The organism is Arthrobacter sp. 01T428 (assembly GCF_056398685.1).
The window spans coordinates 56399-112723 of record NZ_JBFTPW010000014.1; the positions used below are offsets into that span (position 1 = coordinate 56399).

General features: G+C 65.4%; 54 protein-coding genes and 1 pseudogene (2 of these 55 only partly in view). 41 read left to right on the forward strand and 14 right to left on the reverse strand.

The features are described from left to right. The 4 genes from AC1DJB_RS15640 to AC1DJB_RS15655 form a co-directional block, all read left to right on the forward strand. Positions 1-878: the 3' portion of an FtsK/SpoIIIE family DNA translocase gene (locus AC1DJB_RS15640; RefSeq protein WP_476910568.1), read on the forward strand. 1975 nt of this gene lie to the left of the window's left edge; only the last 878 of its 2853 coding nucleotides appear in the window; the start codon falls outside the window, past its left edge; the stop codon is at positions 876-878. A gap of 9 nt (positions 879-887) precedes the next feature. Then, the gene (gene pgsA / locus AC1DJB_RS15645) at positions 888-1490 is read left to right on the forward strand and encodes a CDP-diacylglycerol--glycerol-3-phosphate 3-phosphatidyltransferase (protein WP_284989332.1); all 603 of its coding nucleotides are present in this window, start codon (positions 888-890) and stop codon (positions 1488-1490) included. Further along, positions 1487-1990 carry a CinA family protein gene (locus AC1DJB_RS15650; protein WP_306962853.1) on the forward strand — a complete coding sequence of 168 codons (504 nt, stop codon included), beginning with the start codon at positions 1487-1489 and terminating at the stop codon, positions 1988-1990. Before pgsA ends, AC1DJB_RS15650 begins: the two co-directional genes overlap by 4 nt. A gap of 132 nt (positions 1991-2122) precedes the next feature. Further along, on the forward strand, positions 2123-2575 hold the full coding sequence (locus AC1DJB_RS15655) for a helix-turn-helix domain-containing protein (RefSeq protein ID WP_059387810.1): 453 nt from the start codon (positions 2123-2125) through the stop codon (positions 2573-2575). 72 nt (positions 2576-2647) lie between these two features. Here the strand turns inward: AC1DJB_RS15655 and AC1DJB_RS15660 are convergent, their stop codons facing one another. Then, complete coding sequence (locus tag AC1DJB_RS15660) at positions 2648-3145, reverse strand: MarR family winged helix-turn-helix transcriptional regulator (protein ID WP_284989330.1); 498 nt, start codon at positions 3143-3145, stop codon at positions 2648-2650. A 41-nt stretch (positions 3146-3186) separates the two neighbouring features. On the opposite strand from AC1DJB_RS15660, the gene AC1DJB_RS15665 reads away from it, so the two are divergent. The 7 genes from AC1DJB_RS15665 to dapF all read left to right on the forward strand — a co-directional run bounded on the left by AC1DJB_RS15665 (position 3187) and on the right by dapF (position 10308). Continuing rightward, positions 3187-3426: a DUF3046 domain-containing protein gene (locus tag AC1DJB_RS15665; RefSeq protein WP_307053497.1), complete on the forward strand. Its 240-nt coding sequence runs from the start codon at positions 3187-3189 to the stop codon at positions 3424-3426. A gap of 241 nt (positions 3427-3667) precedes the next feature. Further along, positions 3668-4717 (forward strand): recombinase RecA, encoded by a 1050-nt coding sequence (recA, locus tag AC1DJB_RS15670; RefSeq protein ID WP_059387807.1) that lies wholly within the window; start codon positions 3668-3670, stop codon positions 4715-4717. A 64-nt stretch (positions 4718-4781) separates the two neighbouring features. Then, entirely contained in the window at positions 4782-5372 is a 591-nt protein-coding gene (locus tag AC1DJB_RS15675) for a regulatory protein RecX (protein ID WP_307053496.1), read from the forward strand. A gap of 128 nt (positions 5373-5500) precedes the next feature. Then, on the forward strand, positions 5501-6742 hold the full coding sequence (locus tag AC1DJB_RS15680; protein WP_306962858.1) for an aggregation-promoting factor C-terminal-like domain-containing protein: 1242 nt from the start codon (positions 5501-5503) through the stop codon (positions 6740-6742). 22 nt (positions 6743-6764) lie between these two features. After that, positions 6765-8360 (forward strand): tRNA (N6-isopentenyl adenosine(37)-C2)-methylthiotransferase MiaB, encoded by a 1596-nt coding sequence (miaB, locus tag AC1DJB_RS15685; RefSeq protein WP_441433222.1) that lies wholly within the window; start codon positions 6765-6767, stop codon positions 8358-8360. A gap of 6 nt (positions 8361-8366) precedes the next feature. Beyond that, complete coding sequence (miaA, locus tag AC1DJB_RS15690; RefSeq protein WP_476910569.1) at positions 8367-9308, forward strand: tRNA (adenosine(37)-N6)-dimethylallyltransferase MiaA; 942 nt, start codon at positions 8367-8369, stop codon at positions 9306-9308. A 31-nt stretch (positions 9309-9339) separates the two neighbouring features. Continuing rightward, complete coding sequence (gene dapF, locus AC1DJB_RS15695; protein WP_476910570.1) at positions 9340-10308, forward strand: diaminopimelate epimerase; 969 nt, start codon at positions 9340-9342, stop codon at positions 10306-10308. Here the strand turns inward: dapF and AC1DJB_RS15700 are convergent. Next, positions 10289-10903, reverse strand: a complete 615-nt coding sequence (locus AC1DJB_RS15700; protein WP_059387802.1) for a class I SAM-dependent methyltransferase — start codon at positions 10901-10903, stop codon at positions 10289-10291. The two genes, dapF and AC1DJB_RS15700, sit on opposite strands and share 20 nt — an antisense overlap. 402 nt (positions 10904-11305) lie before the next feature. Between AC1DJB_RS15700 and hflX the strand changes: the two genes are divergently transcribed. Continuing rightward, the gene (gene hflX, locus AC1DJB_RS15705) at positions 11306-12868 is read left to right on the forward strand and encodes a GTPase HflX (protein WP_284753588.1); all 1563 of its coding nucleotides are present in this window, start codon (positions 11306-11308) and stop codon (positions 12866-12868) included. After that, positions 12861-14924 carry an ATP-dependent DNA helicase gene (locus AC1DJB_RS15710; protein ID WP_476910571.1) on the forward strand — a complete coding sequence of 688 codons (2064 nt, stop codon included), beginning with the start codon at positions 12861-12863 and terminating at the stop codon, positions 14922-14924. The genes hflX and AC1DJB_RS15710 overlap by 8 nt, the downstream gene beginning before the upstream one ends. A 41-nt stretch (positions 14925-14965) precedes the next feature. On the opposite strand, the gene lexA is transcribed toward AC1DJB_RS15710, so the two are convergent. Further along, on the reverse strand, positions 14966-15715 hold the full coding sequence (lexA, locus tag AC1DJB_RS15715; protein WP_059387803.1) for a transcriptional repressor LexA: 750 nt from the start codon (positions 15713-15715) through the stop codon (positions 14966-14968). Positions 15716-16082: 367 nt separating this feature from the next. On the opposite strand from lexA, the gene AC1DJB_RS15720 reads away from it, so the two are divergent. The 8 genes from AC1DJB_RS15720 (at position 16083) to AC1DJB_RS15755 (ending at position 22319) form a co-directional block, all read left to right on the forward strand. Further along, positions 16083-16442 (forward strand): LysM peptidoglycan-binding domain-containing protein, encoded by a 360-nt coding sequence (locus tag AC1DJB_RS15720; RefSeq protein ID WP_059387800.1) that lies wholly within the window; start codon positions 16083-16085, stop codon positions 16440-16442. Between the two features lie 90 nt (positions 16443-16532). After that, positions 16533-17651, forward strand: a complete 1119-nt coding sequence (locus AC1DJB_RS15725; RefSeq protein ID WP_306962869.1) for a histidinol-phosphate transaminase — start codon at positions 16533-16535, stop codon at positions 17649-17651. Between the two features lie 43 nt (positions 17652-17694). Next, on the forward strand, positions 17695-18321 hold the full coding sequence (gene hisB / locus AC1DJB_RS15730; protein WP_059387799.1) for an imidazoleglycerol-phosphate dehydratase HisB: 627 nt from the start codon (positions 17695-17697) through the stop codon (positions 18319-18321). Further along, positions 18318-19073, forward strand: coding sequence for an imidazole glycerol phosphate synthase subunit HisH (hisH, locus tag AC1DJB_RS15735; protein ID WP_441437848.1), 756 nt, complete (start codon positions 18318-18320; stop codon positions 19071-19073). Before hisB ends, hisH begins: the two co-directional genes overlap by 4 nt. 1 nt (position 19074) lies before the next feature. Continuing rightward, complete coding sequence (locus AC1DJB_RS15740; protein ID WP_172465499.1) at positions 19075-19233, forward strand: hypothetical protein; 159 nt, start codon at positions 19075-19077, stop codon at positions 19231-19233. 45 nt (positions 19234-19278) lie between these two features. Beyond that, on the forward strand, positions 19279-20025 hold the full coding sequence (priA, locus tag AC1DJB_RS15745; protein ID WP_059387797.1) for a bifunctional 1-(5-phosphoribosyl)-5-((5-phosphoribosylamino)methylideneamino)imidazole-4-carboxamide isomerase/phosphoribosylanthranilate isomerase PriA: 747 nt from the start codon (positions 19279-19281) through the stop codon (positions 20023-20025). Further along, positions 20025-20927, forward strand: a complete 903-nt coding sequence (locus tag AC1DJB_RS15750) for an SseB family protein (RefSeq protein WP_441433228.1) — start codon at positions 20025-20027, stop codon at positions 20925-20927. The genes priA and AC1DJB_RS15750 overlap by 1 nt, the downstream gene beginning before the upstream one ends. 57 nt (positions 20928-20984) lie before the next feature. Beyond that, positions 20985-22319, forward strand: coding sequence for an MFS transporter (locus tag AC1DJB_RS15755; protein ID WP_441433229.1), 1335 nt, complete (start codon positions 20985-20987; stop codon positions 22317-22319). A gap of 81 nt (positions 22320-22400) precedes the next feature. Here AC1DJB_RS15755 and AC1DJB_RS15760 read toward each other — a convergent pair whose 3' ends face one another. After that, positions 22401-22787, reverse strand: a complete 387-nt coding sequence (locus AC1DJB_RS15760) for a DUF1844 domain-containing protein (protein ID WP_284989317.1) — start codon at positions 22785-22787, stop codon at positions 22401-22403. Between the two features lie 378 nt (positions 22788-23165). On the opposite strand from AC1DJB_RS15760, the gene infC reads away from it, so the two are divergent. The 5 genes from infC (at position 23166) to AC1DJB_RS15785 (ending at position 27262) form a co-directional block, all read left to right on the forward strand. Then, positions 23166-24209 (forward strand): translation initiation factor IF-3, encoded by a 1044-nt coding sequence (infC, locus tag AC1DJB_RS15765; RefSeq protein WP_441433230.1) that lies wholly within the window; start codon positions 23166-23168, stop codon positions 24207-24209. 117 nt (positions 24210-24326) lie between these two features. Next, the gene (gene rpmI / locus AC1DJB_RS15770) at positions 24327-24521 is read left to right on the forward strand and encodes a 50S ribosomal protein L35 (protein ID WP_059387794.1); all 195 of its coding nucleotides are present in this window, start codon (positions 24327-24329) and stop codon (positions 24519-24521) included. 117 nt (positions 24522-24638) lie between these two features. Continuing rightward, on the forward strand, positions 24639-25319 hold the full coding sequence (gene rplT, locus AC1DJB_RS15775; RefSeq protein ID WP_284989316.1) for a 50S ribosomal protein L20, sunset domain variant: 681 nt from the start codon (positions 24639-24641) through the stop codon (positions 25317-25319). A gap of 26 nt (positions 25320-25345) precedes the next feature. Then, a complete protein-coding gene (locus AC1DJB_RS15780) occupies positions 25346-26242 on the forward strand; it encodes a TrmH family RNA methyltransferase (RefSeq protein WP_441433231.1) in 897 nt (298 codons plus the stop codon). A gap of 102 nt (positions 26243-26344) precedes the next feature. After that, the gene (locus AC1DJB_RS15785) at positions 26345-27262 is read left to right on the forward strand and encodes a cation diffusion facilitator family transporter (RefSeq protein WP_476910572.1); all 918 of its coding nucleotides are present in this window, start codon (positions 26345-26347) and stop codon (positions 27260-27262) included. On the opposite strand, the gene AC1DJB_RS15790 is transcribed toward AC1DJB_RS15785, so the two are convergent. Then, the gene (locus AC1DJB_RS15790) at positions 27259-28467 is read right to left on the reverse strand and encodes an MFS transporter (protein ID WP_476910573.1); all 1209 of its coding nucleotides are present in this window, start codon (positions 28465-28467) and stop codon (positions 27259-27261) included. The genes AC1DJB_RS15785 and AC1DJB_RS15790 overlap by 4 nt on opposite strands. 144 nt (positions 28468-28611) lie before the next feature. Here AC1DJB_RS15790 and AC1DJB_RS15795 point away from each other — a divergent pair, with 144 nt between their 5' ends. After that, entirely contained in the window at positions 28612-29052 is a 441-nt protein-coding gene (locus AC1DJB_RS15795; protein ID WP_059387790.1) for a (deoxy)nucleoside triphosphate pyrophosphohydrolase, read from the forward strand. On the opposite strand, the gene AC1DJB_RS15800 is transcribed toward AC1DJB_RS15795, so the two are convergent. After that, positions 29049-30143, reverse strand: coding sequence for an Rv2578c family radical SAM protein (locus tag AC1DJB_RS15800; protein WP_441433233.1), 1095 nt, complete (start codon positions 30141-30143; stop codon positions 29049-29051). The two genes, AC1DJB_RS15795 and AC1DJB_RS15800, sit on opposite strands and share 4 nt — an antisense overlap. A 124-nt stretch (positions 30144-30267) precedes the next feature. Here AC1DJB_RS15800 and pcp point away from each other — a divergent pair, with 124 nt between their 5' ends. After that, positions 30268-30915: a pyroglutamyl-peptidase I gene (gene pcp, locus AC1DJB_RS15805; protein ID WP_441433234.1), complete on the forward strand. Its 648-nt coding sequence runs from the start codon at positions 30268-30270 to the stop codon at positions 30913-30915. 14 nt (positions 30916-30929) lie between these two features. On the opposite strand, the gene AC1DJB_RS15810 is transcribed toward pcp, so the two are convergent. Continuing rightward, positions 30930-31214, reverse strand: coding sequence for an SIMPL domain-containing protein (locus AC1DJB_RS15810; RefSeq protein ID WP_441433245.1), 285 nt, complete (start codon positions 31212-31214; stop codon positions 30930-30932). 71 nt (positions 31215-31285) lie between these two features. Beyond that, positions 31286-31579, reverse strand: a pseudogene (locus tag AC1DJB_RS15815) (SIMPL domain-containing protein); the annotation flags it as partial. 186 nt (positions 31580-31765) lie between these two features. Between AC1DJB_RS15815 and pheS the strand changes: the two are divergent. The 3 genes from pheS (at position 31766) to AC1DJB_RS15830 (ending at position 36071) form a co-directional block, all read left to right on the forward strand. Then, positions 31766-32827, forward strand: a complete 1062-nt coding sequence (gene pheS, locus AC1DJB_RS15820) for a phenylalanine--tRNA ligase subunit alpha (RefSeq protein ID WP_441433235.1) — start codon at positions 31766-31768, stop codon at positions 32825-32827. A gap of 2 nt (positions 32828-32829) precedes the next feature. After that, on the forward strand, positions 32830-35379 hold the full coding sequence (gene pheT / locus AC1DJB_RS15825; protein ID WP_476910574.1) for a phenylalanine--tRNA ligase subunit beta: 2550 nt from the start codon (positions 32830-32832) through the stop codon (positions 35377-35379). 128 nt (positions 35380-35507) lie between these two features. Beyond that, positions 35508-36071: a 4'-phosphopantetheinyl transferase family protein gene (locus AC1DJB_RS15830; protein ID WP_306962889.1), complete on the forward strand. Its 564-nt coding sequence runs from the start codon at positions 35508-35510 to the stop codon at positions 36069-36071. Positions 36072-36097: 26 nt separating this feature from the next. Here AC1DJB_RS15830 and AC1DJB_RS15835 read toward each other — a convergent pair whose 3' ends face one another. The 4 genes from AC1DJB_RS15835 to AC1DJB_RS15850 form a co-directional block, all read right to left on the reverse strand. Further along, on the reverse strand, positions 36098-37495 hold the full coding sequence (locus tag AC1DJB_RS15835; protein ID WP_306962892.1) for a M1 family metallopeptidase: 1398 nt from the start codon (positions 37493-37495) through the stop codon (positions 36098-36100). Positions 37496-37576: 81 nt separating this feature from the next. Next, on the reverse strand, positions 37577-41509 hold the full coding sequence (locus AC1DJB_RS15840) for a Pls/PosA family non-ribosomal peptide synthetase (RefSeq protein WP_441433236.1): 3933 nt from the start codon (positions 41507-41509) through the stop codon (positions 37577-37579). 65 nt (positions 41510-41574) lie between these two features. Beyond that, positions 41575-42540, reverse strand: coding sequence for a quinone oxidoreductase family protein (locus AC1DJB_RS15845; protein ID WP_332603240.1), 966 nt, complete (start codon positions 42538-42540; stop codon positions 41575-41577). A 135-nt stretch (positions 42541-42675) separates the two neighbouring features. Next, entirely contained in the window at positions 42676-43764 is a 1089-nt protein-coding gene (locus AC1DJB_RS15850) for a fatty acid desaturase family protein (RefSeq protein ID WP_059387786.1), read from the reverse strand. Between the two features lie 185 nt (positions 43765-43949). Between AC1DJB_RS15850 and argC the strand changes: the two genes are divergently transcribed. The 9 genes from argC to AC1DJB_RS15895 all read left to right on the forward strand — a co-directional run bounded on the left by argC (position 43950) and on the right by AC1DJB_RS15895 (position 53562). Further along, entirely contained in the window at positions 43950-44981 is a 1032-nt protein-coding gene (argC, locus tag AC1DJB_RS15855) for an N-acetyl-gamma-glutamyl-phosphate reductase (protein ID WP_306962901.1), read from the forward strand. Next, positions 44978-46144 carry a bifunctional glutamate N-acetyltransferase/amino-acid acetyltransferase ArgJ gene (gene argJ / locus AC1DJB_RS15860; protein ID WP_441433237.1) on the forward strand — a complete coding sequence of 389 codons (1167 nt, stop codon included), beginning with the start codon at positions 44978-44980 and terminating at the stop codon, positions 46142-46144. Before argC ends, argJ begins: the two co-directional genes overlap by 4 nt. A gap of 11 nt (positions 46145-46155) precedes the next feature. Then, positions 46156-47100, forward strand: coding sequence for an acetylglutamate kinase (argB, locus tag AC1DJB_RS15865; protein WP_059387787.1), 945 nt, complete (start codon positions 46156-46158; stop codon positions 47098-47100). Then, positions 47097-48389: an acetylornithine transaminase gene (locus AC1DJB_RS15870; RefSeq protein WP_284989301.1), complete on the forward strand. Its 1293-nt coding sequence runs from the start codon at positions 47097-47099 to the stop codon at positions 48387-48389. The genes argB and AC1DJB_RS15870 overlap by 4 nt, the downstream gene beginning before the upstream one ends. Further along, a complete protein-coding gene (argF, locus tag AC1DJB_RS15875; protein WP_284989300.1) occupies positions 48386-49384 on the forward strand; it encodes an ornithine carbamoyltransferase in 999 nt (332 codons plus the stop codon). The genes AC1DJB_RS15870 and argF overlap by 4 nt, the downstream gene beginning before the upstream one ends. After that, positions 49384-49920, forward strand: coding sequence for an arginine repressor (locus AC1DJB_RS15880; protein ID WP_284989299.1), 537 nt, complete (start codon positions 49384-49386; stop codon positions 49918-49920). Before argF ends, AC1DJB_RS15880 begins: the two co-directional genes overlap by 1 nt. A gap of 103 nt (positions 49921-50023) precedes the next feature. Next, positions 50024-51229, forward strand: a complete 1206-nt coding sequence (locus AC1DJB_RS15885; protein ID WP_236816785.1) for an argininosuccinate synthase — start codon at positions 50024-50026, stop codon at positions 51227-51229. After that, complete coding sequence (gene argH / locus AC1DJB_RS15890; RefSeq protein WP_441433238.1) at positions 51226-52698, forward strand: argininosuccinate lyase; 1473 nt, start codon at positions 51226-51228, stop codon at positions 52696-52698. Before AC1DJB_RS15885 ends, argH begins: the two co-directional genes overlap by 4 nt. A 126-nt stretch (positions 52699-52824) precedes the next feature. Continuing rightward, positions 52825-53562 (forward strand): maleylpyruvate isomerase family mycothiol-dependent enzyme, encoded by a 738-nt coding sequence (locus tag AC1DJB_RS15895; protein WP_441433239.1) that lies wholly within the window; start codon positions 52825-52827, stop codon positions 53560-53562. Here AC1DJB_RS15895 and AC1DJB_RS15900 read toward each other — a convergent pair. Further along, complete coding sequence (locus AC1DJB_RS15900; protein ID WP_441433240.1) at positions 53468-55033, reverse strand: AlkA N-terminal domain-containing protein; 1566 nt, start codon at positions 55031-55033, stop codon at positions 53468-53470. The two genes, AC1DJB_RS15895 and AC1DJB_RS15900, sit on opposite strands and share 95 nt — an antisense overlap. Before the next feature lie 94 nt (positions 55034-55127). Between AC1DJB_RS15900 and AC1DJB_RS15905 the strand changes: the two genes are divergently transcribed. Further along, positions 55128-55790 carry a DNA-3-methyladenine glycosylase gene (locus AC1DJB_RS15905; RefSeq protein WP_441433241.1) on the forward strand — a complete coding sequence of 221 codons (663 nt, stop codon included), beginning with the start codon at positions 55128-55130 and terminating at the stop codon, positions 55788-55790. Between the two features lie 19 nt (positions 55791-55809). Here AC1DJB_RS15905 and AC1DJB_RS15910 read toward each other — a convergent pair whose 3' ends face one another. Continuing rightward, positions 55810-56325 carry the 3' portion of a GNAT family N-acetyltransferase gene (locus tag AC1DJB_RS15910; protein ID WP_441433242.1) on the reverse strand. 120 nt of this gene lie beyond the right edge of the window, so 516 of the gene's 636 nt are visible here — the last part of the coding sequence; the start codon falls outside the window, past its right edge; it ends in the stop codon at positions 55810-55812.

Here is a 56325-nt window from a genome sequence, read left to right on the forward strand (position 1 = left end):
CGTACCCGTACTTGCTGGTGATCGTGGACGAGCTCGCCGACCTCATGATGGTGGCCCCGCGCGACGTCGAAGACTCGATTGTCCGCATCACCCAACTGGCCCGTGCTGCCGGCATCCACCTGGTCCTCGCCACCCAGCGTCCGTCCGTTGACGTCGTCACCGGCCTGATCAAGGCCAACGTCCCTTCGCGTATGGCGTTCGCAACGTCCTCCGTCACCGACTCCCGCGTGGTCCTGGACCAGCCCGGCGCGGAAAAACTCATTGGCCAGGGTGACGCCCTCTTCCTGCCGATGGGCGCTTCCAAGGCGATGCGCGTGCAGGGCGCCTGGGTCACCGAGTCCGAAATCCACCGCGTGGTGGAACACGTCAAAGGCCAACTCAAGGCTGTCTACCGTGACGACGTCGCACCCGAGGCGCAGAAGAAGCAGATCGACGACGACATCGGAGACGACCTCGAGGTCCTGCTCCAGGCCACCGAACTGGTGGTCACCACGCAGTTCGGCTCAACCTCGATGCTGCAGCGCAAGCTCCGCGTCGGCTTCGCCAAGGCCGGCCGCCTCATGGACCTGCTCGAGTCGCGCGGCGTCGTGGGCCCGTCCGAAGGTTCCAAGGCCCGCGATGTCCTGGTCAAGCCCGACGACCTCGCTCCCGTGCTGGCAGCCATGAAGGGGCAGGATGCTCCGGCTATCCCCGACGCGCACACCGCGGCGCTGAGCGACAACGCGAACGCGAACATCGCCGTCGGCGGCTACGCCGAGGACTTGGTCGCCGCCGATCTCGAACGCCGCAAGCAGGCCACGGAGTACCACGACGGAGCAGATGGCCTCGATGACGAGGACGACGGCGGCGAAGACGCCTGGTCATTGACCGGACGGTAGCCTAGAGGGGTGACTACATCCGACGGCAGCAAAGCCGGTTCCAGCAGCTCCGATATCTGGAACCTGCCCAACATCCTGACGATGCTTCGAATTGTCCTCGTCCCGTTCTTCGTGTGGTTCCTCTTGGCGGACAACAGCCAGCACGGCATTTGGCGCTGGGCCGCCGTTGTGGCCTTCGCTGTGGCGATCTATACGGACAAGCTCGACGGCGACATCGCCCGGAGCCGCAACCTCGTCACCAACTTCGGCAAGATCGCGGACCCGATTGCCGACAAGCTGCTGATCGGATCGGCACTCGTTCTCCTCTCGGCGCTGGGGGAGCTGCCGTGGTGGATCACGATCCTCATCCTCGTGCGCGAATGGGGCATCACCGCCTTGCGCTTCTTCGTCATCCGCTATGGCGTGATGCCGGCCTCGCGGGGCGGCAAGCTAAAGACCGTCATCCAGACCGTCGCGATCTTCCTCTACATCCTGCCGCTGAATTCCTTCGCGCCGTGGCTCGTCAGCGTGGCATTCTGGGTCATGATCGTCGCACTCGCCATTACAGTGTGGACCGGCGCCGAATATGTGATCGAAGCCGCAAAGCTTCGCTCGGCGGGCAAGCGCGCATGAGCCCCACCGCTGATGAGGCGGCTGCGTCCGCCGTCGCCCTCGCCATCGAGCGGGGCGTTACCGTGGCTACCGCAGAATCCCTGACAGCCGGAATGGTTGCAGCCACCCTCGCCGATACTCCCGGCGCGTCAGGCATGCTCCAGGGCGGGGTGGTCGCCTATCAGAATGCCGTCAAGGCCGGAATCCTGGGGGTCTCCGAGGAGTTGCTGTCCGCCGTCGGATCCGTCGACGCCGGAGTGGCGGCGGCCATGGCCGACGGTGCCAGGCGCGCGTGCGGGGCCGACGTCGGGGTCTCCACGACGGGGGTTGCGGGACCTTTGCCGCATGACGGGAAGCCGGTTGGCACCGTCTTCATTGGCGTCGCCACGCAGGGCGGAGCTGCGGCCCATGCCTACTCCTTTCGGGGAGATCGCCCAAGTATCCGTGCGCAGGCGACCGCGGCCGCACTGGAGCGCTTGTTGGAGTGCCTTGTCCATGCCGACTTACCGCACGTAAAGTAGCCGGGAACAAAAACAGCGGCCCAATAGTTGTTACATTGTGTCGCCCCGGAATGGCCGGGGCGCCTAGGATGTAAAAAACAACCGGTGCACCCGCAAGGTGAACCGGCCTCACGAGGGAGCAAGGCGATACAGATGGTTAAGCAGCCCGTATCCATAAACGGCGTTGTCCGCTGGAAGGATGTGGGCTTGGCCGAGAAGGCACCGAGCGAACAGAAGGAGCGCAAAATGGTTGTACTGCGTCACGAAATTGGTGATGTCCTGCGCGATGTCCGCCAGCGCCAGGGCCGTACGCTCCGCGAAGTCTCGCACAGCGCCCGCGTTTCCCTTGGCTACCTGAGCGAAGTTGAACGCGGCCAGAAGGAAGCATCCTCAGAGCTGCTGTCCTCGATCTGCTCGGCCCTGGACGTTCCGTTGTCCGGCATGCTCCGCGAGGTCAGTGACCGGGTTGCCGTCGCCGAAGGCGTCGCTGTTCCGGACACCGTCCCGCAGGAATTCGCCCAGCGCTATGGCCGCGATCTCGATCGCGAGCTCAGCGCCGAACTGAACGACGACTTCACCCAGGGCATGCTCTCCGGAGCCCGCTAGGCGGACCTGAAGTAAAGAAGGAGGGCCTCCAGCTGGAGGCCCTCCTTCTTGGGCTTTTGTGGCCTGGCGAGGTCAGTCCTTGCCGATACCTTCGCCATACGCGGCGTTGAGCCGTTCAATGTAGTCAGCAAGCGTCTGGATTTCTTCCAGCGGCCATTCACCCAGGCGTTCCCGGAACACCTGCCGGCGTGCGTCCTGGACCTGGTGCATCTTTTCTTCGCCCTTGGGGGTGAGCCGGATGGATTGTGCGCGGCCATCCTGAGGGTCGGCCTCTTTGTAGACCATGCCGATGCTTTCCAGGAACGCGATCTGGCGGCTCACCGATGGCTTCCCGACGCCGATGCACGAGGCGAGCTCCGTGAGGCGGATTGGCCCCTCTTTCCGGATGATCGTCAGCAGTCCGTAGGCGGCTGGTTCCATGTCGGGATGGACCTGGCGGGACAACTGGTGGGACAGCGATCGTGCGCGTCGCCAGAACATGCTCAGCTGGTGTTCCACCTGCTGGAGGGCGGCGTCGACGTTGTCGCCAACCTCCACCATCTCTGGCGCGTCGTCGGGAGTGTTGCTCATGACAACCATTCTAGAGTCCGCTCCCATGAGAGACTCTATTGGTGCGGATCAGTGACTTCTGGCGGCTGATGGACGATGAATTCGGGGCTGGCTACTCCCGGGTCCTCAGCAGCTCCCTTGTATTGGCCGGCGTCGGCGGACGGACGGCAGACGACGCCTTGGCAGCGGGCTACAGCCCCCGCGACGTCTGGCTTGCCCTGTGCGACGTCCAGGACGTTCCCCAGGAGCGACGGCTCGGCAGGGACATCAAGCCCGCCGACAAGGGTTCCCGGACGTTCTGAGTTCCCGTTCCTGAACGGACACGCCCACAAATTTGTTCGAATATCTGTTCGGATGAGGCTATGCTCCTATCAGAGGAAAATTGGTCCTGACGGAGCGGTTTCCGTGTCATTCGAAGCCCGTAGTTGTCCACATAGACGAAGTCGCACACAAAATTGTCAGCGGCTCGTACTAGCGTCGGATGAGACAGGAAAGCGGCCGTTCAGGCCAGTCCACAGCGAGAAAGCATCAGAGGTGTGAACCATGGCGGCAAACCAGGATCGTGAGAAGGCGCTCGAGGCAGCGCTTGCCCAAATCGACAAGCAATTCGGCAAGGGCTCCATCATGCGCTTGGGTGACGATATCCGTGCGCCCATCGAAGTCATTCCCACTGGTTCCATCGCCTTGGACGTCGCCCTGGGAATCGGCGGCCTGCCGCGCGGCCGTATCGTGGAAATCTACGGCCCGGAATCCTCGGGTAAGACCACCGTCGCGCTTCACGCTGTGGCCAACGCCCAGCGCCAGGGCGGCATCGCAGCCTTCATCGACGCCGAGCACGCCCTCGATCCCGAGTACGCGGCGAAACTGGGCGTCGATACCGACGCGCTGCTGGTTTCGCAGCCGGATACCGGTGAGCAGGCCTTGGAGATCATGGACATGCTGATCGGCTCCGGCTCCTTGGATATCGTCGTGATCGACTCCGTCGCCGCATTGGTTCCCCGCGCTGAAATCGAAGGCGAAATGGGCGACTCCCACGTCGGCCTTCAGGCCCGCCTTATGAGCCAGGCCCTGCGTAAGATCACCGGCCGGCTGAGCCAGACCAAGACGACTGCCATCTTCATCAACCAGCTCCGCGAGAAGATCGGCGTTTTCTTCGGTTCCCCGGAGACCACCACCGGTGGCAAGGCCCTGAAGTTCTACGCGTCCATCCGCATCGACGTCCGCCGTATCCAGACGCTGAAGGAAGGCGCGGATTCGGTAGGTAACCGGACCAAGGCCAAGATCGTCAAGAACAAGATGGCTCCGCCCTTCAAGATCGCGGAGTTCGACATCATCTACGGCCAGGGTATTTCCCGCGAGGGCGGCATCATCGACATGGGCGTCGAGCACGGCATCATCAAGAAGTCCGGTTCATGGTTCACTTACGACGGTGACCAGCTGGGCCAGGGCATGGAGAATTCGCGCCGTTTCCTGCGGGACAACCCGGAGTTGGCTGCGGACCTCGAGCGGCTCATCAAGGAGAAGCTTGGCGTCGGAGTAGTCAAGCCTGCCGAAGCCGAAAAATCTCCGAAGCTGAAGGCCGTTGACGGCTAAGCGCCAGGGCCGCTCCCGTTCCTCAAGTTCTTCCCGGTCGTGGGGCCCGTCTGCGGATTCGTCCGTGGCGGCGGACCCTGAGGCCAATCCGGAATCGGTAGCCCGGTCCATTGTTTTGCGGCAACTGACCAACTCGCCCAAGAGCAGGCTTCAGCTTGCCCGCAAACTGGCCGAACGGAACGTGCCGGAGGAGGTGGCCGAAGCCGTGCTGGACCGCTTCGAGGAAGTCCGGCTCATTGATGACGCCGATTTCGCCGAGATGTGGGTCCGCAGCCGTTCCCAGTCGAGGAAACTCGCCCGGGGTGCCTTGAGGCGCGAATTGGCGGACAAAGGCATCGACACGGAAACCGCGGAGCAGGCGCTCGCGCAAGTGAGTGACGACGACGAGCGGAACGCGGCCAGGGATCTGGTCGCACGCCGATTGAGGGCCGGGACGGACCTTTCCGACAGGGCCGAGCGGGACAAGCAAACCCGGCGGCTCGCGTCGATGCTTGCCCGCAAGGGTTACCAGCCATCCACGGCGTTCCGGATTGTCGGCGAGGTCTTGGACGAAACCTTGGCGCAGGAGTCTGGCTCCTATGGCGCCGGAGAGTACGGCGGTGCTGAAGCACACGGTCCTGAAGCAGGCAGTCCTGAAGCAGAGGACATCGGCTAAACGGTGTCTCGGAGAAACTGAGAGCTGCCTGTGAGTATTGTCCCCGGCGGCGGGGTTGGGTGGCTTCTGGGTGCCTGTCGGCTAAGGTTCTGGACTAGTGTTCCGAGTCGGGAGGCAGGTCAGATCCAATGAATCCGTTGTCGTTACGGCTTTCGGCAATCATTGTGCCCTTGCTTGTCGCGTCGCTTCTCCAAGCAGGCCCGGCTTCGGCGGACGACGATGCCCCGCCGTCGGGCTATCCCAGCTGGGCAGAAGTACAGCAAGCCCAAGGGAACGAAGCTGCCGCAAGCGCCGAAGTAGACCGCATCAACCAGTTATTGGCTGGACTTCAGCAGAAATCCGGAGAGCTCGGCGCGGCGGCCATCAAGGCCGGAACTGAGTACGCCAAGGCCCATGACGCACTGCTGCACCAGCAGGCAGTCACCCAGAAACTGGCCGAGGCGTCCCAACAGGCCAAGGCAAAAGCGGATTCCTTGAGAAAGGCCACGTCCTCCCTGGTGGTCCAGGCATACGAGTCGGGCGGCTTCGATCCCGGTCCCTGGTCCCTTGCGAACGCCGCCATCGCGCCGGACAACATTCAAAATTTCGCCTTGCTGAACAGGGTCCTGGATCGTACGGCGAAGCTGCACGATGATGCCCTGAGCGCGTCCCGGGCATCTGCCGCCGCAACCGCCCAGGAACAAGCCGCCCGCGATGTGCTGGCCCAGTTGGACAGCGACGCCGCGGCAAAGGCCCAGGCCGCAGAGTCTGCAAGGCGGGCAGCCGAAGACAGCGTGGCCGCCACGGACGGCCAGCGAAAGACCATGGTGGCCCAACTCGCGTCCTTGACCTCCACTTCTGCCGCTGTCGCACAGAAATATCAAGAAGGCCAGGTTGCGCTTGCCGCGTACCAGGCCGCCCAGGAGGCCAAGAGGGAGGCGGCGCAGCGCAAGGCGATAGCCGACGCAGCGGCAGCCGCAGCGGCCGCCGCCAACAACCAGCAAGCGGTCCAGCCGCCCATCAGCAGTGGAGGAGGCGGCGGCTTCGTAGGCGGGGGTGGCGGTGGCGGGGGAAACGTCGTCAACGACCCCGCCGGCGCACGGCAATACGCGTCCTCCCGGCTCGGCGCCTATGGTTGGGGCCAGGACCAAATGCAGTGCCTGTCCTTGCTGTGGACCCAGGAATCAAGCTGGATGACGGACGCCACCAATCCCAGCAGCGGCGCTTACGGTGTAGCGCAGGCGCTGCCGCCGGACAAGTACTATTCGGCAGGCAGCGACTGGCTCAGCAACTACCGGACCCAGATCGATTGGGGCCTCGGCTATATCCGCGACCGTTACGGTTCGCCCTGCAACGCTTGGCAGCATGAGATGGGCTTCAACTGGTACTAGTCCGAGGGGCTACCCTAGATTGGTGAGTTCCCCTTCTGCAGCACCAGCACCAGCCCCCGTTCAGCAGCCCGCTCCGGGCCCTGTCGTCGATCCGGCACCCGAGCACGCGGCGAAGCGCACCTACCAGGTCCGCACCTTCGGTTGCCAAATGAATGTCCATGATTCCGAGCGCATGGCAGGGCTGCTCGAGGATGCAGGGTACGTGCCGTTCGACGGCGGCGTCGCCGACGTCGTGGTTTTCAACACCTGTGCCGTCCGTGAGAACGCCGACAACAAGCTTTATGGCAACCTCGGGGAACTCAAACAGGTCAAGGCCGCCCATCCTGGAATGCAGATTGCCGTCGGCGGATGCCTTGCGCAAAAGGACCGCGAAACCATCGTGCGCAAGGCGCCGTGGGTGGACGCAGTGTTCGGGACCCACAATGTAGGGGCGCTCCCGGCGTTGCTGGACAGGGCCCGCCACAACAACGAGGCACAGCTGGAAATCCTGGAGTCGCTGGACGTCTTCCCCTCCACCTTGCCGACCAAGCGCGACTCCGTGTACTCGGGCTGGGTTTCCATCTCCGTCGGGTGCAACAACACCTGCACCTTCTGCATCGTGCCGTCGCTCCGCGGCAAGGAGAAGGACCGACGTCCCGGCGAGATCCTCGCTGAAATCCAGGCGTTGGTGGACGACGGCGCCGTCGAGGTGACGCTGCTCGGGCAGAACGTGAACTCCTACGGCGTGGAATTCGGGGACCGTTTGGCTTTCTCCAAACTGCTCCGCGCCTGCGGTGATATCGAAGGCCTCGAGCGTGTCCGTTTCACGAGCCCGCACCCGGCTGCCTTCACCGACGACGTCATCGACGCGATGGCCGAGACCGCCAATGTCATGCCGCAGTTGCACATGCCCCTCCAGTCCGGTTCGGACAAGGTCCTCAAGGACATGCGCCGCTCCTACCGTTCGACCAAGTTCCTGGGGATCCTGGACAAAGTCCGCGACAAGATTCCCCACGCCGCGATCACCACCGATATCATCGTGGGCTTCCCCGGCGAGACGGAAGAGGACTTCCAAGCCACGCTCGACGTCGTCGAGAAGTCACGCTTCGCCTCAGCCTTCACCTTCCAGTACTCCAAGCGCCCGGGCACCCCGGCCGCGGACCTTCCGGACCAGCTGCCCAAGGCCGTTGTCCAGGAACGCTACGAGCGACTGACGGCCCTCCAGGACCGCATCGCAGCCGAGGAGAACGCGAAACAGCTCGGACGCCGGGTCGAGCTCCTTGTCACGGCCCAATCCGGCCGCAAGGCCGAGGAAACGCATCGCCTTTCGGGTCGTTCCCAGGACCAGCGCCTGGTCCACTTCTCCGTGCCGGAAGGCGCAGAGACTCCGCGGCCCGGCGATTTCGTCACCGTGACCATCACCGAGGCCGCTGCCTTCCACCTCGTCTCCGATCCGGAGACGACGGCGGACTACAGCTTGAGGCGCTCCCGTGCCGGCGACGCGTGGGACCGCGCGCAGGCCGATTCCTGCGGCGCTCCAGCCCCGAGTGCCTCGGGCGCAGGGTCCGGCGGCATCGGGTCTTCAGGTTCAAGGGCCGTCTCCCTCGGTATGCCGTCGCTCCCCGTACGACGCGGTTAGCCCGGCATGGCAGCAGTACCGGCCGGGTCAGCTGATCCGAATCCGCCCGTGATCGCCGTCGTCGGCCCCACCGGTTCCGGCAAGTCCGATCTCGCCGTCCACCTCGCCCTCGCGCTCGACGGCGAGGTCATCAACGCCGATGCCATGCAGTTCTACCGTGGAATGGACATCGGCACGGCCAAGATCACCGTCGCCGAACGCAGGGGAGTGCCCCACCACCTCCTGGACACGATGGATGTCACCGAGGAAGCCAGCGTCTCCGCTTTCCAGGCCGACTGCCGCGCCGCCATCCGTGATATCCATGGCCGAGGCAAGCGCGCCATCCTGGTGGGCGGCTCCGGCCTCTACGTCCGCGCAGCCTTGGATGTCCTGGAATTTCCCGGCACGGACCCCGGCGTGCGGCAGCGGCTGGAGCAGGAGCACGAAACCTCCGGCCTTCCAAGCCTCCAGGAACGCCTCCAACGCATCGACCCCGTGTCCGCCGGCAGGCTCGGCGACGCCCGCCGCGTCATCCGCGCGCTGGAAGTCTTCGAGCTCACCGGCCGCCCGTTCAGCTCCTTCATGCCGCAGCGCGAGTATTTCCAGCCAGCCGTGCAGATAGGGCTCGACGTCGACCGCGGAGTGCTGCGCGAGCGTTTGGCCGAGCGCGTGCTGAAGATGGTCGACGCGGGACTTCTTGAAGAGGTCGCGCGGCTGGACGCCGTCGGACTGCGGCAAGGCAAGACGGCATCGCGGGCGCTCGGATACGCGCAGTTCCTGAAGGTCCTCGACGGCGAATCCGACACAGCTGCCGCGGCCGAAGAAACCATCGTGGCCACCCGGCAATTCGCCCGGCGCCAGCTCACGTGGTTCCGGGCGGACCCCCGGATCCACTGGCTGGACTGGCAGGATACGGATTTGGTGGCCAAAGCCGCAGAAATCTGCGCGAGTCCGGCGTCGGTGATTTAGGCGCAACCCCCAGTACAGGTAGCCTTGAGCCATGGATGAAACCCTTGCATTTTCCGCCCCGCAGCCTGCCGCTGCCGGCGGTTCCGTACCCGCCTCCGGTCTTCACGGGCTGGCCTTCTCCAAGGGGCACGGTACGGGCAACGACTTCGTCCTCATTGCGGACACCGAAGACGCGCACCAGATCTCTCCGGAGCAGGTCGCAGCGCTCTGCAACCGCCACCTGGGCATTGGCGGGGACGGGCTCATCCGGGCAGTCCCTTCACGATTCCTGCCCGAAGGCCTCCAGCTGCTCGAGGCGGATTCCGCTGCCGAGTGGTTCATGGACTACCGCAACGGCGACGGCTCGTTGTCCGAAATGTGCGGCAACGGAGTCCGCGTCTTCGTCCAATTCCTGATCGAGCAGGGTCTTGTCACCCTCAACGCCGGTGAATCCCTGACCATCGGAACGCGCGGCGGCATCAAGAAGATTGTCCGGAGCGCTGATGGCTATGCGGTGGACATGGGTCCGTGGGAGTTCATTTTCCCCAAGGATGCCACCAGCAAGGCCATGGACTCCCTCGTGAGCGCCGACGGACTCGAAGTGGCCCGGCCTGCCCTTTCTGTCAGCATGGGCAATCCGCACACTGTGGTGGCGTTGGCCGAACTTTCAGAACTCAAATCCACGCAGCTCTTCAAGGCGCCCGTCGTCGATCCCAAGCCGGCAAACGGCACCAACGTCGAATTCGTGGTTCCCGCTGAGCCCCTCGTCCACGAAGGCGTAGGCAACATCACGATGCGAGTGCACGAACGCGGCGTCGGCGAGACCCAATCGTGCGGCACCGGCGCCTGCGCGGCCGCCGTCGCCATCCGGCACTGGGCCGGGGAAGGTGCTCCCGACACGTGGCGCGTCAACGTGCCGGGCGGCGTCGTCGGCGTGCGGTTCTTCCCCGGAGAAAGCGGCCGCGAACACGTGGAGCTCAGCGGCCCCGCCGTGATTGTCGCTAGCGGGACGCTTTCCTGACCCGCAGGACGCGGAAGGATTTCGACGTGCTTTCCCGGGACACCGCGAAGGAACCATCGAGGGTATCGGCCAGCCAGCGCTGAAGCGAGTCCGCGCCAAGGTTCTTCTGCACCACGAGCCAGGCGTTTCCACCCGGAGCGAGCCGCGGCAGCCAGGTGAGCAGCAGGCTGTGGAGTTCATCCTTGCCGATACGGATGGGCGGGTTTGACCAGATAGTGTCGAACGTCACGGCGGGATCGACCTCGTCGGGCAGGCTCGCGGTGACATTCCCGAGCTCCAGGAGTGCGGCGTTCTCGTTGGTCAAGGTGACGCAGCGTTCGTTGACGTCGACGGCGTGGACCTGAGCGTGCGGCGCCATGAGCCCCATGGTCAACGCAATGGGACCCCAGCCGCAGCCGATGTCCAACAGGTTTCCCTGCGGCGCCGGCGGTGGAACCTCGGAGAGAAGGATCGCGGTTCCCTTGTCGATCCCGTCGGGGCTGAAGATACCGCCCGATGTCTGGAGCCGGCGGGTCGCGCCGGCCAGTTCCACCGTGAGGGGCTTGCGGGTGAACGGCCCCGCGGGCTGTGCGCTGAAATAGTGAGCAGACTCCATAGCTTGCCAGATTAGTTGCCAGCAGCGGGCAAGGGAAACCGCGCACTGCTCCAAACTGCCCCGGCCCGGGCTTGACGAGGTCTGATAGCGTGGTTCGCATGTTCTTGATCTCCGAGTAACCGACTCCGTGTAGCCGGCACCGCCCGCGACGCAGGCCTGCATTATGTGCAGCGCCATTCCGCCTTGGCATGTCCGTTCCAGACGCCGTTCTTGACGCTTGGACACTCAGCAGATCGTCCCCTCCCGCCCCTGGGATCTGTGTTCGCAATCCGCGCAGCCCGTCCGGTTGGAGACCCCAGGCCATCGGCAGAGGCTTGCCAGGCATCAGCCCTGCGCGAATTCCGCGCCGCAAGAGACGAATCGGCACTATTCTGGAAGTGCCGAACCCCCTAAAAGGAGACCATGACCACGCAGAAGAACACCGGACCCGATTCCGACGCCCAGGACATGAGTCCTGAAGAAATCCAGGCTGTCATCGACCGGATTCTCTCCAAGGACGCACCTGCCATAGTTCAGGACCGCGACGAACCCCGGGGCGTGTTTGGCAAAGCCCAGGCAATTTCCCGCTTGGACGAAGAACACAGCATCTACGACGGCGATCAAGAGGACCTGGCCGAACGCCGGGCCCTGCGCCGTACCGCCGGGCTGTCCACGGAACTTGAAGATGTTACCGAGGTCGAATACCGGCAGCTGCGCCTTGAGCGCGTCGTGCTGGCAGGCCTCTGGACCGAAGGCACCCTGGCCGACGCCGAGAATTCCCTGAGGGAGCTCGCCGCCTTGGCCGAAACCGCCGGCTCGGAAGTCTTGGACGGCATCGTCCAGCGCCGCATGAAACCGGACCCCGGCACCTTCCTTGGCTCAGGCAAAGCCATGGAGCTCAAGGACATCGTGATGTCCACAGGAGCCGATACCGTGGTGGTCGACGCCGAACTGGCGCCATCCCAGCGGCGCGGCCTTGAAGACATCGTCAAGGTCAAGGTGGTGGACCGCACCACGTTGATCCTCGACATCTTCGCGCAGCATGCCAAGAGCCGCGAGGGCAAGGCCCAGGTTGAGCTCGCACAGCTCGAATACCTGTTGCCGCGCCTGCGTGGTTGGGGCGATTCCATGTCCCGCCAGGCCGGTGGCCAGGTGGGTGGCGCCGGTGCCGGCATGGGTTCCCGTGGTCCTGGTGAAACCAAGATCGAACTGGACCGCCGCCGAATCCGCACACGCATGGCCAAGCTGCGGCGCGAAATCGCCGCCATGAAGCCATCGCGCGAGACCAAGCGGGCCAACCGCCGTCGTAATGCCGTTCCTTCGGTTGCCATCGCCGGTTACACGAACGCCGGAAAGTCGTCACTGCTCAACCGCCTGACGGATGCCGGTGTCCTCGTGGAGAACGCGTTGTTCGCCACCCTGGATCCGACGGTGCGCAAGGCCCAGACCCCTGACGGAATCGGCTACACGCTCTCGGACACCGTCGGCTTCGTGCGTTCGCTGCCCACCCAGCTCGTGGAGGCTTTCCGCTCCACGCTGGAAGAAGTGGCCGACGCCGATCTGATCCTCCACGTGGTGGACGTTTCGCATCCCGATCCGGAAGGCCAGATCGCGGCCGTCCGCACGGTGTTCAGCGAAGTGGATGCCCGGAAGATCCCGGAGATCATCGTCCTGAACAAGGCGGACGCCGCTGATCCGTTCGTCATTGAGCGGCTCAAGCAAAAAGAGCCACGCCACGTCGTCGTGTCCACCCGCACCGGGCAGGGCATTGCCGAGCTCCTCGGGGCTATCAGCGAGGCTATTCCGCGCCCTGGCGTGCGCCTTGAAGTCCTGATTCCGTACAACCGCGGCGAGCTCATCAACAAGCTGCACAACACCGACGCCGAAATCCTCAGCCTTGAGCATGAGGAGGAAGGCACCCGCGTGGTGGCCATGGTCCACGAGAACCTGGCAGCCGAGTTGGAGTCGTTCGTCAGCAATGGTTGATCCAGAGGCGGGGGAGCGCGGCGAAACCGTGGGGGAACGGACCGCCCTCGAACTCCTGGACAAAGCCGTTGCCGGCATGGGAGGCCAAAACCGCACGGGCCAGCACCAGATGGCCAGGCAGGTGGCGCGGGCGATCGAGACCGGCGAACACCTCCTGGTCCAGGCGGGCACTGGCACTGGCAAGTCCCTTGCGTACCTGATTCCGTTGATTGCGCACTCGATGGAGAGCAACAAGCCCACGCTCGTGTCCACGGCCACCTTGGCCCTGCAGACGCAGATCGTGGGCCGGGATCTGCCCCGGCTCCTGGAAACCATCAATCCGGAGCTGGAGCGCCCGGTCAGCATCGCCCTGGTCAAAGGCCGGGCCAACTATGTCTGCCGGCACAAGCTGGAGGGCGGGTTCCCCAGCGAGGAACCGGCTGAGGGGCAGCTGTTCTCCCTTGGCGAGGACACCAGCGTTCCGCATCTGGCCGCAGCCATCGGCGGGCCTGCCTCGCAGCTTGGCAAGGAAGTCGTGCGGCTGCGTGAATGGGCGGCGAAGACCACGACGGGGGACCGCGACGAACTCATGCCGGGCGTGACGGACCGGGCCTGGCGCCAGGTATCCGTCACGTCCATGGAGTGCCTCGGAGCGCAAAAGTGTCCGATGGCCGAGGAGTGCTTCAGCGAGCTCGCCCGCCACCGCGCCGCGGAGTCCGACGTCGTGGTCACCAACCACGCGATGCTCGCCGTCAGTGCCTTTGAAGGGCTGGCCGTCCTGCCCGAATACGACGTCGTGGTGGTGGACGAAGCACACGAGCTCCAGGACCGTGTGACCGGTGCCGTGTCCGGGCAGCTGTCCGTGGCGATGATCCATGCCGCTGCCTCCAGCGCCCGCAAACACACGGCCATCACCGTGGACGCGCTGAACGCCGCCGCGGATCGCTTGGAACTGGCGATCATGGGAGCGCCGTCCGGCCTCTTGCCCAACGGGCTCAATGACGAACAACTTGATGGCGTGGACCAGCTCCGGGAAGCGTGCCGTGCGGCGCTTTCCGATTCGAAGGGGGATTCGTCCAACGCGGTCGACGGCGGACGTCAGCTCGCGCGCTCACGGCTCATGCTGATCCTCGAGTTGTGCGAACGGCTGCTCTCCGCCCGGGAAAACAGGGAAGTCGTGTGGCTCTCCCGGAACAGCAGCTTCGATCCCCAGCAGGGCTACACGGCCCCCGACGAGGACTCGCCGGCGCTCATCAACATCGCGCCGCTCAGCGTCGCCGGACGCCTCCGCGAAGGGCTCTTCGCGGGCCATACCGTGGTGTTGACCTCTGCCACTTTGGCTATCGGGTCTGCATTCGAGGCCACAGCCGGAGGGCTGGGCTTGACTGGCCAGGGCGCCCCCAGCTGGACGGGCGTGGATGTCGGCTCGCCCTTCGACTACCCGAAGCAGGGCATGCTGTACGTCGCCAAGCACCTGCCCAAGCCGGGTCGCGGCACCTCGCCCGAAGCGTTGGACGAACTTGAAGAGCTCATCAAGGCCTCGCACGGCGGAGCTTTGTGCCTGTTCTCTTCCCGTCGTGCGGCTGAGGACGCCGCGGAAGCGATGCGGTCGCGCCTGGATGTGGACATCCTGTGCCAGGGAGAATCGACCATGGCCGCGCTGGTCAGGCAGTTTGCCGAGGAGGAGGACACCTGCCTGTTCGGCACCATGTCCCTCTGGCAGGGCGTCGACGTTCCCGGCGGTTCATGCCGGCTGGTCGTGATTGACCGGATCCCGTTCCCTCGCCCGGACGATCCCCTGATGACGGCACGGTCCCGCGCGGTCGCCCAGGCCGGGGGCAACGGTTTCATGGCAGTGTCTGCAACGCACGCGGCCATTCGGCTGGCACAAGGGGCCGGCCGCCTCATCCGTTCAACGGGGGACAAGGGCGTCGTGGCAGTACTGGATTCACGGCTTTCGACGGAGCGCTACGGCAACTTCCTCAGGGCAGCGTTGCCGCCCTTCTGGCCCACCACGGACCGTTCAGTGGTGCGCGGTGCCCTCGAACGTCTTTACGCCGAGTCGGCCACGGCCTAAGGCAGGGGCCCTGGGTGAGGGTGCCTTAGAGCGAGCGCGTCCTAGAGTGAGCGCAGGACCGAGACGACTTTGCCCATGATGGTGGCATGGTCGCCCAGGATGGGTTCGTACTGCGTGTTCTGCGGGAGCAGCCACGTGTGGCCGTCGCGCTGCCGGAAGGTCTTGACGGTGGCTTCGTCGTCCAGGAGTGCGGCCACGATGTCGCCGTTGAGTGCGTCGTTTTGACGCCGCACTACCACCCAGTCTCCATCGCAGATAGCGGCGTCGATCATGGAATCACCGGCGACCTTGAGCATGAAGAGCTCGCCATGGCCTACCAATTGCCGGGGCAGAGGCAGGACGTCCTCAACGGTCTGGTCGGCCAGGATGGGCCCACCGGCAGCAATGCGCCCGACGAGGGGAACCATGGCCGTGTCACTGGCACTCGCGAGTTCCGTGACGGCCAGGCCGCCGGCGCTGCGGAGTTTCGCCGGCGCTTCAACGCCGGGGATGACGGAGCCGCCGTCCAGGGTCAACGGCATGAGGACTTCCATGGCGCGTGGACGCTTGGGATCGCGGCGAAGATAACCGAGCTTCTCGAGCTGCGACAACTGGTGGGTGACGCTGGACAAGCTGGCCAAGCCGACCGTGTCTCCGATTTCGCGCATCGACGGCGGATACCCGTGATCGTTCACTGAACGTTGGATGGTCTCCAGGATTTTCTTCTGGCGGACGGTCAGGCTCTTGGGGGCCTTCTGCGGCTGCTGGCTCCGCGCTGAGGCCGACCCGCTGCCAGTGGCTTTCGCTGCCATGTTCGCCAACACCCTTCCGTTCCGTCCGCGCGGCCCTGAGGGGCTTGCCGGGACTGTCGGCCTGAAATGTCAGACCCTCCTGTTGCACTGATTCAGTGCTCGTTCCTTCACTCAAACGTAGGGCAGGCGCAGGCGTTTATCAAACATTTGTTCTAGCGAGTCTCGACATCGTTCGTTGATAAGTGCTAAAAATGTCGTAGCAAGGTTCGAATATGTGTTCTATAAAAGTGGTGCGGGGTCCGGGTGTTCGCCCGAATCGTTCGAAGACAACAACGAACAACCGTCCTGCAAGCACTGAATGAAGGCAAGAATTGGCAGCCGCAACCAGAGATTCCGGAACGCGGCATTGTTCAGAAGGGCTCAGCTCATGTCCGCAATCACCATCACCCACACACCCGGCCACGGTGCGCCGGCGGGCCGGCTCCGCCTGACCCGCAGGGGCCGCATGGTCTTCTTCGGCGTCCCGGCCATGCTCCTGGTTGCAGCGCTCCTTAGCCTGGCGGGATTCCTGAATTCGCCGGCCAAGGCTGCTGATTCCGCCGCTGAACTGCAGCCCACCTCCAGCACGAGCGTCACGGTACAAGTGGGCCAGTCCTTGTGGGGGATTGCGGGAAGCGCCGCACCGTCCCGGGATCCACGCGACGTCGTTGCGGAGATCATCCAGCTGAACAACCTCCAGGACGGCCACATCGTGCCCGGCCAGCAGCTGTTCATTCCTTCGACTTAGCGGCAACTTGGACCGGGTTGCCCGGCCCCTGGACGGTCTCCGTGCCGTCACAGTTTCAGCGCATCCGCCGCGGCACCTTAAACTGTCATGGTGAGTGACCAGCTTGAGCGACTTGACCGACTTCCCCTCCGGACCAACCTTCGCGGCCTGAGCCCCTATGGCGCGCCGCAGCTTGATGTTCCGATTTTGCTCAACGTCAACGAAAACACGCATGGCGTCCCAGCGGACGTCCAGGCGGCCATCACCGAAGCGGTCGCGGCAGCCGCCACCGGACTGAACCGCTATCCGGACCGCGAGTTCACCGAATTGCGCGAGGCCCTTGCGGAATACCTTGGCCACGACCTTTCGGCCGACAACATCTGGGCAGCCAACGGCTCCAATGAAGTACTCCAGCAGATCCTCCAGGTCTTCGGCGGCCCGGGCAGGTCCGCGCTCGGTTTCCCGCCGACGTACTCCATGTACCCTTTGCTCGCGAGCGGAACCGACACTGCATACATCGCTGGTGTTCGCGCTGAAGACTATGGCCTCGATGCGGCCTCGGCGGCCGCGCAGGTCCGTGAACTCAAGCCGAATGTCGTGTTCCTTTGCTCCCCGAACAACCCCACCGGCACGGGACTTGGCCTGGACGTTGTCGAAGCCGTGTACGACGCCGGCGAGGCGAGCCGGACCGTGGTGATCGTGGACGAGGCCTACCACGAGTTCGCCCACGACAACACGCCAAGCGCGTTGACGCTCCTCCCCGGCCGGGAGCGCCTTATTGTGTCCCGGACCATGAGCAAGGCGTTCGCCCTCGCCGGTGCGCGCATCGGCTACATGGCAGCCGCCCCCGAGGTCGCCGACGCCATCCGTCTGGTACGCCTTCCATATCACCTCTCCGCCATCACGCAGGCGACCGCACTGGCGGCCCTCCGTCACCGCGAAGCCCTCATGGCGGACGTCGAGGACATCAAGGTCCAGCGCGATCGCATTGTCAGCGAGTTGACCCGCATGGGCTTCAAGCCGGCCGCCTCCGATTCGAACTACGTATTTTTCGGCGGAATCGAGAATCCCCACGCCCTGTGGCAAGGCCTGCTGGAGCGCGGAGTCCTGATCCGCGACGTCGGCATCCCGGGCCACCTCCGCGTCACCGCCGGCACGGAGCCTGAAACCACTGCATTCCTCAAGGCGCTCGAAGCCTTGCTGGACGGCCAGGTCTCCGCACCGGCCTAGACTTGAACAAGTCCCACCACTCCTTCCTCCTAAGGACATATCGATGAGCGAAAACGGCGCCAGCACGGCGGCCGCCCGGACAGCACGCATGGAACGCACCACCAGCGAATCCTCCGTCCTGGTTGAAATCAACCTCGACGGCACGGGCGTCTCGGATATCAGCACCTCGGTGCCGTTCTATGACCACATGCTGACGGCGCTCTGCAAGCATTCGCTCATCGACATGACCGTCAAGGCGAGCGGAGACACCCACATCGACGCCCACCACACCGTGGAGGACGTTGCCATTACCTTCGGCGAGGTCCTGCGCACCGCCTTGGGTAACAAAGCAGGGATCCGTCGCTTCGGCGAGGCCACGGTCCCGTTGGATGAAGCGTTGGCCCACGCCGTCGTCGACGTCTCCGGACGTCCTTACCTGGTCCACGGCGGTGAGCCCGCAGGGCAGGAATACCACCTGATCGGTGGACACTTCACCGGTTCGCTGACCCGCCACGTCTTTGAGGCCATCACCTTGCACGCCGGTATCTGCCTCCACATGAATGTCCTGGCCGGCCGGGATCCGCACCACATCGTGGAGGCCCAGTTCAAGGCCTTTGCCCGTGCACTCCGATCCGCCGTCGAGTCCGACCCCCGTGTCGAAGGCATTCCGTCCACCAAGGGTGCCTTGTGAGTGGGCTGATCCTCAAGGACGGCGCTGTGGTCGATCCGAAGGCTGCCAGCCGCATCGTCTCGCCCGAGGGAAAGCCGACCGTAACGGTCCTTGACTACGGCTCGGGCAACGTCCGCTCGGCGGTCCGCGCGCTTGAGCGTGCCGGAGCGGCAGTCACGTTGAGCGCCAAACCCGAAGACGTCCTGAACGCCGACGGTCTCCTGGTCCCCGGCGTCGGCGCCTTCGAAACGGTGATGCGTGAACTCAAGGCAGTGGACGCGATCCGGATGATCGGCCGTCGCGTTGCCGGAGGCCGGCCAGTCCTGGGTATCTGCGTAGGGCTCCAGGTCCTGTTCGAGGCCGGAGTGGAGCACGGTACCGAGGCCGAAGGCATGGGCGAGTGGCCCGGCAAAGTGGAACTCCTGCCTGCCCCCGTTGTGCCGCACATGGGCTGGAACACTGTGGACGTGCCGGAAGGCTCGAAGCTGTTCGCCGGCGTCGAGCACGAACGCTTCTATTTTGTGCACTCGTATGGCGTACAGAAGTGGGAATTCGACGTTGTCCAGCCCCGCATGGCTCCGCCGAAGGTGACGTGGTCCGAACACGGCGCCCCCTTCATCGCCGCCGTGGAAAACGGACCGTTGTGTGCCACGCAATTCCACCCCGAGAAGTCGGGCGACGCCGGAGCCCGGCTCCTGCGAAACTGGGTTGAGGGTTTGCGCCCGCAAGCAAAAACCCAGCCGCAGCCGACCGAGGCCGGAGGCGCTGCCTGATATGTGGTCCGTTATCTTCATGGGCGCGGCCGGGCTGCTGGTTGGCGGCGGAATCTCCTTCCACCAGCAGAAACGCCCCGCCTGGGTCTCCATTTCGTTCTACGTACTCGCCGGCTTGGCTCTGCTGGCCGCATACCTCTTCACTTTGCCTGCAAAATAAGTTGCCGGGCAACTGACGCCCGTCCCCACAACACCGAGGACTTCAATGACCACCGCCTCCGAACTGCCCGTTCTGGAACTCCTGCCCGCTGTCGACATCGTGGACGGCCAGGCCGTTCGTCTCCTTCAGGGAGAAGCCGGCTCCGAGACCAGTTACGGCACCCCGCTGGAAGCGGCGCTGAACTGGCAGAACGCCGGAGCCGAGTGGGTGCACATGGTGGACCTTGACGCGGCGTTCGGACGCGGCAACAACGCGGGCCTCATCAGCGAGGTCGTCTCGCAGCTGAACGTCAAGGTGGAGCTGTCCGGCGGACTGCGCGACGACGAATCCCTTGAGCGCGCGCTTGAGCTCGGCGTCGCCCGCGTGAACCTCGGAACCGCCGCGCTGGAGAATCCGGAATGGACCCGCCGGGCCATCGACCGCTTCGGTGACAAGATCGCCGTCGGGCTCGACGTCCGTGGAACGACGCTCGCAGGCCGGGGCTGGACCAAGGAAGGCGGGGACCTCTGGGAGGTGCTGGCCCGCCTTGAGGATGCCGGCTGCGCCCGTTACGTGGTCACCGACGTCACGAAGGACGGGACACTGCAGGGACCCAACGTCGAGCTGTTGCGCCAGATGGTCGAAAAGACCGGCAAGCCAGTTGTCGCGTCCGGCGGCATCTCCAGCCTTGAGGACCTGCGCGTCCTGCGGGAGCTCGTACCGCTTGGGGTCGAAGGAGCGATCGTCGGCAAGGCGCTGTATGCCGGTGCCTTTACGCTCCCGGAAGCCCTGGACGTCGCCGGCCGCCGCTGATGTCTCACGATCCACAGTTCCCGGCAGCTGACCAGGCTTCGACTCCGGCACCCCGGCAGTTGCCCGGGCACATCGCTGCGGCCCTGGCAGGTGCTGGCGGCGCAGGCGATTCTGCCGGCCAGCCCTGGGCAGGCCGCGACCTGAGCGGCGACGCCGCCAAGATCCATAATTTCGAGGACGACGACGGAACGGCCGACGCCGGATACCTCGCCGCCGTCGCGGCTCTGCTCGCCGGAACCGGCAGCGAGGCCGGTGTGGTGGCTTCGTTGGCAACGGCGAGGGTGTTCGTCCCGGTGGTGGCCCAGCTCGCTGAGGAAGCCGAGGGCGTGGACGGACTCCATGCGGACAAGCAGGCCGACATGGCGCTCGTGACATTGAAGGCGCCGGATGGCCGCACGGCCATGCCTGTGTTCACGTCGGCGGCTGCCCTTGAAGCCTGGCATCCGCAGGCCCGTCCCGTCGCTGTTTATGCGGCCCGGGCAGCGCTGTCTGCCGTGTCCGAAGGGGCCCAGTTGCTCGTCCTGGATCCCGGTTCGGATGTCACCTTCGTCGTCCGCCGGCCTGCCATGTGGTCACTGGCACAGCAGCGCGACTGGACGCCGTCGTACCTTGATGATGAACTGGAGTCTGCTCTCAATTCCCTGGCAGGGATGTACCCGGCCGTGCGGCGCCTGGAGGTGCGGCCGGGATCTGGAATGGCTTCGCGCACGGCTGACGGATCGGCCATGGCCGGCGGGGGACCCGGGCCCGAATTGCGCGTGGTGCTGTACCTCGAAGACGGCCTGGACGCCGCCGCGGTGCAGGATCTCGTCTCCGGACTGAACGGGCGTTGGGCGCAGAACGAATTGTTCGCCGAGCGGGTTGACTCGATCGAGGTCAGCTTGCAGCGGGCGGCACAGTAGCCGAAGGCACAGGGGGAACGTCCTTGTCCTGCCCTCGGCAGAACAGAGGATGAGCTCGTGAATTTCTCTCTCTACCGGGAGATGCTGTCCATCACGTCCGTGCGGCGTCTCCTGCTGGTGGGCATGGTGGCCCGCATACCGCACTCGGCAGCGGGAGTCCTGCTCACCCTGCACATCGTGCTGACTTTGGGCAAGGGATATGCCGCCGCCGGTGCTGCCGCGGCGGTATTCACCATCGGCATCGCGATCGGCGCTCCGTGGCGGGGGCGGCGCGTGGACACTGTCGGCCTGCGCAAGGCGCTTATTCCTTCCGTTGTGTCTGAGTTGGTGATTTGGTCCGTGGTGCCGCACGTCAGTTACGAATGGATCCTCCCACTTGTCTTCGTCGGGGGCCTGTTGACGCTGCCCATCTTCAGCGTCATCCGCCAGTCCCTGGGGGTGCTGGTTGACGGCGAGCAGCGGCGTTCGGCCTATGCGCTGGACTCCATTGGCACCGAGGTGGTCTTCATGATCGGCCCCGCGGTGGGCGCGGTCGTGGCTACCAGCGGGTTCACGGTCCTCGGCCTGACCATCGTGGGTGTGTGCACGTCGGCCGCCGGGCTCTTCCTTCTCTGGTTCAACCCGCCCACCCGCAGCGAGGGCGTCCTGGACGCCGGCCAGACGGCCGACCGGGATGCCGATGAGCTTCATGCGGCCGAAGCCGCGGTGGTGGCATCGGCTCCGGCCCATCTTCAGGAGGCGGCTTCGGAGATGGCTCCGACAGTGTCGCAACCTTCCGGGTTGCGGGGAAAGATGGCCCGGAACTTCACATGGTTCACCGCGGCGGTAGCCGCCGTGTTCGCCGTCGCCGCAGGATCCGGAATGGTCCTGAGCGGCACCGACGTCGGAATCGTCGCGGTGTTGCAGCGCGGCGGGCACGAGAGCGAGATCGGAATTGTCTTCTTCTTCTGGTGCGCCTCATCGGTAGTCGGCGGGCTCATCTACGGCGCCATGCACCGGCCCGTCTCGCCCATCCTGCTCCTGCTGGGAATGGCGGCATTGACCATCCCGATGGGCTTCGCCGGGGACACGTGGACCCTTGCATTGTTGTCTCTGCTTCCCGGCCTGCTCTGCGCGCCGGTGCTGTCCGCGGCGTCGGAAAAGGTCGCCGACATCGTGGATGAGGAGCGGCGCGGCGAGGCCATGGGCTGGTACGGCTCGGCCCTCACTGCAGGCGTGGCTTTCGGTTCGCCCGTCGCGGGCCTCTTCATCGACGGCGTGGGGCCGTGGGCCGGCTTCGTCGCCATCGGGACGGCGGGAGTGGTGTTGTGCCTTGCCGGGTTGTTCCTCCAGCTGCGTCGGCGCCGGAGCATGACCATCACCCAGGCGGGCGCGGGAGACCCCGCCACCTGAGTCGCGCCTGAGCCGGCAGACGACGACGGCGGGCCGGCCAAAGGGGCCAGCCCGCCGTCGCGGTCGTACAGATAGTCCGGATCAGTTGACCGGGCCGGTGAACTTTTCGCCCGGGCCCTTGCCCGGCTCGTCCGGGATCAGGGACGCCTCGCGGAACGCAAGCTGTAGGGAGCGGAGGCCGTCGCGCAAGGGGCCGGCGTGCTGCGAACCGATTTCCGGTGCTGCGGCGGTGACGAGTCCGGCCAAGGCGGTGATCAGCTTGCGGGCCTCGTCCAGGTCCTTGAGCTCTTCGGCCTCGGGGTCGTCGGCCAAGCCCACTTTGACGGCTGCCGCGCTCATGAGGTGAACGGCGCCGGTGGTGATGACCTCAACAGCCGGAACTTCCGAAATGTCGCGGATCTGCTGGCTTACTCCGGCACCAGTGCCGGCGGGCTCGTGGTCGAGGGAATTGCTGTCTGAAGTGCTCATGCTGGTAAGCTTGTCACAGACCGACTGGAAGTTGCCATTTTCCATGGCTCACGCAGCGCTCGGCCACCCACCGTTAATGTGCGGTTGGTTGCCGATTTCTGTAGAATTGATTTTCAGTTTGCAAGCGGAGTTCTCTCCCACCCGCGTCAGCCGTTTCCCTTCGGGGATGTAAGTTGCCGGGTACCTGGTCGGACACCGTTCAAGGTCAGCCTTGGATGGCGCGAACGCCTCCCTTGAGGGGCCGTTTCCGATCTTCGAGGCCTTCGATTGCGCCAGCAATTGGGGGCCTTCTCTATTTGCCGGTGGAATACTCATCACAACAACAGGAGCTTTGACATTAGCGAGCCAAGAATCAATGAGCGTATCCGCGTCCCCGAGGTGCGTTTGGTCGGCCCTGCCGGCGAACAGGTTGGAATCGTCCGTATTGAGGACGCCCTGCGTCTGGCTGCCGAGGCTGACCTGGATCTCGTTGAAGTTGCACCGCAGGCGAAGCCTCCGGTGTGCAAGCTGATGGACTTCGGCAAGTACAAGTACGAAGCCGCTGTTAAAGCCCGTGAGGCCCGCAAGAACCAGACCAACACGGTCCTCAAGGAAATCCGCTTCCGCCTGAAGATCGATACCCACGACTACGAGACCAAGCGCGGCCACGCGCTTCGCTTCCTGGGTGCCGGTGACAAGGTGAAAGCCATGATCCAGTTCCGCGGACGTGAGCAGCAGCGCCCTGAAATGGGCATCCGCCTGTTGCAGCGCTTCGCTGAGGACGTTGCCGAAGTCGGCGTGATTGAGTCCAGCCCGCGCATCGATGGCCGCAACATGGTCATGGTGATCGGTCCGCTGAAAAACAAGGCCGAGGCCAAGGCCGAGGCCCGCCGCGCGGCGCAGCGTGCAGAGGCCAAGGCCCAGAATGAAGCCAAGGCCGCAGGCCGGATTGACGTTTCAGGCGAGGATGCTCCCCTGACCCAGTCACTCGCGGACTTGCTGCCGGCGGAACTCCTGGCCCAGGCCGAGGAAACCCAGGCCGAGGAAACCGCACCGGAAGCCGTTGAGGCGGAGGCCGCTGAAGTCGAAGAGACTCCGGTCGCTGAGGAAACGGTTGTCGAAGAGGCTCCCGTGGTTGAAGCAGCTCCGGTTGTCGAGAAGGCTCCTGTAGTTGAAGCAGCTCCTGTAGTTGAAGCAGCTCCAGTTGTCGAAAAGGCTCCCGCGGTTGAAGCAGCTCCCGTTGTCGCGCCGGCGCCCGCAAAGGCACCGGCACCGGCAAAGGCACCTGAGCAGGCAGCTTCGAAGCCTGTTGTGCCGGCTGCCCCCAAGCCTGCTGCCACACCAGTACCGAAACCGATGGCGAAGCCCGCGGTTCCGAAGCCTGCAGCTCGGCCGGCAGCCCCCAAGGCCGCTCCGAAGCCAGCGGCACGCAAGACCAACTAGTCACGCCGCAGGAGGCATTCCCTCCGCCCGGCACGAAAGCAGCAGCCGCCCCCTATGGGGTGGCTGCACGAAAGAACTGCAGACCCAGTCTGCGGACACGTAAGGAGATCGGTTCCCATGCCGAAGATGAAGACCCACAGTGGTGCTAAGAAGCGCTTCAAGCTGACCGGCACCGGCAAGCTGAAGCGTCAGCAGGCCAACCGCCGCCACTACCTGGAGCACAAGTCCTCCACCCTGACCCGTCGCCTTGCCGGCGACAAGATCGTCTTCAAGGGCGATGCCAAGGTCATCAAGAAGATGCTCGGCGTCTAAGTTCCAAGTTTTCTGGTTGCTGCCATCCGGTAGCCGCCGACTACACCAAAGCCTTCTCAGGCCGGCCGGGTTTCCGGCAGTAGCAGCTTGGGATAAGAATTTTGAAGGAGTACGCACGTGGCACGTGTGAAGCGGGCGGTAAACGCCCACAAGAAGCGTCGGGTTGTCCTTGAACGGGCCAAGGGTTACCGCGGTCAGCGGTCTCGCCTGTACCGCAAGGCAAAAGAGCAGCTGCTGCACTCGTTTGTGTACAGCTACGGCGACCGCCGCAAGAAGAAGGGTGACTTCCGTCGCCTCTGGATCCAGCGCATCAACGCTGCATCCCGCGCCAACGGCCTGACCTACAACCGTCTGATCCAGGGCCTGAAGGCCGCTGAGGTCGAGGTTGACCGCCGCATGCTGGCAGAGCTGGCCGTTTCCGACGCCAACGCTTTCGCCGCGCTGGTCAAGGTTGCCAAGGACTCCCTGCCTGCCGACACTTCCGCTCCGGCCGCCAAGGCCGAGGCCGCTCCGAAGGCTGCCGCCAAGGCTGCTCCGGCTGCGAAGACCGCTACCGCCGTCAAGGCCTCTGCTTCCGAGAAGCCGGCCATCGAAGGCGCTGTTGTCGCCGTTGAGGGCGAAGCCGCACCGGAAGGCCACGCCATCAAGGGCAACGCCGAGTCCAACAAGTACCACGTTCCGGGTTCCACCTGGTACGACGTGACTGTTGCCGAGTACTGGTTCTCCACCGTTGAGGCCGCAAAGGCTGCAGGCTTTGAGCCTGCCGGTGGCGAAGCCCGCCAGCAGATCAAGAACTAGTCGCAACTGCCACTAAAGTTCTTTATATGAACGAAACCGGGCGCCCGCAAGAACTTCCGATGTCCAACCCCCGAGCCGATCGGGTCAGGGATGTCGCAAAGCTTGCAGGGCGCCCGGCCCGTTTAAAGCGCGGGCGGTTCCTCGCGGAAGGCCCCCAGGCCGTTCGCGAGGCGCTGGTCCTGCACCGGGAGCGGACCGCGGCGGGGGAGTCCGGCGTCGTACACGAAGTGTTCGCGAGCGAAAGCTGCCTTGACCGGCTCCCTGAACTCGCCGAACTCGCCGACGGCGTTGCCTTGCGGCTGGCGAACGACGATGTCCTGGCCGCCATGGCGGACACCGTCAATCCCCAAGGGATTGTGGCCGTCTGCAGCTTTGTGGACGTCAGCCTTGAATCAGTGCTCGACGCCGGGCCGCGGCTGATCGCCGTCATGTGCCAGGTGCGCGACCCCGGCAACGCGGGCACGGTGCTTCGGGCCGCTGATGCCGCCGGGGCGGACGCCGTGGTCCTGACGGCCTCCAGCGTTGACATTTACAACCCGAAGGCTGTGCGGTCCACGGCAGGTTCGCTCTTCCACCTACCGGTTGTGTTGGGTGCGGACATCGGGGAACTCGTGGCCGGCTGCAAGGAGCGCGGCATCGGGATCCTCGCAGCGGACGGTTACGGCACCCTCAACCTGGACAAACTTCAGGACGAGAACGCGGCGCGCCGCCTGGGTGCGTCAGCAGCGACTTCCGCCTACGCCCTCGAAGCCCCGACCGCCTGGCTCTTCGGCAACGAGGCGCAAGGACTTTCAGACTCCGAGCTTGCCCTTGCCGACCATCGTGTCGCAGTGCCCGTCTACGGTTCCGCGGAAAGCCTGAACCTTGGCACAGCAGCCACGGTTTGCCTCTACGCCAGCGCACGCTCGCAGCAAGCCTCCTGACACTCCCGCTGCAGGTACGGTATTGCTTGCAGGAACGCGACCTCGCGGTCTGTTCGTGCCTTTCACTCACATCCCCTGAATCGAAGAAGAGGTGGAGCCTCCGTGGCTGCAAATGGCGATACCAAGGCAATCGTGGCGGCATTGAGTGCCAACCTGGCGATCGCTGTGCTCAAGTTCGTCGCATTCGTCCTGACGATGTCGTCGTCCATGTTGGCCGAGGCAATCCACTCCGTCGCCGACTCCGGCAACCAGTTGCTCCTGCTGCTTGGCGGGAAGCGGGCACAGCGCGCAGCGAGTCCCGAGCACCCGTTCGGCTATGGCCGTGAGCGCTACATTTACGCCTTCATCGTCTCGATCGTGCTGTTCAGTGTTGGCGGACTCTTTGCGCTCTATGAATCCTGGGAGAAGTTCCAGCACCCCCATGCCATTGAAGGCGATTTCTGGTGGGTACCCCTGGCCGTGCTGCTCGGCGCTATTGTGGCGGAATCCTTCTCGTTCCGGACCGCCATCCACGAATCCAATCCCTTGCGCGGCAAACAAAGCTGGATCAAGTTCATCCGCAACGCCAAGCAACCGGAACTGCCCGTGATCCTCCTGGAGGATTTCGGAGCCCTTCTGGGCCTCGTTTTCGCGCTGTTCGGCGTGAGCCTGACCCTCATCACGGGCAACGGCTTGTGGGACGCCGCGGGCACCGGAATGATCGGCCTGCTCCTTGTGGGAATCGCCGTGGTGCTCGCGGTGGAAACCAAGTCCTTGCTGCTCGGCGAATCTGCCACCAAAGAGGACAATGCGCGGATCACGGAAGCCATTGAGTCGGATGGCACGCGCATTATCCACCTCAAGACCATGCATTTGGGCCCGGAAGAGTTGCTGGTCGCTGCGAAGATCAGCGTGGGCGCGGCAGATACGGGGCAGGCGATTGCGACAGCGATCGACGCCGCCGAACTCAGGATCCGCACCGCGGTACCGATCGCCCGGGTCATCTACCTCGAGCCCGACGTAGAGCGTGTCCAGGTCTAGGCAGCCAGCGGCTTCTTGCGTTCCAACCAGCCGCTGATGCCCGCGACGCCGAGCCCCAGGATCGCCAGGACGGCCCCGACGAGGGCAGGGGCAACGTATCCCCAGCCCCAGGCGATGACCACCCCGCCGAGGAATGCGCCAAGGGCGTTGGCGATGTTGAGCGCGGAGTGGTTGAGCGAAGAGGCCAAGGACGGCGCGTCCGGCGAAGCGTCGAGCAGGCGCGTTTGCAAGGGCGGGATGAGCATGGAGCCGATGCCGCCCACGATGAAGACCATGACGAACGCCGACCACGCCCAGTGGGCCGCGACCGCGTAGGCCACCAGCGCCAAGGCGATGAGGGGCAGCACCCGGTAGATGGTTCCCATGACCGACTTATCGGCGATGCGGCCGCCCAGGATGTTGCCTGCCACCATGCCCAGTCCGTACAGGGCCACCACGAGGGGTATCAGCGCCTCCGGGATGCCGGCCACGGACGTCATGGTGTGGGAGATGTACGTGTAGGTGGCGAAGAAGCCGCCAAAACCGATGATTCCGATCAGCAATGCCAACCACACCTGGATGCGTTTGAGGGCACCAAGTTCCCGGCGGATGCTTGCCTCCGGGTGGGCTGGCTCAAAGGGGACGAACTTCCAGAGCAACACACTCGTGGCCAGGCCGATGATGCCCACCACCACGAAGAGAAGGCGCCACCCGAAAGTCTGGCCGAGCCACGTCGCCGCGGGAACACCGATGACTTTGGAGACGGTCAGTCCGCCCATGACCATCGAAATCGCCCAGCCGCGCTTGGTGGGAGCAACCAGGCTCGCGGCGATGACCGCGGCGATTCCGAAGAAGGCGCCATGGGGCAGTCCCGAGGCAAACCTCGTGATCACCATGGTTCCGTAGTCCGGTGCGATGAAGGACGTCAGGTTCGCTATCGACAGGAACAGCATGAGCCCCAGGGCAAGTTGCTTGCGGGGGAGCCGGGCACCAAGTGCCGCGAAGATGGGCGCCCCCACCACGACACCCAAGGCGTAGGCCGAAATCAGGTTCCCGGCCTCGGGAGTGCTGATGTGGAGTCCCTGCTCGATCTCCTTGAGCAAGCCCATCATGGTGAACTCCGTTGTCCCGATGGCAAATCCACCCATGGCAAGGGCGAAGATCGCCAGCGCCACGTGACGGCTTCGGGTCATTTGGGAGGTCTTGGTGACATCAGTAGTGGTCATCGTCCTGTTTCTTGGGGCGAGCGGGATGCAACTCGGAGGGAATAAAGCCGACTTTCAAGCTTAGTTCGAGTCCTCGGTGAATAGCCCTGAATGTGACAACTTCCATAGCGGGGGCGATGACCTGAGGGCCAATAGACTGTTGCGGTGACTGGACTGATAAGCGTGGCGGGCGCCGCCGTCGTCGATTCCCTTGAAAATCCGAAACGGCTGCTCGCCGCGAGGCGCAGCGCCCCACCGCAATTCGCGGGAATGTGGGAGTTCCCGGGCGGCAAGCTGGAGGCCGGGGAATCCTTCGAAGACGCGCTGCACCGCGAGTTGCTCGAGGAACTCGGGATCACTGTCCGGCTCGGGTCTGAGGTGGAGCCTGACGCGGGCGCCGCTTGGCCGCTGAACGAGCGCGCCGTCATGAGGGTATGGTTCGCCGAACTGCTCGACGGCGAGCCGCGTCCGCTCCAGGACCACGATGAACTCCGGTGGGTTCCGCTTGGCAATGGCGACGAGGCGTTGACCTTGCCGTGGATTCCTGCCGACCTGCCGATTGTCCGTGCACTGCTGGAACGGGTGGCCTCCGGCCTGCTCAACTAGAAAAGCGCGGACTGGCCCGTTGTTGGAAAGGAAGCAGGTGGAAGTGAAGCGGGCGTCTCCTTGCCCGCCGTCGCGTTCCTGTGGCTGAAACCGCTGCTCCCGGAGAAACCGTGACGGGCCTTGAAGTAGTTGATACGGCCGCTTAGCCAGGTCCTGTATTCCTTCGAGGCATACGAGCCTTGGCCATAGAGGCGCCGGTACTTGCCAACGAGCTCGGGGTGGTTGGCCGCCAGCCATTGCATGAACCATTCCCGCGTGCCCGGCTTCAGGTACAACGCCCCGGCCGTGACGCCAGTGGCGCCGGCCCCGGAGAGTGCCGTAAAGAGCGACTCCAGTGCATCATCGCTGTCCGTCAGCCACGGCAGGATGGGCATGGCCATGACACCGCACGGCAGCCCGGCCTCGCGCAGCCGCCGGATGAGCTTGAGCCTGGCGCGCGGCGCGGGCGTGCCGGGCTCCACTGCCGAGGCCAGGGCTTCGTCAGTCATGGCCAGGGAGATGCCCAGGTCCACCGGCACGTGGCTGGCGGCGTGCTTGAGGAGGGGGATGTCGCGGCCCAGGAGGGTTCCCTTGGTGAGGATGGAGAACGGAGTACCGGAATCGGCCAGGGCCCGGATGATCCCAGGCATCAGCTGGTAGCGGCCTTCTGCCCGCTGATACGGATCCGTGTTGGTGCCGAGGGCCACATGATGGTGGCCCCACGAAGGCTTGGACAGTTCCTTGCGCAAGACCTCTGCCGCGTTGATCTTCACGATCACCTGGGAATCGAAATCGTGTCCGGCGTCGAACTCCAGATAGGTGTGGCTCTTGCGCGCAAAACAGTAGACACAGGCATGGCTGCATCCGCGGTACGGGTTGACCGTCCATTCGAAGGGCATCTGGGAACCGGATGCCACCTTGTTGAGCACCGATTTGGCGGTGACCTCATGAAAGGTGACTCCGGAGAATTCGGGGGTTGAGACGGAACGCACAAGCCCGGCCAGCGGCAGCAGTGCGTCCGTTGCTGGGGCGGCTCCGGACGGACCGCTGCTGCTGTTGTCTCCGGGTGCCGGACCACGTTGTGGTGAAAGTGCCTGTGCGTCCCATCTCATGGCCTCCATTCGAATATATGTTCGAACACTTGTCAAGGCCGGTTGAAAGAAGGCCCCGAACGAAGGCCCATGAAGGATCGAACGAGCCACCTGGAAATCGCTCAGCCGTTGCTAGGGTGGATGCATGATTCTGCTGACGGGATTCGAGCCTTTTGGCGGCGATTCCAGCAATCCCTCGTGGGCTGCCGTCCTCGAAGCACAGGAGATCTTGCGCTCCGAAGGCCATGACGTGGAAGCGCTCGAACTGCCGTGCGTTTTCGGTGAATCCGCCGCGGTCCTGCGCGAGGCCGTGGAGAGGCTGCGCCCGGATCTGGTCATCTGCGTGGGGCTCGCCGGCGGCCGGGACCGGCTCTCCTTGGAACGCGTGGCCATCAACTGCGATGACGCCAGGATTCCGGACAACGCCGGAAACAGGCCCATCGACGAGCCGGTAGTCCCCGAAGGTCCCGCGGCGTACTTCAGCACACTCCCGGTGAAGTCCGCGCTCCGGGCGCTCCAGATCGCCGGAATCCGTGCCGAGGTCTCGCAGACTGCCGGGACCTACGTGTGCAACCACGTGTTCTATGCCCTGATGCACGAACTCGCCGGAGCCGTTCCGCCCCGCGCGCGGGGCGGCTTCATCCACGTTCCCTATGACGAAGCCCTACTTCCGCAGGGTAGTGCGACGCCCGGGATGGCGACGCGGGACATGGGGCGGGGGATCGCCGTCGTCGTTCGCGCTTCGCTTGAGACTCCGGTGGACACCAAGCTGTCCGCAGGGGCGGTTCACTAGGCCGGCGCCGTTCACTAGGCCGGCGCGGGCGAATCCAGCTCCCACTGCACCGCCACGCTCGCGGAAACCGCCACTGAGCCCGCTTCGATGGGCACGCCTTCGCTCGTTGAAGCACGCTGCATACCGGCCATCATAGGCACCGGTGATCCATGCTCCGGCCGCTGATCGATGGAGAGGACGTGCCCCAAACGGCCGCCGGCAAGCGCGGCGAAGCGGGCCGCCTTCGCTTCGGCCTCCCGCCAGGCAGCCTCCTGTGCCCGTGCCGCAACGGCCGAGGCATCCGTGAATCCCTGTTCGATCTGTGGATGCGAAGGTTGTCGCCGCCCGCCGCCACCGCGGCGGAGATGGCCGCGGGGGCCGCCGACGGCGGGCCGACCCTGGCAACCAGGGTGGTTGACGCAACATAACCGCTGACCTTTTGCCCCTGGTTCTCAGCCCACACAAGGTCGGCGCGAAGATTGAGGCCGCTGGTCCGCAAGTCGGGACCGGCCACGCCGTGCCCTCGTAACGCGTCGGTCACCGCCGAGACGATCGCTCCCGCATCGCCATAGGCCGCTTCGGCGGCGTCGCGCCTGACCTCGACGGCGAGCGTGAGGGTGAGCAGGTCGGGAACGGCTTCCGCGGTTCCCTCTCCGGTGACAGTGATGGTGCGGACCGGTGTCATGAGGCCATGCTAGCCCCGGGCGCGCCGATGAATCGATGAGGCAGGGTCACGGGTTAAATCCCCGCGGGACCCTTCTACTAGACTGGTTGTTAGTGCCCGCCGGACGCGTCCAGCGAGCATCGCTCCTGCTTTTGCCATGGCCCTGCCTGGTGAAGACCATTTCCGACTCGTAGCTAAGAACAGTAGATGACTGACACTTTGCCGGGCGCTGCCATCCCGAACCCTCTGGATGAAGCCGCCATCACCGCTGCCGTTGAGGAAGCCGTCGCCGCGATTGCCGCTGCATCCTCCCTCGAAGAACTCAAAGCCGTCCGCTTGGCGCACGCCGGCGAGAAATCGCCCTTGAGCCTTGCCAACCGTGAAATCGGCGGCCTGCCCAAGGAGCAGAAGGCCGCCGCAGGCAAGCTCATGGGTTCCTCCCGTGGCCGCGTCAACCAGGCGCTCGCAGCACGGACCGCTGTGCTCGAAGCCGAAAACGACGCCCGCATCCTTGTCGAGGAAACCGTCGATGTCACGGCAGCGCCGCGGCGGCGCCGCGCCGGTGCCCGCCACCCGCTCTCCACGCTGCAGGACCGCGTGGCGGACATCTTCGTCGGCATGGGCTGGGAAATCGCCGAAGGACCGGAGGTCGAGTCCGAGTGGTTCAACTTCGACGCCCTCAACTTCAAGCCGGACCACCCGGCGCGCGAAATGCAGGACACCTTCTTCGTGGAACCTCCCGAGGCGCACCTGCTCATGCGCACGCACACGTCCCCGGTACAGGTCCGGTCCATGTTGGAGCGCGAAGTACCCATCTATGTGCTGTGCCCGGGCAAGGTATTCCGCACCGATGAACTCGATGCCACGCACACACCCGTGTTCCACCAGTTCGAGGGCCTGGCCATTGACAAGAAGCTGAGCATGGCCGACCTGCGCGGCACCTTGGAGCACTTCGCCCGCCAGATGTTCGGTGACGAGGCACAGATCCGCCTGCGTCCCAACTACTTCCCGTTCACCGAGCCGTCCGCGGAGTTGGACATTTGGCACCCCGGTGCCAAGGGCGGCCCCCGCTGGATCGAATGGGGCGGCTGCGGCATGGTCAATCCCAACGTCCTGCGCGCTGCCGGCATCGACCCGGACGAGTATTCAGGTTTTGCCTTCGGCATGGGCATCGAGCGCACGCTCATGTTCCGCAACGAGGTCGGCGACATGCGCGACATGATCGAAGGCGATGTACGTTTCAGCGAGCACTTCGGGATGGAGATCTAACAGTGCGTATCCCACTTTCATGGCTGCGTGAATTCGCGCAGGTTCCGGCCGACGCCACGGCCGAAGACGTCATGGCGGAACTGGTCAAGGTCGGCTTTGAAGAAGAAGCTGTCCACCGCCCCACGGACGAACTCAAGGGTCCCATCGTGGTGGGCCAGGTCCTGAGCCTCGTCAAGGAACCGCAGAGCAACGGCAAGACCATCAACTGGTGCCAGGTCCGCGTGGTCCCCGAAGGCCAGGAGCAGACCCTGACCGGCAAGGGCATCGATCCCTCCGGCGTGCAGGGCATCATTTGCGGTGCCCACAACTTCGTCGAGGGAGACAAGGTTGTAGTGACCCTCCCGGGAGCTGTGCTCCCGGGTGACTTCCACATTTCCGCGCGCAAGACCTACGGGCACCTGTCCGCGGGCATGATCGCCTCCGTCCGTGAACTCGGCATCGGCGAGGACCACGACGGCATCCTGGTGCTTTCCCGCATCGGCCTGGATCCCGAAATCGGCACCGACGCCATGTCCCTCCTTGGCCTCTACGACGAAGCCGCCGAAATCAATGTCACTCCGGACCGCGGCTACGCGTTCTCGATCCGCGGCGTGGCCCGCGAGTACGCCCACGCCACCGGAACCGTCTTCACGGACCCGGCTGCCAAGGTCAATGCCCCCGCCGCGCTCTCCGGCGGCTACGGCGTCAAGCTCAACGACGACGCCCCCATCTACGGGAAGCCCGGTTGCGACCGCTTCGTGGCCCGCACGGTTCGCGGCGTGGACGCCACCCGCCCCACCCCGCCGTGGATGGTCTCCCGGCTGCGCTTGGCCGGCATCCGCTCCATTTCGCTGCCTGTGGACATCTCCAACTACGTGATGCTCGAACTCGGCCAGCCGAACCACTGCTACGACCTCGACAAGCTTTCGGGCGATATCGTGGTCCGCCGCGCCGTCGCGGGGGAGAAGATCACCACCCTCGACGACAAAGTGCGTTCGCTCGACGTCGAAGACCTCCTGATCACCGACGACTCCGGCGCGATCGGCATCGCGGGCGTCATGGGCGGAGCCAATACCGAGGTTTCCGATTCGACCACCAACGTCCTGGTCGAGGCCGCGCACTTCGACGAGGTCTCGATCGGGCGCTCGCGCCGCAGGCACAAGCTGCCGTCAGAGGCGTCCAAGCGCTTCGAACGCGGAGTGGATTGGCAGGTTGCCAACGTTGCCGCCCAGCGCGTCGTGGACCTCCTGGTGGAACTCGCCGGCGGGACGGCGGACGAAGCCGGTACCGACGTCGGGACGGCACCTGACGCCGTGACCATCGAGCTGCCTGCCGGCTACGCGGCCTCCCGGATCGGCATCGACTTCACGGAAGAACAGATCACGGGTTCCCTCAAGGACCTGGGCGCCATCGTCCTGAAGGACGAAGTGGGCGGCTCCTATGTGATCACGGCACCGAGTTGGCGCAATGACCTGGAAACCAAGGAAGACCTTTCCGAGGAAATCGCGAGGCTGGTGGGCTACGACAACATCCCGGCGACCCTTCCCGTGGCACCTCCAGGGCGCGGCCTGACCCGGACCCAGCAGCAAAAGCGCCGCGTGGTCCAGGCCCTCGCCGACGCCGGGCTCACCGAGGTCCTCTCTTACCCGTTCGTCTCCAAGTCGGCCAACGACACCTTCGGCGTGGCGGAAGAGGGCGCGGCACGCACCGCCCTCAAATTGGCCAACCCGATCAGCGAGGAACACGGTTACCTGCGTACCTCCGTGCTTCCCGGCCTGATCGAGGTGGCCCGCCGCAACCACTCCCGCGGTTTCCGGGACCTCGCCCTCTTCGAGGCAGGCTCGGTGTTCCTCCCCGACGGTCAGCTGGGCACGGCATCCATCCCGCCGCTGGGAGTCAAGCCAACCGACGAGGTCCTTGATGGACTGTACGACGGCGTCCCGGACCAGCCGCTGCACATCGCCGCTGTTTTGACCGGCCATGATTCCCCGGCAGCCGCGGCCCACACCCCGCGTGCCTGGGACTGGGCTGACGCCCTGGACGTTGCGCGGCTCGTCGGCGACGTCCTCGGCGTGGAACTCGTGGTCAGCCAAGGCAGCCACCAGGCGTTCCACCCGGGCCGTGCCGCCCAGTTGGCGCTTCGCTCGGGCGACGTCGTGGGCTACGCGGGCGAATTGCACCCCAAGCTGCTCGCAGCACATGACATGCCGGCGCGCTCCGTGGCCCTTGAGCTCAACGCGGACGCACTGTTCGATGCTGCTCCGGACGTCATTGTTGCCAAGCACATCTCGGGCTTCCCGGTCGCCACGCAGGACGTTGCCCTCGTGGTGCCGCAGGACGTTCCGGCGGACGCCGTACTGGCTGCCCTGCGGGAAGGCGCCGGCGACCTCCTCGAAGACGTTGCCCTGTTCGATGTCTACGCAGGCCAAGGGATCGAAGACGGCAAGAAATCGCTAGCCTTCGGGCTGCGGTTCCGTGCCACGGACCGCACCTTGACCGCCGACGAGGCCTCGGAGGCACGCGAGGCCGCCGTCGCCGTCGCCGCAGAGCGGTTCGGAGCAGTCCAGCGCTGACGAGTATCAACCCGGGCATCCAGGGGCTGGCTGTTCACATCCAGTCCCTGGATCTTGCCGATTCCGCCGCCATCGAAAAGATAGCGGCGGAATTGCTGTCTCCGGCCGAAACCCTAAGGGGAGACGCCATGGCTGCGACCCTGCGCCTGGAGTTCCTGGCATCCAGGCTGGCGCAGCAAGACTTCGCCGCCACCCTTCTGGGTGTTCCCGCCTCGAAGCTCAAGGCGGCCTATGAGTGCCCGGACTGCGGTTCTGGTCCGGACATCGCGCATGGCCGGCCCGGATACGTGCTCGACGGCGGCCCCGCACCCCTGGCGCTCAGCGCCTCACGGTCGTCGGGCTGGGTGCTGTTTGCCGCCGTCGCGTATCCCGGGCCCGGGCTGCGGGTGGGCGTCGACCTGGAAAATGCGGCGGGCACGGAGTTCGTCGGCTTCGACGACGTTGCCCTGACCGCACGGGAGCGGCGCCATCTCGCCGCGCTGGAACCCGGACGTCGGGCCCAAGAGCGGGCACGATTGTGGGCGCGCAAGGAAGCCTGGTTGAAGATGACAGGCGAAGGGCTCAGGGTGGCGCCGGATTCCCTCGAGGTGCTTGAACGGCCGGGGCTGTGGGATCTGGAGCTCCCGGCCAGCGCTGACGGCCGGGATCTTCCGGCCGGACTCCTCGCCGCGCTCGCGGCAACGTCCCGCTGAGTCCTTGGCTTAGCTGAATTCCAGGGTCAGCTGAAAGCGGGCAGGTCTGCTTGGTACAGCCACGGTTCCAGGACACTGGCCGCGTCGAGTCCCGGGACGTAGGCGTTGGCCGCAGCGATGAATTCCTCCGTGGAGACCGAGCTGTGGCGCTTGGCCTCGGTCCAATGCCGCAGCAACCCGAAAAACGCAGCGTCTCCGCATGCACGACGGACGGCATGGAGGGCAAGGGCTCCGCGCTTGTAGACGCGGTCATCGAACATGTGCTCCGGCCCGGGGTCCCCGATCACCAGGTCCTGGGCGCCCATGTCGAGCTTGCGCCACGCCGTCTTTGCGCGGTTGGCGAGGGACATGACGCCGGCTTCCTCGGACCAGATCCACTCCGCGTAGCAGGCGAAGCCCTCGTGCAGCCAGATGTCCCTCCAGCTGCTCACCGTGAGCGAGTTGCCGAACCACTGATGGGACAGCTCGTGGGCGATGAGGCGCTGCGCGTCCCACGATTGCTCCATGTGGTTCCGGCCGAAGATCGAGAGCGTCTGGGCCTCAAGCGGGATTTCCAGTTCGTCCTCGGTCACCACGGCCGTGTATTCGGCAAAGGGATACGGACCGAAACACTCCACAAAGGTGCGCATCATGTCGGCCTGCCGTGCCAGGCCTTCACGGGCCTCGGTCAATAAACCGGGGGAGACCGCGACGAACTGGGGCACCGGAGCCTGCCGCAGGGCTTCGGCGTGATGGGCAGTCCCGGCGCGGACGCCGTCGAGGGCGGGGCTGAGCTGGTGAACCCGGTAGCGTCCGATTTGCACCGTGGCGAGATAGCTTGCCATCGGCTCGGCTTGTTCGTAGACCCAGGTTTCGCGGCTTGATTTCCTGCTGTGGGAGACGAGGCGGCCGTTGCAGATGGCCCGGTAGTTGTCGTCGGTGGTGATGCTGATCAAGTAGCTGGACTTGTGCCGCGGATGGTCGTTGCACGGGAACCAGGACGCGGCGCCGTTCGGCTGCCCGGCAACCAGCACGCCGTCCTCGAGCTCTTCCCACCCGACTTCGCCCCACAGGCCCCGGCGCGGCTTCGGGTTGCCGTCGTAGCGGAGTTCAACCGTGAAGTGCTGGCCTGCCCGCAAGCGGTCTTTGACGGTGATCACGAGGTGCTCGCCGCGCGGGCTGAACTTCGGCACTTTCTTGCCGTCAACCAGGATTTTGGAAGCCCTCAGGCCCACCAGGTCCAAGACTACGGAGTCCGTGTCTTCGAGGGTTATGCAACGGAGCATGGCGCGGCCGTTGAGCCGGTTGCTGCCCAGGCTATAGTCCAGGTCCAGCTCGTACCTCAGCACCTGGAATGCCGTGCTCCCGTGGTGCAGGGTGTAGGGATCGGCGGCAGTTGCGGTTGTTTCCTGCGCTTGGGTTGTTCCGGGTTCGCTGCGGCTCATGTGCGCTGGCTGCCTCCGTGTAGCTTGTTGTGCTGCGGTCGTGTCACGGGCCGGTATTTCACGCCCTCTTGCCAATCTACGCTACGGTCCGGACCACGGGCTGACCGGGTTGCCCATCCAGTATGTGCCCGCGGGAACCGTCTCGCCACGCATAACCAGCGACGCCGGTCCCACCGTTCCGCCGGCCCCGATACTTGCGCGCGGCAGGATGACGCCGTGCGGACCCATCGTGGCGCCATCCCCGAGGACCACCGTATCGATGCTCATGATGCGGTCATGGAAGAGGTGTGTCTGGACCACGCAGCCACGGTTGACCGTGGAGCTTTCGCCGAGCGTGACGAGGTCGGCTTCGGGGAGCCAGTAGCTCTCGCACCAGGTACCCCGGCCGATTTTCGCGCCGAGGGCACGGAGCCACCACACCAACGCAGGCGTGCCGGATGCCGAACGTGCGAACCATGGAGCACTGACCATCTCGATGAAGGTGTCCACCACTTCGTTGCGCCAGATGAATGAGCTCCACAGGGGGTGCTCGCCCTCTTTGATGCGCCCCACCAGTATCCATTTCGCGGCGACCGAACTTGCCGCGGCCACCGCGCCGGCCGCGAGGACCACGACGCCCCCGAGGACGGCGGCAAGCCAGTAGGAGGTCTCGGTGGCGATCCAGTCGAGGGCCAGCATGATGCCGACGGCGATCCCCACGGTCAGGATGACCGGCACCAGCCGGCATAGTTCCCACAGGGCCCGTTTGGTCTTGAGGGCCAGCGGCGGGTTGAAGGTGAGGCTCAGATCTGCGTTGACGGCGGTCCGGCGCAGCCTGACGGGCGGACTGCCCAGCCAGGAGGTGCCCGATTTGGCCTTGGCCGGCGTGGCCGACAGGACCGCGACGAGTGAGTTCTTGGGCACGCTGCGTCCTGCGGCGGTCATGCCGGAGTTGCCGAGGAACGAGCGTTTGCCGATCTTGGCCGGTCCGATCTTCATCCAGCCGCCGCCGAGCTCGTAGGAGGCCACCATGGTGTCGTCGGCGAGGAACGCGCCGTCGCCGATGGTCGTCATGCGTGGCAGCAGCAGCACCGTGGAAGCCTCCACATTGCGGCCTACTTTGGCGCCCAGCAGGCGCAGCCACACGGGCGTGAAGAGGCTGGCGTAGATGGGGAAGAGCAGATCCCGGGCCATGTCCAAGACCCGTTCAGTGGCCCAAACCTGCCAACCGACGCGGCTGCGGACGCGATAGTATCCCTCCTTGAGACCGACGCCGAGCATCCGGGTAGTCGCCAGGATCAGCAGGAGATTGCACAGGAACCAGGCGAGTGCAGCCAGGGGAATGGCAAGCAGGAGTTCAGGGAAGGCATCCTGCAGCGAGCTCCGGCCTTGGATGAAGACCAGGATGACGATCGCGGCGACGAATGCCGAAATGTACGGAATCAAGGCGAGCAGCGCCGAGGCGGCAGCGAACGCCGCAAACCAGAGCCGGCCGATCAGGTGGTGCGACGAGGGGGTCTCGGGCCATCCATTCTTGGCTTTGCCACGGCGTTCGGCGGGGGATCCGGCAACGAGGTGCCCGGCCTTGACCTTGCCAAACACCGCGGAACCGGGCTCCACCCGCGCGCCCGCGCCGATGCTGGTTCCTGGCATCAGCGTGCTGCGGGAGCCGACTGTGGCACCGGCACCTACATGGATGGCGCCGATGTGGACAAAGTCACCGTCGATCCACCAGGCGGAGAGATCCACTTCGGGTTCGATGTTGCAGCCGCTGCCCAACGACAGCAGTCCTGTGACGGGAGGAAGGGAGTGCAAATGGACGTTGTTCCCTATCTTCGCCCCCAGTGCCCTGGCGTAGTAGGGAACCCACGGAGCGCTGGCAAGGCTGATGGCGCTCGAAAGGTCCTGGATCTGTTCGGCCAGCCACAGCTTCAAGTGGACTTTGCCCGATCGCGGGTAGGTTCCGGGTTGGACCCCACGCAAGAGGGTTCGCGCGGCCAGGATCGAGATGCCCATGCGTCCGGGCGGGCTCACGAACACCAGCCAAGACGCCAGGATCCACCACCAGGACACCACGGGAGCGGCTGTGAAACCGGCGAGGTCGGCCAGCAAATGGTTCGCGGCCATGAGATACGTGAGCCAGCGCATGCCAACCAGGATGTTGAGGAAGATCCCCATCAGGGTCTGGAAGACCTGCGATTTCCGGGAGGTGGGGCGAACCGTGCGTTTCGCCGCCGGCCCCTGTATGCCGCCTTCGGGCAAAGACTGCCGCGCGGCGTCGACCAGGGCGCCGACGCGGGGTGTCGCGTAGATTTCGGCCACCGTGATGGTGGGATAGCGCACGCGCAGCGCCGAGACCAGTTGGGCGGCGGCGAGGGAGCCGCCACCGTAGGCGAAGAAGTCGGCGTCGAGCGAGGTGACGCTCGAGCCGAGGACGCTTTCCCATTGCTCAACCACCCATTGGGCGTCTTCGGAAAGGTTGAGTGGTGCCTTGTCGGCATCCGCGGCGCCTGCGCCCGCCAACGGCCACGGAAGGGAATGCCGGTCTACTTTGCCGCTGGTCTTCGTTGGAAGCGAATCCACGACCGTCAGCAGGGGGATCAGCGCGGCGGGCAGGCTTTCCGTCAGGAGCTCGCGGGAAGCTGCGAGGTCGATGTCCTCAGGTCCGGCTGGAGCCAGGTAGCCGACCAGTATCTGGTTCCCCGCCGCCGTCGTGCGGACTGCGGCCGCGGCACCGGCGACTCCCGGGAGGGCCTGCAGGGCGGCGTCGATCTCGCCGAGTTCGATGCGCCTGCCGCCAAGCTTGACCTGTTCGTCCGCGCGGCCTTGGAAGATGAGGCCGGCTTCCTCGTAGCGGACGAGGTCGCCCGAGCGATACGCCCGTTCCCATCCAAGGGATGGCATGGGGGCGTACTTTTCGGCGTCCTTGGCCGGATCCAGGTAGCGGGCCAGTCCGACGCCGCCGATGATCAGTTCGCCCGTCCCGCCTTCCGCCACCGGAACCCCTGCGGCGTCGACGACGGCGAGGTCCCAGCCGTCCAGCGGCAGTCCGATACGGACGGGGCCGTCCCCGCCGAGGGGAGCCGCGCACGCCACGACGGTCGCTTCGGTGGGGCCGTAGGTGTTCCACACTTCGCGGCCTTCCACCGCGAGGCGCTCGGCGAGTTCGGGCGGGCAGGCCTCGCCGCCGAAAATAAGCAGGCGCACGTTCTCAAGGGCTTCGGCCGGCCACAGGGCCGCGAGCGTCGGAACGGTGGACACCACTGTGATGCCGTGGTTGATGAGCCATGGGCCGAGGTCCATGCCGGAACGCACGAGGGCGCGCGGTGCCGGGACCAGGCAGGCACCGTGCCGCCATGCAAGCCACATCTCTTCGCAGGACGCGTCGAAGGCCACTGAAAGGCCGGCGAGGACCCGGTCCTGCGGACCGATCGGATCCTCCTGGAGGAAGATCCGGGCTTCGGCGTCAACAAAGGCAGCGGAGGAACGGTGCTGCACCGCCACGCCCTTGGGCGTGCCGGTGGAACCTGAGGTGAAGATGACCCACGAATCGTCGTCCAGCCCTGGGGTGCGCGGAGCCGGGTGCGGTGCCGGGCGCTCCCCGGACACTTCGATCTTGCGGCCCTTGGTGACAACGGCAGATACCTTGGCTTCTCCGAAAACCAGCCGTGCCCGTTCCTCGGGATCGTCCGCGTCCACGGGCACGTAGGCGGCCGCAATCGAGAGGATCGCCAGGATGGCAATGTACAGATCGTTGGATCCGGAAGGGACCCGCACGCCGATCTTGTCTCCCGGCCCCAGTCCGGCTGCGTTGAGCGTCGCCGCAAAACCGCGCACCTGAGCCATGAGTTCGGAGTAACTCAGCGACTTGTGCCCGTCATCGAGGGCAGACGCTTCCGGGAATGTCCGGGCCGTGTCCTGGAGGATCTCGACGAGTGTGCGCGCTGGAGGGGCGGCTGCCGAGCCTTGCAGCTGGGGGAGATGCACGACTTTGAGTTCCAGGCTGTCCGCCGGGATTTCATGTTCCTGGGTCACGTTCCCAAGTTTCTCGGATTGAGGTGAACAAAAAGTGTCAGCGGCCGCGTGGCATTTGCCTCGATTTATGGGACCAACAGTAGTTTGCCTGTGGTGTTGCGCGCTTCCAGGTCGCGATGGGCCTGGGCGGCCTCGGCGAGCGGGTAGGTTCCGCCAACCCGGACTTTGAGGGCGCCGCTGGCGGCAGCGCGGAAGACTTCGGCCGAACGCCAGTGCCGTTCCTGCGGGTTTTGGAGGAAATGGCCAAGCGTCGGGCGTGTCAGGGACAACGATCCGCCTGCGTTCAGTCGCTGCGGGTCGAACGGGGGCACGGGTCCGGACGCTGCCCCGAACAAGACGAGTGCGCCGCGGATGCGAAGGCTCGCGAGGGATCCGTCGAAAGTCTCCTTGCCGACGCCGTCGTACACCACGTTGACGCCTTCGCCGTCGGTGAGCTCGCGGACCTTGTCCGCAAATCCGCTGTAGCGCAGGACCTCGTCCGCGCCGGCTTCCCGGGCCAGGGCTTCCTTCTCGTCCGACGAGACTGTGGTGATGACGCGGGCACCCCGGGCCTTGAGCAACTGCGTCAGGATGAGTCCCACGCCGCCGGCGCCGGCATGGGTCAGGACGGTGTGGCCCGGCTCTACGCGGAAAGACGAGTTGATCAGGTAATGCGCGGTCATTCCTTGCAGCGGCAGGGCTGCCGCGGTGTGGTCGTCGACGCCGTCCGGTACCGGAAGCGCTTTGTCGGCGTCCACCAGGGTGTACTCCGCGTAGCTGCGGGATCCTTCAGCGGTAGCGATCCTGTCGCCGACGGTGAAATCCACCACGTCCGCGCCGATGGCAACTACGGTGCCTGCCGACTCGGAGCCGGGGGTGAATGGATACTCAACCTTGTAGATGCCGCTGCGCTGATATGTGTCGATGAAGTTCACTCCGGCGGCTGCAACTTTGACAAGGAGTTGGCGCGGACCCGGAACCGGGACCTCTGCCTCGGTGAGTTCGAGGACTTCGGGTCCTCCGGCTTTCCGGGCAATGATTGCGTGCGTCATGGGTCTCCTTCTCCGTCGAGGCACTTTCGTGCCCGCATTCACACAACCATCCTAGGGAGCGGAGTCCGTCGAGTGTCCAGTCAGCGGCTCGGGGCGGTGGTTCGCCGTAATGTGTCCGGATGACTTCCGGGCGTGTCAGCCCCTGCCGTGCGCGGAAGCGACGGGGCAGTCAAAGCCGCGGCCCGCGGCGAGTCCGACCTCATTGAGGTAGCGCACGACGATGGCGTATGACTGCATCAACGTGGTTTCGGTGTAGGCAATCGAGTGCTTTTCGCAGTAGCTTCGGACGATCTCCGAGGCACGGCGCAAGTGGGGGCGGGCCATGTCCGGGAACAGGTGGTGTTCGGCCTGGTGGTTGAGGCCGCCTAGGAGGATGTTCATGAAGGGGCCGCCGGAGATGTTCCTGGCAGTCAGGATCTGGCGACGCAGGAAATCGACGCGGGAGTCTTCCGGCAGAACCGGCATGCCCTTATGGTTCGGGGCGAAGGAAGCACCCATGTAGAAGCCGAACACCATGATCTGGACGCCCAGGAAGGCAAATGCCATGCCAAGCGGCAGGAAGGTAAAGGCGAGGACCGGCAGGGCGAGAAGCCGTGCCAGGAGGATGGGCGTCTCCACCCAGCGGTGCTTGATGGCTCCGGGCCGGCAGATGTACATCAAGGACTCCCACTGCAGGCTGATGCCCAGCAGGAGGAGGAGCGGGAAGAAGAACCAGCCCTGCCTGCGCGTGAGGAACGCGAAGCGTCCCTGCCTGCCGGCAGCGGCTTCAACGTGGAAGGCCAGGGCGCCGGTCTTGATGTCCGGGTCCTTGGAAATAACGTTCGGGCTGTTGTGGTGCGCGCCGTGCTTCTGTTCCCACCAGGAGTAACTGATGCCGGCAACCGACGTGGCCAGGATACGCGCGGACCAGTCGTTGGCCCTGCGGGAGGCAAAAATCTGGCGGTGGCCGGCCTCATGTGCCAGGAAGCTCAACTGGGTACAAAGGATGCCCAGGGCTGCGGCGATGAGTAGCTGGTACCAGCTGGGGCCGATCAGCGCGAAGCCGAACCAGGTGCCGGTCAGCAGGAGGACCAGGGAAGCGAAAACGCTGATATAAAAGCCGACGCGGCGCTTCAAAAGCCCCTCCGCGCGGACCGTCTTGAGAAGCTCGGAATAGCTGAGCACGACGGCGTTGGGTGGCCGGACGACCTTGCTAGGACGTTCAGTGGTGGAGGTCTGTGACATATGCAGTTGCCCCGTAATACATAACGGGCAACGCTGCAACCGACGATCGGCTGCACGGTCTAGATCACCCTCTATTCAGCATACGCTCCCAAATCGGCGCCCCGAGCCGGGCTGCTACAGAAAGCCCTAAAAAGGTCGTGCATAAATATCGGCAACCATGAATAGTTTTGCTGTATAGTCGTGCCATGACTATTTCTGTTGCCGTCTCCGGTGCCAGCGGCTATGCCGGGGGAGAGGTGCTGCGCCTCCTGGCGGGCCATCCGGACGTCACCATCGGCGCCATCACCGCGCACAGCAATGCCGGTTCCAGACTAGGGGAGTTGCAGCCGCATCTCCACGGTTTGGCCAGCCGGATTCTCGAGGACACCAGCGTGGAAAACCTCGCTGGCCACGACGTCGTGTTCCTGGCCCTCCCGCACGGAGCCTCGGCTGAGATCGCGGCGCAGCTGCCCGAAGGCACACTGGTGATCGACGCCGGCGCTGACCACCGGCTCGAAGACCCCGCGGCGTGGGAAAAGTTCTACGGCTCCGCCCACGCAGGGACCTGGCCCTACGGGCTTCCGGAGCTTCCCGGCCAGCGCGACGCACTCAAGGGGGCGAAGCGGATTGCGGTGCCCGGTTGCTACCCGACGTCGGCCCTTCTCGCCCTCACGCCCGGCTTCGCCAACAAGCTTCTCCAGCCGGACGACGTCGTGATTGTGTCTGCTTCCGGCACCTCGGGTGCCGGCAAGGCAGCCAAGGTGAACCTCATCGGTTCCGAGGTCATGGGGTCCATGAGTCCTTATGGCGTGGGCGGCGGACACCGCCACACCCCCGAGATCGAACAAGGACTTTCCAACGCGGCCGGTGAACCAGTCACCGTGTCCTTCACTCCCACCCTCGCGCCCATGAGCCGCGGCATCCTGAGCACGGCGACAGCAAAGGTCAAGGCCGGGGTCACGGCCGCCGAACTGCGCAGTGCCTGGGCCGAAGCCTACGACGACGAACCGTTCGTCCACCTGTTGCCCGAAGGGCAGTGGCCCACCACTAAATCGGTGCAGGGTTCCAACCACGCAGTCATGCAGTTGGCCTTCGACGAGCATTCCGGCCGCGTGGTTGTCACGTGCGCCATCGATAACCTGACCAAAGGGACCGCCGGCGGCGCCGTGCAGTCCATGAATATTGCCCTCGGCCTGGACGAATCCGCCGGCCTCAACGTCCAAGGAGTTGCCCCGTGACCATCACCGCCCCCCAGGGATTCCGGGCCGCAGGTGTCAAAGCCGGCATCAAGGCGTCCGGGAATCCGGACCTTGCCCTGGTTGTCAACGACGGCCCCCTGAAAGCCGCGGCAGCCGTTTTCACCTCGAATCGCGTGGCCGCGGCGCCCGTGCACTGGTCACGCCAGGTCCTCTCCGACGGGCGCGTTGACGCAGTGGTGCTGAATTCCGGCGGCGCCAACGCCTGCACGGGTCCACTGGGATTCCAAAATACGCACGCAACCGCAGAGAAAGTGGCGGCCGTGCTCGGGATCTCCGCCTCCGACGTCGTGGTCTGCTCCACCGGACTGATCGGTGAGCAGCTGCCTATGGACAAGATCATCCCGGGCATCGAAGCGGCGTTCGCGGAACTCTCCGAGAACGGCGGTCCTGCCGCCGCTACGGCGATCATGACCACGGACAGCGTGGCGAAGGAAGCAGTCTTCAGCGGCACCGACTCCGAAGGCAACTCGTTCACCGTCGGGGGCATCGCGAAGGGCGCCGGCATGCTGGCGCCAGGCCTCGCAACCATGCTCGTGGTGCTCACCACTGATGCCCAGGTCCCGGCGGAAGAGCTCGACGTCGTCCTCCGCGACGCCACGCGCGTCACCTTCGACCGCACCGACTCGGACGGCTGCATGTCCACCAACGACACGGTCGTCCTGTTGGCCTCCGGGGCCTCCGAGGCCATCCCGTCCGCCGAGCAGCTTGGCGCAGGAATCACCCAGGTGTGTGCCGAGCTTGCCCGCAAGTTGATCGGCGACGCAGAAGGTGCCAGCCACGACATCGCCATCCGCACATTCAACGCGGCGAGCGAGCGCGACGCCGAAATCGTCAGCCGTTCAGTGGCCCGCTCCAACCTCTTCAAGACCGCCATCTTCGGCAAGGACCCCAACTGGGGCCGCGTCCTGTCCTCGGTGGGCACCACGGACGCCGTCTTCGAACCGGACCAGCTCAACGTCTCCATGAACGGCATCCAGATCTGCCGCAACGGCAGCATCGGCGACGACCGAAACCTGGTGGATCTCGAGCCCCGCGAGGTGCTCGTGGAAATCGACCTGCAGGCCGGCGACGCCGAGGCCACCATCTGGACCAACGACCTCACGCACGAGTACGTGCACGAGAACAGCGCCTACTCGAGCTAGACGGGATGACCATGACTGCGCACACCCGCGAAAATACCTCCATGAGCGATGCCCAGGACAAGGCCGCGACGCTGATCGAGGCACTGCCGTGGATCCAACGCTTCGCCGGTACCACCATGGTGATCAAGTACGGCGGCAACGCCATGGTCAACGAGGAACTCCGACGCGCCTTCGCCGAGGATATCGTCTTCCTGCACCACGTGGGTATCCACCCGGTCGTCGTGCACGGGGGAGGCCCGCAGATCAACTCGATGCTTGGCCGCCTGGGTATCGAATCCGAATTCAAGGGCGGCCTGCGCGTCACCACTCCCGAGGCCATGGACGTGGTCCGTATGGTGCTTACCGGACAAGTGGGCCGCGAGCTCGTGGGCCTCATCAACTCCCACGGACCCTATGCGGTCGGGATGTCCGGTGAAGACGGCGGACTCCTGCGTGCCGTGCGCACCGGCACCGTGGTGGACGGCGAGGAAGTGGACCTCGGCTTGGTGGGCGAAGTGGTGGGCGTTGATCCCAGGGGTATCGAGGACATCCTCGACGCCGGCCGCATCCCGGTGATTTCGACGGTCGCCCCCGAGATCCTTGACGAAGGGGATGGCACCGGCTCCACTACCGGACAAGTGCTTAACGTCAACGCGGACACGGCAGCAGCGGCGGTTGCCTCGGCACTGGGCGCATCCAAGCTCGTCATCCTGACCGACGTCGAGGGCCTCTACGCCAACTGGCCGGACAAGTCCTCGCTCATTTCCTCGCTGACGGCCACGGAATTGCGGGAGATGCTGCCGCGCCTGGAGTCCGGCATGATCCCGAAAATGACGGCCTGCCTGAAGGCCATCGATGAAGGAGTCGAGCGGGCGCACATCGTGGATGGCCGCCTGCCGCACTCCATGCTCCTGGAAACCTTTACGACCGCGGGCATCGGAACCCAAGTTGTCCCCGACGAGGAAGTGAACGCATGAACGAAACTGTTGGTTTGAGCCCGACCGGCGCTGCGGAGGCCGCCGCAACCACGCTCGTTTCCCAGAGCACGGGAAGCGACTGGCTTGCCCGTTACTCTTCTTCGCTCATGGGCGTCTTCGGCACCCCGCAGCGGGTCCTGGTCCGTGGCGCGGGAGCCCTCGTGTGGGACGCCGACGGCAAGGAATACCTGGACCTCCTCGGCGGGATTGCCGTGAACGCGCTGGGCCATGCCCACCCGTTCGTCACCTCTGTCATCTCCAGCCAGCTGGCCACGCTGGGGCACGTCTCCAATTTCTTCACGAGCCCCACGCAGATCGCGCTCGCCGAGAAGCTCCTGGCCATCACCAAGGCTCCTGCCGGCTCCAAGGTGTTCTTCGCCAACTCCGGCACCGAGGCCAACGAGGCCGCGTTCAAGCTGGCTCGGCGCAACAGTTCTGCCACGCGCACCAAGATCATCGCCCTGGAAGGTGCCTTCCATGGCCGCACCATGGGCGCCCTGGCCCTGACCGCCAAGGAAGCCTACCGGGCGCCGTTCGAGCCGTTGCCCGGAGGCGTGGTCCACATCCCGTTCGGCGACATCGAGGCGCTCCGTGCCGCCGTCGACGAAAGCACAGCGGCCGTGTTCCTTGAGCCCATCCAGGGCGAAGCGGGCGTCCGCCCGCTCAGCGTCGAGTACCTGCGGGCTGCCCGCGAAGCCACCACCGCCGCCGGCGCGCTGCTGATCCTGGACGAGGTCCAGACCGGCATCGGGCGCACCGGCAAGTGGCTGGCCAGCGAAGACGCCGGAATCGTGCCCGACGCCGTGACCCTCGCCAAGGGCCTGGGCGGCGGCTTCCCGGTCGGCGCGCTCATCACCTTCGGGGAGCCGACGTCGTCGCTCCTGACCGCCGGCCAGCACGGCACCACCTTCGGCGGGAACCCGGTGGCAACTGCCGCCGCCCTCGCCACCTTGCATGCCATCGAAAGCCAGGGCGTGCTGGCGAACGTTCTTAGCGTCGGCGCCCGCTTGCGGGCCGGACTGTCCGACGTCGACGCAGTCACCGAAGTGCGGGGCGAAGGCCTCCTGATCGGTTTCGACCTTGACGCCGACATTGCGCCTGCCATGGTGACTGCCGCCCTCGACGCGGGCTTCATCATCAACAGCCCGGGCCCGCGCACCATCCGGCTGGCTCCGCCGCTCATCCTGACCACCGAGCAGGCCGACCGTTTCCTCGACGCGCTGCCCGGCATTATCCAGGCGGCGGCAGCCCAGAACGCTGCACCCCTGACCGCTAAGGACGCACAGTGAACACCACACGTCATTTCCTCAAGGACACGGACCTCACACCGGCCGAGCAAGCCGAAGTGCTTGAGCTCGCCGTTCGAATGAAGGCCGCTCCGTACAGCGTCCAGCCGTTCGCAGCTGCCGGCAATGGGCGCAAGACCGTCGCTGTCATCTTCGACAAGACCTCCACCCGGACCCGTGTGTCCTTCGCTACCGGAATCGCGGACATGGGCGGGAACGCGCTCATCATCAATCCGGGCGAGGCGCAGATCGGCCACAAGGAATCCGTGGAGGACACCGCAAAGGTCCTCGAACGCATGGTCTCCACCATCGTCTGGCGTACGTCCGCGCACTCCGGCCTCGTAGCAATGGCCGAAAACTCCAAGGTTCCCGTCATCAATGCCCTGTGCGATGACTACCACCCCTGCCAGTTGCTCGCGGACCTCCTGGCAGTCAAGGAGCACAAGGGCGAACTCAAGGGCCTCACCATGGCCTACCTGGGCGACGCTGCGAACAACATGGCCAACTCGTATCTCTTGGCAGGCGTCACGGCGGGCATGCACGTCAGGATCTCGGGCCCGGAAGGCTACCTGCCCGCGGCCGAGATCGTGGCGGCAGCGGAGGAGCGCGCTGCCGAGACCGGCGGTTCCGTGCTCATCACCACCGACGCCAAGGAAGCCCTGAACGACGCCGACGTCGTCGCCACCGACACGTGGGTGTCCATGGGCCAGGAAGCCGAAAAAGAAGCCCGGATGCAGCTCTTCCGCGAGTACTCCGTGGACGAGGCGGCCATGGAACACGCCGCACCGGACGCCGTCGTGCTCCACTGCCTGCCTGCGTACCGAGGCTATGAAATTTCCGCCGGCGTCATCGACGGGCCCCAGTCCATCGTCTGGGACGAAGCCGAGAACCGCTTGCACGCCCAGAAAGCGCTCATGGCGTGGCTGATGCACAAGTCGGGACTCGCATTCGTCGACGGCCTTTCCCCCGTTGAGGGCACCGGGGAGAGCACGTTCTAGTGTCCACCCATCCTGCGTCGCAAGGTGCCAGCCCTGCCACCAAGACTGCCCGGCAAGCGCGGATCACCGCGATCCTGACGGGCGAGTCCGTGCGCTCGCAGGCCGAGCTCGCGGCACTGCTGGCGGACGACGGCGTGCAGGTCACGCAGGCGACACTCTCCCGGGACCTCGTGGAACTTGGGGCGGTCCGCGTGCGCGGCAAGGACGGCGCGCTGGTCTACGCAGTGCCCGGCGAGGGTGGCGACCGCAATGCGAAAAGCGGTGTCACCCAGGAAATCCTGGACGCTCGCCTGTCGCGCCTTTGCGGTGAGCTGTTGGTGACCGCCGAGGCGTCGGGCAATATCGTGGTGCTGCGGACGCCACCGGGTGCCGCGAACTTCCTCGCCTTGGCCATCGACCACTCGGTGATGCCGTCGGTATTGGGTACGATCGCAGGCGACGACACCTTGCTTTTGGTTGCCAGGGATCCCGACGGCGGCGCCGAGCTGGCAGCCCGTTTCCTCCAGCTGGCCCAGGAAGCCGGACCGGGGAACTAGTCCAGCCCGGCAAGTGAACCATTCCGGCGCTGTTCCACCCGGGCCTTCGGCCCGAACCAAGCTTTGACTCAAAAGAACCAAGCAACAACAAAGGAGCACTCTCGTGACTGAGCGCATTGTTCTGGCCTACTCCGGTGGCCTTGATACTTCCGTAGCCATCGGCTGGATCGGTGAAGCCACCGGGGCCGAGGTCATCGCTGTGGCCGTCGACGTCGGACAGGGCGGCGAGTCGCTGGAGACCATCCGCCAGCGCGCCCTCGGCTGCGGCGCCGTCGAGGCCTACGTGGCCGACGCCCGCGACGAATTCGCCAACGAATACGCCATGCCCACGCTGAAGGCCAACGCCCTCTACCAGGGCCACTACCCGCTGGTTTCGGCGATCTCACGCCCCGTGATCGTCAAGCACCTCGTCAAGGCCGCCCGCGAATTCGGTGCCACCACCGTTGCGCACGGTTGCACGGGCAAGGGCAACGACCAGGTCCGCTTCGAGGTCGGCATCCAGACGCTGGGCCCGGACTTGAAATGCATCGCACCCGTCCGCGACCTCGCCCTGACCCGCGACAAGGCCATCGCCTTCGCCGAGGAAAAGGGACTGCCGATCGAGACCACCAAGAAGAACCCGTACTCGATCGACCAGAACGTCTGGGGACGCGCCGTCGAAACCGGCTACCTCGAGGACATCTGGAACGCTCCCACCAAGGACATCTACGACTACACGGCCACCCCGGAATTCCCGCCGGCACCGGACGAAGTCACCATCACCTTCGAAGCCGGCGTCCCGGTGGCCATCGATGGCGTCAAGCACACTCCGCTCCAGGTCATCCAGGAACTGAACCGCCGCGCCGGTGCCCAGGGCGTTGGCCGGATCGACGTCGTCGAGGACCGCCTGGTGGGCATCAAGTCCCGCGAAATCTACGAAGCTCCGGGCGCGATGGCCCTCATCACCGCCCACAAGCACCTCGAGGACGTCACCATCGAGCGCGAGCAGGCCCGCTTCAAGGCCACCGTCGGCCAGCGCTGGTCCGAGCTGGTCTACGACGGCCAGTGGTTCTCCCCGCTCAAGCGCTCCCTGGACGCCTTCATCGAGGACACCCAGAAGTACGTCTCCGGCGACATCCGCATGGTCCTGCACGGCGGCCAGGCCATCGTCAACGGCCGCCGCTCCGACACCTCGCTCTACGACTTCGACCTCGCCACCTACGACACCGGCGATACCTTCGACCAGTCGCAGGCCAAGGGCTTCATCGAGCTGTGGGGAATGTCCTCCAAGGTCGCCGCAGGCCGCGACCTGCGGGTGTCGGGCAAATGACGTCGGTGGGCCCACGGACGCCGGGGTCCCCGGCCGAGCGCAGCGAGGTTGGGGAGCGTTCGGGGACGAATGAAGGCGCGCTGTGGGGCGGCCGGTTCGCCGGCGGTCCCGCGGACGCGCTTGCGGCGCTGAGCAAGTCCACGCATTTCGACTGGCGGCTGGCCCGCTACGACATCGCCGGCTCCAAGGCCCATGCCCGCGTGCTGCACAAGGCCGGGCTGCTGGACGACGCCGAACTAGAAGGCATGCTCGCGGCGCTCACCCAGCTGGATGACGACGTCGCGAGCGGCGCCTACCAGCCGGCCGAGAGCGATGAGGACGTCCACGGTTCCCTCGAACGCGGGCTCATTGAGCGCGCGGGAACCCACCTGGGCGGCAAGCTCCGGGCAGGCCGTTCGCGCAACGACCAGGTGGCCACGTTGGGCCGCATGTTCCTGCGCGACCACGCCCGCATCATCGCCCGCGGCGTGCTCGCCGCGATCGACGCCCTCGTTGGTCAGGCCAAGGCCCACCAGGGCGTTGCCATGCCCGGCCGGACGCACCTGCAGCATGCCCAGCCTGTCCTGCTGAGCCACCACCTGCTGGCCCATGCCTGGGCACTGTTGCGCGACGTGCAGCGGTTCCAGGACTGGGACAAGCGCGCCGGTGTCTCGCCCTACGGTTCCGGTGCCCTGGCAGGTTCCTCGCTCGGCCTGGATCCCGAGGCCGTCGCCGCGGACCTCGGCTTCTTCTCGGCGGTCCACAACTCGATCGACGGCACTGCCTCGCGCGATGTCTTCGCCGAGTTCGCGTGGATCTGCTCGATGATCGGCGTGGACCTGTCGCGGGTCTCCGAGGAAGTCATCCTGTGGGCCACCAAGGAGTTCTCCTTCGTCACGCTCCATGATTCTTACTCCACGGGGTCGTCGATCATGCCGCAGAAGAAGAACCCGGATGTCGCCGAGCTCGCCCGCGGCAAGGCAGGGCGCCTCATCGGCAACCTGACCGGGCTGTTGGCAACGCTCAAGGGCCTGCCGCTCGCGTACAACCGCGATCTGCAGGAAGACAAGGAACCGGTATTCGACGCCGCGGACACCTTGGAGGTGCTGCTCCCGGCCGTCTCCGGCATGATCGCCACGCTCACTTTCAACACCGAGCGCATGGCATCGCTGGCACCGCAGGGCTTCGCGCTTGCCACGGACATCGCCGAGTGGCTTGTCCGCCAGGGAGTGCCGTTCCGCGAGGCGCACGAGCTCTCCGGTGCGGCGGTGAAGCTGGCTGAAGGGCGCAGCGTCGAGCTGTGGGACCTGACGGACGAAGAGTACGCGGGCATTTCGGAGCACTTGACTCCCGAGGTCCGCACCGTGCTCAGTACCGAAGGTTCACTCAACAGCCGCAACTCCCAAGGCGGAACGGCCCCGGCCGCCGTCGAGCGCCAACTGCTTGCCCTCGAAGCGGAGCTCGCGGCGGTGCGGAAGTACGCGGAGTAACGAAAAGAAGGCCAACGCCGGCGGGTATTTCGAGGCAGTCTTTTTCGCAAAGCCTGCAGCGAAATGCCCGCCGCTGCCAGTTAATCCTCGTTAACAGTCATTAACCCTGTCGGATACTATGGCGCTATGACCGAGATCACTACCTCAGCGCTTCTTGCCGAGCTCCACAAAGCAGCCGGCACTGTCACCGACGTTGTCGCCAAACTCGACGACGCCGATGTTGCAGCTCCCTCCGAGCTGCCCGGGTGGACCCGCGGCCACGTACTGGCTCACATTGCCGGTATCTCGAACGCCATGGCCAGGCAACTGGAATACGCCGCACGCGGCGAGACCATCGACATCTACGACGGCGGCTACGAGGGCCGTACGAAGGCGATTGAGCTGGCGGCTAGCCATAGCCTTGCCGAACACCGTGACGCCACCGAAGCGGCCCTCTCGCGGGCCCTGCGGGCCTTCGATGGGCTTGTGGAGTCCGGCTGGAACACCCGGATCAGCTTCCGGAACGGAACAGTGCTCGACGGCGGCCTGGCGCTCTGGCGCGAACTGGTCATCCACGTCACGGACCTGGGAATCGGTCGCGGACCGGAAGCCTGGAGCCGGCAATTCTGCGAGCACCTTTTCGATTTCCTCTCGGCCCGCGTGCCCGCAGACCGGAAATTCGTGCTTCAGCCCCTGGGCCTGCCGCAGGTGGTCATCGGCTCGGGGCGGCAGTCCGTTGCCATCAACGGCATGATCACGGATATTGCCGCCTGGCTCGCCGGCCGCACGCCTACCCTGGGGAGCCTGCGGGCCTCTGCCGACGCGGACGGTGTTGACTTGCCGGAGCTTCTCCCGTGGCCATCGAGCGTTCCCGCGACACGATAGCGCTGCCGCGTTTGCTTGCCGCTGCCCTCCACAGATGCATCGTGGCGTAGGAACGCCACGGGCTCACGTTGCGGAAGTCTGTAGGCAGGCCCTCCGAGGCGGCCAGGTTCTTGAGGCCGTTCCGGACGGCTGCGTCGTTGGCGAGGAAGACATCCGGGTCGCCGATGACCCTCATCGCCACGTAGCCCACGGTCCATGGTCCTACGCCGGGCAACGGCAAGAGTTTGTCCGCGAGCGTTTGGGGGTCGTCGCCGTAGTCGAAGTCGAGTTCCCCGCTGGCCATGGCTGCTGCCGCGGCAAGCACGGAATCTATGCGGCGCTGGGGGCCTTTCAGTAGTTCCCGGCCCGAGCGTGCGATTTCCCCGGCCGTGGGGAAGAGACGGTCCAGGCCCAGCGCGTGTCCCGGGTGCCCTTCCGGCAAGCGGGTCCCGGCGTCGGACAGTTGGCTCAAAGCGGTGCGTGCGGCGGCTACGGTGATTTGCTGGCCGATCATCGCCCGGATCAGCAGTTCCTGGGGATCCACGGCGCCCGGAACCCTGATCCCGGGCGTATCGCGAACTGACGGGCAGAGCCTGGCATCGGAGGCCAACGCCTCGTCGACGGCCACGGGATCGGCGTCGAGATCGAACAATCGCCGCACCCGGCTAAGGAGCACGGGAAGATCGTGGAGATCCAAGGTGCTGACGGCGAGGGTCAGCGCGCCGCCGCGCGCCCCGGCGTCGTACTCCACTGCGAACACTGCGTTGCCGCGGGGCAAGCGGAGGGTCCGCGTATAGCTGGTGGGACCCGCCAGTTCGACGCCGGGAATCGCACGGGCCGCGAGGAAATCGAAAATCCCCGTGTCGAAAGGCTCCCGGTACGGGAGGTTGAGGGTCAAGGAAGTGGCCTCACCCTGCTTGCCGTGATGGCCTAGGGGCTTGGCGGTGGCCCGGAGTGCCGTGGGAGTCAGGGCGAAGACTTCGTTGATGGTGTCGTTGAACTGGCGGACACTGTTGAACCCGGCGGCGAACGCCACGTCCGAAAGTTTCATCGAGGTGGAGACCAGGAGCGTCCTGGCCGTCTGCGCCCGGCTGGCCCGCGCCAAGGACAGCGGCCCGGCCCCGAGTTCGTGGCTGAGGATCCTGTTGAGCTGGCGGGAGGAGTAGCCCAGCCTGGCGGCGAGTCCTTCGACGCCCACCCGGGAGATCGCGCCGTCGTTGATGAGCCGCATCGCCCTGCCGGCGACGTCCGAGCGCAGGTTCCACGCAGGCGTGCCCGGAACCGCCTCCGGCAGGCAGCGTTTGCAGGCCCTGTACCCGGCCTCGTGGGCGGCGGCCGAGGTTTCGTAGAACGTCACGTTTCCTGCCTTGGGTGTCCGTGCCGGGCACGACGGCCGGCAATAGATGCCCGTCGAGCGGACGGCGGTGAAGAACTGGCCGTCGAACCGGGGATCCCGCGCATCGATCGCACGGTAGCGTTGCCAAAAGTCCATGACTTCATCCTTTCAGCATCGGCAGGCGCGTCCTAGCGGAAATCGGACATAGCCGGCCACGGCCCGGTTGGCGGATTTTTGCTAGGGTCTGGGCATGACAACGCAGGGTGCGTCTCCGGAGGCCATCAGGGTCATTCTTTCCGGTGATCCGCGGCACGTTGCCCCCTTGCTCCTCGGCGCCGTGCTGAGCCACCGGACTCCCGAGGGCACGGTGTCCGTCCGGCTCAGCGAAGTGGAAGCGTATCTGGGCCCGCGGGGATCGGCCCAACCCGACCCTGGATCCCATACCTTCGGCGGCCCCACCGCCCGGAACGCTCCCATGTTCGGTCCGGCAGGCCACCTCTATGTCTACTTCACGTATGGCATGCACTATTGCGCCAACATTGTCTGCGGTCCCGACGGCGTTGCGTCCGCGCTGCTGTTGCGGGCAGGGGAGGTGGTGGCCGGCCAAGCCTTGGCACAGTCCCGCCGTCCGGCGTCGAAATCGCCGACCGATCTTGCCAGCGGGCCCGCCCGGCTGGCGTCCGCCATGGGGCTGACGACGGCGGACAGCGGCCGGGATGCCTTGGCCGAGCCCTTCGGCCTCGAACTTCCGGTCACTCCGGCGGCGCCATCGGCAGTCGCGAGCGGGCTCCGGGTCGGAGTATCGGGCGACGGCGGTTCCGCCGACTACCCGTGGCGCTTTTGGCTCTCCGGGGATCCCACGGTGTCCCGCTACAAGCCGGGCCGCAGCCGCACCGTCGGGAAGCGTTTGTAGGGGCCCACGGAGGAATCCTTCAAGCGGCGTGTTCGGTCCGGGCAGGCTCCGCGACATATGCACACTGGTTGTCGGCCAGCTCGAACGGCGCGAGGCGGCCAAGCAGGGACTCGCGCACCTGGGGCCATTCTTCGCGCAGGATCGAGAACACGGCGGTGTCGCAACGGCTCCCGTCGGGAGCGAAGCGGTGCCCCCGCAGCGTGCCCTCGTAGCTGGCACCAAGCCGCTGGATGGCCGAGGCGCTGCGCGTATTGCGGGCATCGCAGCGGAAGGCCACCCGGTGGACGTCCAAAACATCGAAGGAGTACGCCAACAGCAGTTGCTTCGCGGCCGGATTGACGTGGCTGCCCCAGAATGGGCGCCCGTAAAAAGTGCCGCCGATTTCCAAGCGCTGCTGGCGCGGACTGTACTCGCACAGGGATGTGGTTCCGAGCAGCGCTCCCGTCCGCTGTTCGACGACGGCGAACGGCATGGTCGCCGGATCTTCGAGGCGGGCTGCGAAGAGTTCGGCCAGTTCCGCGGCGCTCAAGGGCTG

Excerpts from the sequence above, each read along its gene's own strand:
- AC1DJB_RS15650 (WP_306962853.1), top strand. The coding sequence starts at position 1,487 with ATGAGCCCCACCGCTGATGAGGCGGCTGCGTCCGCCGTCGCCCTCGCC.
- AC1DJB_RS15655 (WP_059387810.1), top strand. The coding sequence starts at position 2,123 with ATGGTTAAGCAGCCCGTATCCATAAACGGCGTTGTCCGCTGGAAGGAT.
- AC1DJB_RS15660 (WP_284989330.1), bottom strand. The coding sequence starts at position 3,145 with ATGAGCAACACTCCCGACGACGCGCCAGAGATGGTGGAGGTTGGCGAC.
- recA (WP_059387807.1), top strand. The coding sequence starts at position 3,668 with ATGGCGGCAAACCAGGATCGTGAGAAGGCGCTCGAGGCAGCGCTTGCC.
- AC1DJB_RS15680 (WP_306962858.1), top strand. The coding sequence starts at position 5,501 with ATGAATCCGTTGTCGTTACGGCTTTCGGCAATCATTGTGCCCTTGCTT.
- miaA (WP_476910569.1), top strand. The coding sequence starts at position 8,367 with ATGGCAGCAGTACCGGCCGGGTCAGCTGATCCGAATCCGCCCGTGATC.
- dapF (WP_476910570.1), top strand. The coding sequence starts at position 9,340 with ATGGATGAAACCCTTGCATTTTCCGCCCCGCAGCCTGCCGCTGCCGGC.
- AC1DJB_RS15700 (WP_059387802.1), bottom strand. The coding sequence starts at position 10,903 with ATGGAGTCTGCTCACTATTTCAGCGCACAGCCCGCGGGGCCGTTCACC.
- hflX (WP_284753588.1), top strand. The coding sequence starts at position 11,306 with ATGACCACGCAGAAGAACACCGGACCCGATTCCGACGCCCAGGACATG.
- AC1DJB_RS15710 (WP_476910571.1), top strand. The coding sequence starts at position 12,861 with ATGGTTGATCCAGAGGCGGGGGAGCGCGGCGAAACCGTGGGGGAACGG.
- lexA (WP_059387803.1), bottom strand. The coding sequence starts at position 15,715 with ATGGCAGCGAAAGCCACTGGCAGCGGGTCGGCCTCAGCGCGGAGCCAG.
- AC1DJB_RS15720 (WP_059387800.1), top strand. The coding sequence starts at position 16,083 with ATGTCCGCAATCACCATCACCCACACACCCGGCCACGGTGCGCCGGCG.
- hisB (WP_059387799.1), top strand. The coding sequence starts at position 17,695 with ATGAGCGAAAACGGCGCCAGCACGGCGGCCGCCCGGACAGCACGCATG.
- AC1DJB_RS15740 (WP_172465499.1), top strand. The coding sequence starts at position 19,075 with ATGTGGTCCGTTATCTTCATGGGCGCGGCCGGGCTGCTGGTTGGCGGC.
- priA (WP_059387797.1), top strand. The coding sequence starts at position 19,279 with ATGACCACCGCCTCCGAACTGCCCGTTCTGGAACTCCTGCCCGCTGTC.
- AC1DJB_RS15750 (WP_441433228.1), top strand. The coding sequence starts at position 20,025 with ATGTCTCACGATCCACAGTTCCCGGCAGCTGACCAGGCTTCGACTCCG.
- AC1DJB_RS15760 (WP_284989317.1), bottom strand. The coding sequence starts at position 22,787 with ATGAGCACTTCAGACAGCAATTCCCTCGACCACGAGCCCGCCGGCACT.
- rpmI (WP_059387794.1), top strand. The coding sequence starts at position 24,327 with ATGCCGAAGATGAAGACCCACAGTGGTGCTAAGAAGCGCTTCAAGCTG.
- AC1DJB_RS15780 (WP_441433231.1), top strand. The coding sequence starts at position 25,346 with ATGAACGAAACCGGGCGCCCGCAAGAACTTCCGATGTCCAACCCCCGA.
- AC1DJB_RS15790 (WP_476910573.1), bottom strand. The coding sequence starts at position 28,467 with ATGACCACTACTGATGTCACCAAGACCTCCCAAATGACCCGAAGCCGT.
- AC1DJB_RS15800 (WP_441433233.1), bottom strand. The coding sequence starts at position 30,143 with ATGAGATGGGACGCACAGGCACTTTCACCACAACGTGGTCCGGCACCC.
- pcp (WP_441433234.1), top strand. The coding sequence starts at position 30,268 with ATGATTCTGCTGACGGGATTCGAGCCTTTTGGCGGCGATTCCAGCAAT.
- pheS (WP_441433235.1), top strand. The coding sequence starts at position 31,766 with ATGACTGACACTTTGCCGGGCGCTGCCATCCCGAACCCTCTGGATGAA.
- AC1DJB_RS15830 (WP_306962889.1), top strand. The coding sequence starts at position 35,508 with ATGGCTGCGACCCTGCGCCTGGAGTTCCTGGCATCCAGGCTGGCGCAG.
- AC1DJB_RS15835 (WP_306962892.1), bottom strand. The coding sequence starts at position 37,495 with ATGAGCCGCAGCGAACCCGGAACAACCCAAGCGCAGGAAACAACCGCA.
- AC1DJB_RS15845 (WP_332603240.1), bottom strand. The coding sequence starts at position 42,540 with ATGACGCACGCAATCATTGCCCGGAAAGCCGGAGGACCCGAAGTCCTC.
- AC1DJB_RS15850 (WP_059387786.1), bottom strand. The coding sequence starts at position 43,764 with ATGTCACAGACCTCCACCACTGAACGTCCTAGCAAGGTCGTCCGGCCA.
- argC (WP_306962901.1), top strand. The coding sequence starts at position 43,950 with ATGACTATTTCTGTTGCCGTCTCCGGTGCCAGCGGCTATGCCGGGGGA.
- argB (WP_059387787.1), top strand. The coding sequence starts at position 46,156 with ATGACTGCGCACACCCGCGAAAATACCTCCATGAGCGATGCCCAGGAC.
- AC1DJB_RS15870 (WP_284989301.1), top strand. The coding sequence starts at position 47,097 with ATGAACGAAACTGTTGGTTTGAGCCCGACCGGCGCTGCGGAGGCCGCC.
- argH (WP_441433238.1), top strand. The coding sequence starts at position 51,226 with ATGACGTCGGTGGGCCCACGGACGCCGGGGTCCCCGGCCGAGCGCAGC.
- AC1DJB_RS15895 (WP_441433239.1), top strand. The coding sequence starts at position 52,825 with ATGACCGAGATCACTACCTCAGCGCTTCTTGCCGAGCTCCACAAAGCA.
- AC1DJB_RS15900 (WP_441433240.1), bottom strand. The coding sequence starts at position 55,033 with ATGGACTTTTGGCAACGCTACCGTGCGATCGATGCGCGGGATCCCCGG.
- AC1DJB_RS15905 (WP_441433241.1), top strand. The coding sequence starts at position 55,128 with ATGACAACGCAGGGTGCGTCTCCGGAGGCCATCAGGGTCATTCTTTCC.